The sequence below is a fragment of the Legionella sp. genome (assembly GCF_047605385.1).
Classification (GTDB): Bacteria; Pseudomonadota; Gammaproteobacteria; order Legionellales; family Legionellaceae; genus Legionella.
Genome location: NZ_JASGFU010000013.1, coordinates 1 through 55,297 on the forward strand (window position 1 = coordinate 1; position 55,297 = coordinate 55,297).

The window sequence follows — 55,297 nt, forward strand, 5'->3', positions numbered from 1 at the left end:
TCAGTGGGTGAGATGGTTCATTACATTAGGGCGCAAGTTCCGGAGCGCTAGGCCTATAAAAACCAATAAATTTTAGCGATTATTATAATAGGTAAAAATTAAGGAATTATGATGTAATTAAATGCATATAACCTAAAACCTAAAACGATATTTCATTAGAGTAATAGCTCCCTCCGTATCTACGTGCCGCGGCACGTAGGGGATGAGGGGCAGATCTTTTATTCATTAGAAATCTGTACTGAGTTGTTTTACTTTGTTCGTAATAACTCCAGTTTTTAATTTTAAAAAATTACATACTCCGTGAACAGTTATGAACTTTAATATGTCATCTTAAATTACATGTTTACTAGATATTTGGGAAGCCCCTCACGGGGCTATGCGTTTGCAGTGCATTGGCATCGTAAAAATACGATAGCCAACTAATTATTCTTCTTCTGAATCTGGATGATGGTTGTCCATAGGAACAGACTCAGCAGGTACTTCTTCAGTCTGTGGCTTATCTTTCCATTCCAACTTTACACGACCTTGTTTGTCAATGCCGGCAACAAAGACGGCTATTTCTTGGCCTTCATGGAGAACTGTTTCAACTTTCTGTGTACGATCACTGCAAATTTGTGAAATATGTAATAAACCATCTTTACCAGGTAATAAATTAATAAACGCACCAAAGTCAACGATTTTGCTTACTTTACCTTGATAAGTTTGTCCTACTTCAATTTCAGCAATTAGTGTTTTAATTTGCTTTTGTGCTTCTTCTAATGCCATCTGATCAGGAGAGAATAATTGCACTACACCAGTATCGTCGATATCAATAGAAACGCCTGTGCTTTCAATCAAGCCTTTAATCGTAGCTCCACCTTTACCAATAATAGTACGGATCTTATCTTCAGCAACCTTCATCGTTGTGATGCGTGGGGCATGCTGTGACAGTTCTTCACGATGCTCCGACAAAGCATTATTCATAACACCCAGAATATGCATACGGCCGGCTAATGCTTGCTCAAGCGCTTGCTCCATAATTTCATTAGTGATACCAGTAATTTTGATGTCCATTTGTAATGCAGTAATACCCTGTTCTGTACCAGCTACTTTAAAATCCATATCACCAAGATGATCTTCATCACCTAAGATATCAGTTAAAACGGCAAAACGATCACCTTCTTTAATCAAACCCATTGCAACACCAGCCACAGGTGCTTTTAAAGGCACACCAGCGTCCATCAACGCCAAACTTGTACCACATACGGTAGCCATAGAACTTGAACCATTAGATTCAGTAATTTCAGACACTACTCTTAATACATATGGGAATTCATTTGCATTTGGCAATACAGCAATTAACGCACGCTTAGCTAAACGGCCATGACCAATTTCACGACGTTTAGGACTTCCAACCATTCCGGTTTCTCCGACAGAATATGGAGGGAAATTATAGTGCAGCATAAAGCGATCTTTAGTTTCGCCATTAATGCCATCTAGAATTTGTGCATCACGCTCATTACCTAAAGTGGCAACAACAATAGCCTGCGTTTCACCGCGTGTAAACAAACAAGAACCATGAGTTCTTTCTAAAAATTTAGCACGAATCGAAATAGGACGAACTGTTTTTTGATCGCGACCATCAATACGTGGCTCTCCATTTAAAATGCGATTACGTACTGTTGCCCGCTCTAAATCAACAAACATAGTACCAATAGTATCTGCTCTTAACTCTTCGTTTTCAGCCACTAACGCATCAATAGTTTGCTGTTTTAACTCTCCTAAACGCTGATAACGTTCTTGCTTATCTTTAATCAAGTATGCAGCTTCAACATCAGCTTGTGCCATATTGGCAACACGAGATTGTAATTGCGTATCGATTTCAGGAGTAACCCAATTCCAACATGGCTTACCAGCTTCTTTAGCTAATTCTTCAATGGCTTTGATTACGTTTTTCATCATTTCATGACCAAACATAATCGCTCCCCGCATTACATCTTCATTTAATTCTTTAGCTTCAGATTCAACCATTAAAATAGCCTCTTTAGTTCCAGCAACAACCAAGTCTAATTGCGATTCTTCTAATGCTTTACGGCTTGGGTTAAGCAGATAAACTCCATCCTTGTAGCCAACGCGTGCGGCACCAATTGGGCCATTAAAAGGTACACCAGAAATAGCTAATGCAGCAGAAGCACCAATCATGGCAATAATATCTGATGAAACATTAGGGTTTAAAGAAAGAACCGTGGCAATAACTTGTATTTCGTTAGTAAAGGCTTCTGGAAATAGCGGACGAATAGGTCTATCAATTAAGCGTGACACTAAAGTTTCATGCTCACTTGGTCTACCTTCACGCTTGTTAAAACCACCAGGAATTTTACCTACCGCATAAAATTTTTCTTGGTAATTTACAGTTAAAGGAAAAAAATCATTTCCTTCAGCACCTTCCTTTTTGCCAACTACAGTGACTAATACTTGAGTACCATTCATACTAGCGATTACAGCACCATCGGCTTGCCGCGCGACTTCGCCTGTTTCTAAGACTAGGGTATGGTCCCCAAATGCTATTTCTTTTGTAATTTTAGCCACGAGATATTCCTCTTTTAGTAATTATAACGAAAAAAAGGCGCAAGAAAGTGCGCCTTAATTTTAAAGATTAATTTGTATTAATACACCCGCTCTAAGGTGCTTAAGCTCAACAATCAATAAGAATCTCTCAATTCTAATTTTTGAATTAAAGTTTGGTAACGTGTTTGATCATTGCTTTTCAAATATTTTAAAAGCTTACGACGCTTGTTTACTAACATTTGTAAACCACGACGAGAATGAAAATCTTTCTTGTGTTCTTTAAAGTGTTCAGTCAAGTACTTAATACGATTAGTAATTAAAGAAACTTGAACTTCTGGCGAACCAGTATCTTTATCGGCACGCTTGAATTCATTAACGATTGCTGCTTTATCTGCGCTACTTAGCGACATGCTACACTCCTGGAACTACTTAAGTATTCATTTAAAGGCGGCTATTCTACCAAGGCATACAAAATGAAACAAGTGTTGCAAATTAATTTGTGCAAAAAATTTAATTTTTATACCAAATAATAGCATAATTAATAAGCCAACAACCTTTTTGCTTTTAAAATACCTGTTGTACTAAACTCACCTAACCCAATAAATTGTGTGCTCTCATTATACAAACGGACACAATTCATACCTTCCACATCTAAATTTTTATTCACCACGCGCCCTTGCCGAATAGCCCATACCTCATCATCTGCAAGAACCATTGATGGTAAATAGTCAATGGCTTTGTCCATAGGAATAAGACACGCAATACGCTCAACCAATGACATACTTTCTAGCTCATCTAAAGTATATATTGGCAGGTGATTTAATCCCGCAGTATATACACGATGTAAACGACTCACATAGGCACCCACATTTAAGGAATCCCCAATATCTTCAACCAGATTACGAATATAAGTTCCTTTACTGCAAGTTACTGTAAGTTCAAACTGAATCCCATCAAAGGAGTTCAGGCGTAAGTCATGAATTATAATATCACGCTCTTTACGCTCTATTTCGATACCTGAACGCGCCAAACGATACAAAGGTACGCCTTTATGTTTTAATGCTGAAAACATCGATGGCGTTTGACTTAACTGTCCCGTATAATGCGTGAGTACTTCTTGCAATTGTGATTGTGACACTTGAAAACATTCACTGTAGGCAATCACCTTACCTGCTGCATCAGCAGTACTTGTCTTAATACCCAACATGCCTGTTGTTTCATAACATTTATCTGCATCCAGCAAGAATTGGCAAATCTTGGTGGCTTCCTCAAAACATATTGGCAACATTCCAGTAGCTAGTGGGTCTAGACTCCCAGTATGGCCTGCCTTTTTTGCACCCAATAACTTTTTTGCTTTTTGTAACGCTTTATTGGATGTCATCCCTAAAGATTTATTCAGTAATAAAATTCCATTATTAACTGAGGATAACTCATTTATCTTCATCTTCATCGCCAGTTGATTGATTGGCTTCATCAATCAAACGACTTAAATGTTGACCATATTCAATTGACTCATCATAAACAAAATGAAGTTGTGGAACGGTACGTAGGGTAATGCTACGAGCTAATGCACTGCGCAAGTAACTTGCTGCAGCGTTTAAAATGGAGCCTGCTAACTGCTTATCGTCATTAAGCACCGTAAAATACACTTTAGCGTGACTTAAGTCTGCAGCTACTTTAACTGCAGATATAGTCACAAAACCCTTTAAGCGTGGATCTTTAACTTCTAGAGGAATAATTTGCGCTAATTTTCGCTGAATCATTTCAGCGACTCGGTCTGTACGTTTAAAATTCTGCCCCATTTTTATAAATCACGCTTAATTTCAACAATTTCATATACTTCGATTAAATCACCGGGTTTCACATCATTATAGTTTTTCACGCCGATACCACACTCAAAGCCTTGACGAACTTCAACCACGTCATCTTTAAATCGTCGTAAAGATTCTAAAGTACCTTCATAAATAACTACGTTCGCACGCAGAACACGGATTGGGTTATTACGTTTTACTATACCTTCAACAACCATACAACCCGCAATGGCACCAATCTTCGGTGATTTAAATACATCACGAACTTCAGCAATACCCACGATTTCTTCTTTAAATTGTGGCGCCAACATACCGGTTAATGCCCCTTTGATTTGATCCACAATGTCATAAATAACACTGTAATAGTGTAAAGATACTGCCTCTTGCTCTGCTAAACGCTTAGCACTAGCATCCGCACGAACGTTAAAGCCAATTAAAATGGCATTTGATGCAATCGCCAAGTGGACATCTGACTCGGTGATACCACCAACTCCACTAGAAATAACTGCAACTTTAACTTCATCATTAGATAACTTAATCATTGCATCAGCTATTGCCTCAACAGAACCTTGCACATCTGCTTTGAGGACAATATTCAATACTTTAGACTCTGCTGCTGTCATATTTTCCATGATGCCTTCTAAAGAAGACTTTTGACGCCGAGCAAGTTTTACATCACGGAACTTTCCTTGACGAAATAGAGCTACTTCACGTGCTTTTTTCTCATCTGGCACAACAATCGCTTCATCACCTGCATGAGGGATTGCTGATAAACCCAGTACCTCTACAGGGATAGATGGTCCGGCATTTTCAACCATATCGCCATTGTCACCTACTAATGCTCGAACACGGCCATACTGGAAGCCAGCAAGAAGAATATCACCTTTATGCAAAGTTCCACTTTGAACTAATACTGTTGCAACAGGGCCGCGCCCTTTATCCAGACGTGATTCAATAACAACACCCTTAGCTGCACCATCAGTTAACGCAGTAAGTTCCAGAACTTCGGCTTGTAGTAGAATTGAATCTAAAAGTTCATCAATACCTTGACCTGATTTAGCGGAAATGCTAATAAACATTGTATCGCCACCCCAGGCCTCAGGAATTACTTCATGAACTGATAATTCGTTCATTACGCGCTCCGGATCTGCATCGGGCTTATCTACTTTGTTAATTGCCACAATAATCGGCACACGCGCTGCTTTAGCGTGTTGAATTGCTTCTATAGTTTGTGGTTTAACACCATCATCAGCTGCAACAATCAGAATAACGATATCAGTTACTTGCGCACCACGAGCACGCATTGCCGTAAATGCAGCATGCCCCGGTGTATCTAAAAATGTAATTTCTCCTTTTGGTGTGCTCACGTGGTATGCACCAATATGCTGGGTAATACCGCCAGCCTCTCCAGAAGCAACTTTTGTGCGACGAATGTAGTCAAGCAACGACGTTTTACCATGGTCAACATGACCCATAATGGTTACTACTGGCGCTCTTGATTCTCGATGACTACCTTTAGAAATAGCTTCATCCAAACCTACTTCAATTGCATCTTCTTTAATAATTCTTGCTTTATGCCCCATTTCCTCAACAACAATTACCGCTGTCTCTTGATCAATAACTTGGTTGATTGTTGCCATAGCACCAAGGGTCATCATGACTTTAATTACTTCAGCAGCCTTAACCGACATGCGCTTTGCAAGCTCTGCAACAGTAATAGTTTCCGGAATTAAAACTTCTCTTATCACTGGCGCAGTAGGTAGGGCAAAACCATGAGTTAAAGTTTCTTCTGCTTCGCGGTATTTATCTGATTTTTCATTGCCTTTACGTTTTTTGAATTTGCTTCGACCACCTCGGCGATGAGAATCTTGCTCTTCATCATCGCGCTCATAACCAGGGGAATATTTGACTTTTTTCTTTGGTTTCTTATAGTCTGAAGATTCAGAGTCAGCATTCGCTGAATCTATATGTTTCTTTTTGCTTGTCTTATCTGATTTGCTACCTTCTTTAATCGAAGTCTCTGCAATTTTTTCTAGCTCAGAAGTATTGTCCAACAGCTCATCGGCTCTCATTTCTTCAGTCACAGTGATTACTTCTTCGATTTGCTCTTCTTGTTCGACTTTTTTTGGCTGCACTTCTGGTAAGTCTGAAGATGTTTCCTCTGCCTCAACAATGGGTGTTTCAGCAATAGATTCAACAGGAAGCTGTTCTTCTGGTGCAGCTGCTTCCGCGGTTGAAACAGTAGGATCCTCTATCTCTGGGGGCTCAACTAAAGTACTGCGTTTTACAAAGACTTTCTTTTTACGCACTTCAACATTAACAGTTTTACCACTATGCGCATCATGACCGACAGTCACTTGAGATAAGCTCTTACGGCGTAAAGTGATTCGTTCTGGTGTAACATGCACATCACCACGCACAGAGTTACTCTTCAAATGATTGAGTAATATACGCTTTTGTTCTTCATTCACAGTCTGTTGATCATCAGTAAAAGATAACCCTGCTTCCTGTAACTGGTTCAATAAGCGTTCAACCGGAATACCAACGACTTGTGCTAATTGTTTAACCGTCACATCCGCCATATTTTAATCCCCTTTCAGCAGCCTACGCTCAATAAAAATGAACATAGCTGCATTCTGAAACATGTTAGTTTATTTGCTCGTGAATTACACGAAATATAGTTTCCCATGATTATAAGAACCATGGCTCTCTGGCCTTCATAATTAATACGCCAGCTTTTTCTTCAGTCATACCTTCAATATCTAATAAATCATCTACAGATTGTTCCGCCAGATCTTCCATTGAGATGATACCTTTTTCTGCTAATTTGTTAGCTAATGCCTCAGTCATCCCTTCCATTTTTAATAAAGAATCATCGGGAGCTCCCGCTAAACCTTTACCAGAAGTTAATGCCATAGTTAATAAATTATCGTTAGCTCTGTTTCTTAATTCTTCAACGATTTCCTCGTCAAATTCTTCTATAGCTAACAATTCTTCTTTAGGTACATAAGCGATTTCTTCCAATGTTGAGAAACCATGTGCTACTAGTAATGTAGCAATTTCTTCATCAATTTCCAGAGCAGAAGTAAATAACTTGATAATCTTGCTTGATTCTTCTAAGTTCTTATTTTCAAATTCATCACTGGTCATAACGTTTAACGTCCAACCTGTAAGTTGACTTGCTAAACGTACGTTTTGACCATTTCGGCCAATAGCTTGAGATAATTGTTCTTTTTCTACAGCCAAATCCATTGTATGTGTGTCTTCATCAACAACAATTGATGAAATATCTGCAGGCGCCATTGCATTAATCACCAATTGCGCTGGATTATCGTCCCAAAGAATAATATCAACACGCTCACCACCAAGCTCACTGGAAACCGCCTGAACACGCGCGCCACGCATACCCACACAAGCACCAACAGGATCAATTCGTCCATCATTAGTCTTAACAGCGATTTTCGCTCTATTTCCAGGATCACGCGCAGCCGCTTTCACCTCAATAACATTTTCACCAATTTCAGGCACTTCAATACGGAACAGCTCAATGAGCATTTCATTGCGTATACGGCTTACAAACAATTGTGGGCCTCGTGCTTGTGGTGTAATATCATATAAATAAGCACGTACACGATCGTTCGGACGGAACATTTCGTGAGGCAACATTTCACTCCTTGGTAAAAATGCTTCAGCTTTACCGCCTAAATCAATAATCACATTGTCACGAGTAACCTTTTTGACAGTACCGTAAATAAGCTGGCCAAGTTTGCTTCTGAATTGGTCAATGACCAGTTCGCGCTCTGCTTCGCGAACTTTTTGCATAATCACTTGGCGTGCAGCTTGCGCTTCAATACGACCAAATTCAATTGAGGGAATTGATTCTTCAATTCGCTCACCCACGTTAACCGATGGATTACGCTCTTGAGCTTGCATCAAAGTTAATTGTCGCTCTGGGAATTCAAGCTCATCCTCATTAACGACATCCCAATATCTAAACGTTTCATACTCACCGGTACGTGGGTCGAGTTTAATTCGTACACCAATATCTAATCCAAAGATCTTGCGAGTCGCAGACTCCAATGCAGCCTGGATGGCAAGTATGATTACTTCTTTCCTTACGCCTTTTTCATTTGCTAAAGCATCAGCAACTAATACTAATTCTTTGCTCATTGTTCGCCTCTCTATACTGTCAAATATGCTTTCACAATATTTGAAAAAAGTAGTTCATGATCTTCGCCATTTATATTCAGCACAACAGAATCTTCTAAAACAGCAACTATTGTACCTTGCAATTTGCGTTTACTACTAACTGGCTTAAACGTTTTAATCTGGACCGGCTGACCTATATACTGTTGATACTGCCAACCTTTAAACAAAGGCCTTGGGATACCAGGAGATGAAACCTCTAAACTATAGTTACCTTGGATAGGATCCTCAACATCTAATAAGGCGCTGACTTGATGACTAACATGCTCGCAGTCTTCAATACCAATACCATCTGCTTTATCTATATAAATACGCAGCAAAGAATGTTTGCCCTGGGAAAGATATTCACATCCCCAAAGTTCATATCCCATATCATTAATTGCAGGACTTAATAGTTGTTCCAGTTCATCTTGAATCATAGCATCTACAAACAAAAAAAGGGCGCATACGCCCAAGTCTGTCAACTAATAACCTGGATTCGCAAAGTACCCTAAATTAAACATACCCCTAGAAAGTAGATAATTGTTCGCTAAATTCAGTATAACACCTAACGTTAAAGCTTTTTCCAGGGTAATAAAAAACCCCATAAAGGGGCTAATAAGTGGTAGCGGGGGCAGGATTTGAACCTACGACCTTCGGGTTATGAGCCCGACGAGCTACCATGCTGCTCCACCCCGCGTCAACTGAGGCCAAGTATACTCAGACTTGGTTACTATAGCAAGCACTTTTGCTATAGTTTGCGAATTATTTAGCAAATGCGTTAATACAGCTAACAATCAGCGCACTTGGGAAAATACCTAAATAGAGTAATGAAAGACAATTTAAAGACAATACTAAGTTATCCTCTTTACCTATTACTACAGGATCAGTTTGTACTGGCTTATCAAAATACATTAGCTTAACAATACGGATATAGTAATATGCACCAATAATTGTGAAAATTAAGCCAATAACCGCAACCCAGGTCATATGGACATCAACTAATGCTTTAAGTACCAACAACTTGGTAAAGAAGCCAACGGTAGGAGGTACACCAGCCATTGAGAACATAATGATTAACATTAAAAATGCCATCCAGGGATTACGTTTATTTAATCCTTTTAAATCCTCAACATTATCAATTTCCATCCCGTGATTAGACATTAGCACAATTAAACCAAATGCCGCAGCAGTAGTTATTGAATAAACCAAAATATAATACAAAGCTGCTGAATATCCAGCGGTACTTCCCGCAAGAATACCAAATAGTGTATAGCCAATATGTGATATTGCTGAATAAGCGAGTAGCCGCTTAAAACTTGTTTGAACAACAGCAAATAAATTACCTAAGCCAGTAGATAATAAAGTAATTACTAATAAAATCTGCTGCCATTGACTACTGAGATCAACAAAACTAATTGTTAATAGTCTAAATGCCATCCCTAACGCTGCAATCTTAGGTGCAGTACTAATAAATAAAGTCACCGAAGTTGGTGCTCCTTGATAAACGTCAGGTGCCCACATGTGAAATGGTACAGCAGCTAACTTAAAGCAAATACCAGCAAGTATAAATACTAATGCAAAAGCAAATAATGCGCTTTGTTGCTGCCAATTAGTTGAAATAATACTTGACACTTCTAATAAATCCAGTTTGCCAGTAGCTCCATAGATCAAAGAGACTCCATAAAGAAGCATTGCTGATGCAACTGAGCCCATAACAAAATATTTCATCGCTGCTTCTGATGCATCACCATCTGTACGACGAATTGCAGTCATGGCATATAGAGGTAATGACATTAATTCCAGACCCAAAAAGAGAGTAATTAACGAATGGGCTGAAACAAGAATCATCATTCCTAATGTAGAAAATAGGCCAAGTACATAATAATCACCTGACGGCATTTTACGTTCATCTATATAATGACGCGAATAGATAAAACCTAATAATACAGTCAGGTAAATAGCAAATTTCATCAAATGAGCCATGTCATCGCTGATGAAGAGGCTGTTGAAGGCAACTACCTTGTACATTCCTATGTACAGATAACTAACACATGCAGCAAGTATTAATCCAATACAGGAAATAACAAAAGCTACAGATTTATAGCGATCACGTAGAAATAAATCAGCAAGCAAAGCAAGGCTCGCTGTGGCCAATATAATCATCTCTGGAATCGCTACATGGATATTTTCAAATAATGCGTTCATATTGATTAACCTTGCTTTATTACAATTTTGTTTGGCTAGCTAATGTCAGGGTATGGGTTACTGTCTGATGTATGTAGTCCAATATAACATTAGGATAAACACCCATAGCAATAACCATTAACGCGAGTAAGACATAAGCACTAAGTTCATAACCAGATAAATCTTTTAGTGCAGCAACTTTATCATTGGCTACTTTGCCGAATATAACGCGTTTGTACATCCATAGATTGTAGGCTGCCGCAGTAATAAGCGTCGTTGCGGCCCAGAAAGCAATCCAAAAACCAGCTTTCATTGAGCCTAAAATCACCATGAACTCACCTACGAATCCTGACGTACCAGGTAATCCTGCATTGGCCATACAAAACAACATGAAAAAGGATGCAAATACAGGCATGCTATTCACAACACCACCAAAATCACTAATATGACGTGTATGCATCCGATCGTAGATATAACCTACACCGGCAAACATACCACTGGAAACAAAGGCATGTGAAATCATGACCACAATCGCCCCTTCCAAAATTAAACCGGCATTGCTTAGCCCTGATTGCTTGGCAATAGCAAAGATGGCAAAACAGCCTAAGGTCACAAATCCCATATGGGATATTGAAGAATAAGCAATTAACCGCTTCATATCCTTTTGAATAATTGCTACAAAAGCAATATAAACAACGGCAATTAAAGATAAAGCAATCATAACGCCAGCATATTGATTACATGCATCAGGAACAATAGGGAGTGAAAAACGTATGAATCCATACGCACCAAGCTTTAAGAGAATAGCAGCCAAGATAATTGACCCCCCCGCTGGTGCTTCTGTATGCGCATCAGGTAACCATGTATGTACTGGAAACATAGGAATCTTAATTGCAAATCCAAGGAAGAAAGCAATAAAGATCAATGTCTGAGCAGCCATACCTAATTTAAGGCTATAAAAAGCTTCGATATTAAAGGTTCCTGCGATGTAACCCATGTATAAGAAGCTAGCAAGCATTAATACAGAACCAAGGAAAGTATATAAGAAAAATTTAATCGCTGCATAAACGCGATTATCAGATCCCCAAATACCAATAATTAAATACATGGGAATTAAGGTTGCTTCCCAGAAGATGTAAAATAAAATTGAATCTAAAGCTGAGAACACCCCAACAAGCAAGCCTTGCATTATTAAGAATGCTGCTAAATATTGTGAGACTCGTGTGGTAATGCTATCCCAGGTAGCCAAAATGACGACTAAGTTAGTAAAAATGCTTAGTACAATTAACAGTAAAGACAATCCATCAATACCAAGGCTATAACTAATACCTAAAGAAGGCATCCAAGGAAGCTCTTCCAGATATTGCATACCAAGTGCTTTAGTATCAAAACCTGTTACCAAAGGCACACAAAGCAATAAACACAATATCACGGTAAATAAAGCCAAATAACGCGAAACATTAGGACTGCGATCGTCTCCGGCAAGAAGAACAAAAACACCACCTATTATTGGCAACCAAACTAGTAAATTGAGCAAATAATGCATACCCTCACCTTATATTCAGCCTAGTATCAACCAGCACAAAAATCCCAATAATCCAAACACCATGACAGCCGCATAATGATACAGATAACCACTTTGTATGGCGCGACCTTTACTGGAAAACCATCTGACCAGTCCACTACTGCCATTAACTACTAACCCATCAATTAGTTTCTGATCACCAATATTGTAGAGAGCACTACCAATACCCTTGGCACCTTTTACAAAAAACAAGTTATTAAAGGCATCAAATCCATATTTGCTTAAAAGAATCTTATAAATAACTGACAAATGATGTGCCAAATAACGTGGAATAGAAGGAATAGCGATATAGCAAATCCAGGCGATAAGAATACCTGCTAAAGTCAACCAAAATGTAAGTGAATGCACTGAATGCATCATACTTGCAAACGGGGAAGTCACTTCATGAGCCAGTTCAGCTAAAACGTTATGTTGAGATAAAACAAACACCGATGAACCAAGTATCGTTGGATTGTTAAAGAGTATGGGCATGTAAAGAATATAGCCAATAATTACGGAAGGAATTGCTAAAAGCACTAATGGCACCCAAACAACCCATGGAGACTCATGCACATGATCGTAGGTATGTTGATCCATACGTGGTGTTCCATGGAAAGTCATGAAAAACGATCTAAAGGTATAAATCGCTGTAATCATAGCACCGATTAATACACAGTAATAAGCGTAACTACTACCTGGAATTTGTGATAACTGTGCCGCTTCAATAATCGTATCTTTTGAATAAAAGCCCGCTAATGGCGGAATAGCACATAAAGCCAAACTACCAATGATATAAGTTACATAAGTAATGGGCATTTTATTCCATAAGCCTCCCATTTTTCTCATGTCTTGCTCATGGTGCATGCCAATAATTACTGAACCTGCCCCTAAGAACAGTAAGGCTTTAAAGCATGCATGGGTAATAAGGTGGAACATGCCCGCACTATATGCAGATGTACCAATACCAACCATCATATAACCTAATTGGGATAGAGTAGAATAAGCAACTACTCGTTTAATATCATTCATTACCAGAGCGAGAATACCGGTAAACAGTGCGCCTGTTGCACCAATAACCAATACCACAGTCAACGTGGTTGTAGAGTACTCTAATAATGGAGAAATACGAGCAAGCATAAAAACACCGGCTGTAACCATGGTTGCTGCGTGAATTAATGCAGAAATAGGCGTAGGACCTTCCATTGATTCTGGTAACCATACGTGCAAAGGAACTTGTGCAGATTTACCCATAGCGCCAACATATAAAGCCAAGCAGGTGACTGTTACTAAAGACCAAGGATGGCCTTGGAATAATTCAATATTTTGACTTGCCAGGTAACTTGCGCTTTGGAATACCGTTGCATAATCAATACTACCGGTATATGCAAACACTAAAGCAATGCCAATAACAAAACCAAAGTCGCCCACACGGTTCACCAAAAATGCTTTCAAGCTGCCTTCAATAGCAGATTCTTTTTGATACCAGAAACCAATAAGTAAATAGGACACAAGCCCCACACCTTCCCAACCAAAAAATAATTGTAGAAAGTTATTCGAGGTAACCAACATCAACATCATAAACGTGAATAATGAAATATAGCTAAAGAATCGTTGGTAGCCATCATCATCAGCCATATAGCCAATACTGTAAATATGAACTAATAAGGAAACAAAATTAACAGTTAATAACATGACAACGGTTAATGGATCAATTAAAAATCCCAGGTTAAACTCATAAGGAATAAGTTGACCACCTGCAGCCCAGTGATAAAGTATATTACTCTCTGCGGGCAATACGCCAGATAAAATTTGACACGCAACATACAGCGACGCAAGAAAAGAAATACTAACACCTAAAATAGTGACCGTATGCGCTCCAACACGACCGATTTGGTTGCGAAAAAAACCTGCAATCAGTGCACCTGCAAGTGGAGTTAAAACAATTATCAGACAAAGTTGATGTATACTCACAATGTTAACCTTTTAAATGATTCATCTTATCTACGTCTATGTTGCCACGATTTCTATACAGCAACATCACTATGGCCAAACCAATCGCAGCTTCTGCAGCAGCTACTGTCAAAATAAAAAAAACAAAAACTTGACCTGCGATTTCGTTATAGTAATGCGAAAACGCTATAAAATTAGTGTTAACAGCAAGCAGCATCAATTCAATGCAGACTAAGAGTAAAATGATATTTTTGCGGTTCAACATCATGCCAATAAGACCGAAGCTGAACAAAATCGCCCCTAATATCAGGTAGTTATTAACCGGTATCATATGGTATTCCCCAATACTTATTTTTCTGCTTTCATACTAATTAATTTAACTCGCTCACTGCTGCGAGTCATAATTTGTTGCTTAATATCTTGTCGTTTAGAGTGTCTTACACCACGATGTACTAAAGTAATTGCAGAAACAATTGCCACTAATAAAAGCACTGCTGCAAGTTCAAATGCTAAGAAATAATCAGTATAAAGAACCATACCTAAAGCTTCTGTATTTGATGCATCTACAGTAAGAGATTCAATTTTAGATCCAGAATTTTGTGCTACGGACATTTCTGCATTTTGTTTCATTTCAACATTAGACTTGAAAGTACCACTTGGGATGGCAACCATTAAGAGTCCTATAAATAAAGCAACGATAATTAAACCAAAAGGTAAATAACGTCTAAAATGACTCTTTAATGATTCAACATCGATATTAAGCATCATGACAACAAATAAGAATAATGTCATTACTGCGCCTACATATACCAGCACCAGAATTAATGCTAAAAACTCAGCTTCTGCCAAAATCCACAGCACAGCACTACAGAAAAAAGTAAGTACTAAAAATAAAACACAGCGAACCGGGTTATTTTGTGTAATCACCAGAAATGCTGAACCAACTGCTAAGGCTGCAAACACATAAAAAATGATTTGAACTAATAAGTCATGCATACAATTACCCCATTATCGGTACTTTTCATCAGCAGCTCTGTCTGCTGCAAGACGTGGCTCCAGCAAATCACCAAGAGCTAATAGTTTTTCTTTAGTCATTATATTTTGACCACGCTCACTAATATGGTAATGATGTATTGGCGTCACTACGATTGAATCAACTGGGCAGGATTCTTCACACAAACCACAGTTAATGCATTTAAACATATCGATATCATAGCGGGTTGTACGTCGTGAACCGTCTTCACGTGGTTCTGATTCAATAGTAATGGCTAATGCAGGACAAACGGCCTCACATAATTTACAAGCAATACAACGCTCTTCACCATTAGGATAGCGACGCAATGCCAGTAAGCCTCTAAAACGAGGTGAAATCGGTGTATGCTCTTCAGGAAACTGTACTGTTATTTTTTTCTTAAAAAAATACTTACCCGTTAACTTTAAGCCAGTCAATAGATCCAGCAACAAGAAACTACGAATATAATACTTAATATTTTGATATACTTTTTTCATCGGCTTCTCTTTTAACCATCAAAACCAAGGTTTAACCTGAGCAACGACCATTATGGCAGTTACAATAATCCAAACAATGGTAACAGGGATGAGTACTTTCCAACCTAAACGCATCAGCTGGTCATAACGATATCGTGGAAAAGTTGCTCTTACCCACAGATACACAAACAGGAAAAAACAGATTTTCACAAGTAACCAAACAAAACCTGGCACAACAAAAAATACATCTTCCAGGACAGGAATACCTTCAAAAGGAGACATCCAACCACCCAGGAACATAATACTAAGCATTACTGAAATCAGGATCATGCTGGCATATTCTGATAAAAAGAATAGGGCAAAGCCAATTCCCGAATATTCAACATGGAATCCTGCCACAATTTCAGATTCACCTTCTGCTAAATCAAATGGTGCTCGGTTCGTTTCAGCAATTCCTGCAATCCAAAATACAAAGAATAAAGGCAATAAAGGTACAAACCACCAGTGCAGAATTCCACCTTTTTGTGAATTCACAATATCCGTAAGATTCATGCTACCTGCTGCTAATAACACGCCGACTAGTGCAAAGCCCATAGCAATTTCATAGGATACAGTTTGTGCAGTACTTCTTAACGCACCAAACATTGCGTATTTAGAATTGGATGCCCAACCGGCAATCAAAACACCATAAACACCTAAAGAACTCATTGCAAAAATATACAATATTCCGGCATTAATATTTGATAGAGCCATTCCTTCTTGAAAAGGAATAACTGCCCATCCCGCTAAGGCAGGTGTCAGCGCTAATAGTGGTGCAATCACAAAAAGGTATTTATTAGACCGTGTAGGAACAATAATTTCTTTAGTGATTAGCTTAACAAGGTCAGCAATAGGTTGTAATAACCCCTTCATACCAACTCGGTTAGGACCGATACGTACTTGAATATAACCAATAACTTTACGCTCAGCATAAATTAAATATGCCACAACGAGTAATAAAGGAACAACAATTCCCAGTATCTTAAGAACAATCCAAATTAATATGCTAATATCATGCAGCATTTTTTCTTACCTGCCTAGCGCTTAATAGTTATTGCAGCAAATGAATGACCCAAATCAACTGTCTCAGCCATCGCGTTTGCCACCCATACAACATCGGCCGCAATGCGCTCATCACGTTTAAGCGGCAATGTTATCTCAATATCACCCTGAGATACAGTAGCAATTTCGTCTAATTGCAATCTTTCTGCTGTTGCGGGATGAATACGTATACATGCCGTATCTGCTGCAGCACAAAGTTGTAAATCCTTGGCATTCCTGACAATTGCATCGATACGATACAATGGCCACTCACCAACACGCATTAAAGTTTGATTAATGACAGGTAAACATGCAGGATAATAAGGTATGTACTCTTGCTCTACAGTAATGGTAGCGATGTCTTTAATTTCGGATAAAATCTCTTCTGTCGACGTATATTCAAAATCTTTACACTGGAATAAATTACCTAATACGCGCAGCACTTTCCAGGCTGGGCGTGCTTCATCATGAGGAGGCATGGCACCTTTGACTGTTTGCCAAGTATTATCAATATTAATATAAGTTCCAGATGTTTCTGCATAAGGCGCGATTGGTAAAATTACATCAGCATAATCCTGCATTGATTCATTATGATATGCTGACAATAACACAACAAACTCGGCTGCAAGCATTGATTGCCTTGCGCCATATGGATTTGCAAAATCGAAACCAGGCTCAACAGCCATTAAGAAATACGCTTTTAATTTGGCGTTCAATGCTGCTTGTACATCTAATCCTGACTTTTGATCAACTTTACCTGCAGTAGTGCGATGCGGCACCATTCCTGCCATCCACGCACCTGCAGTATTTGCACCATGAGTTAATCTAATCGCTTTGGCACCACTTAATTTTGTAATTAAGTGAATTAGCGTGCGAATCAAAGAGGCTTCGGGATGATTTTCACAAATTGCACCAGTAATTAAACATGCTTTTTCTTCTTTGAGTGCCTTAGCAAATCCTTTTGTTACATTATCCGCATCTAAGCCAATCAATAACTTTTGTACTTCTTCAGGTAGAGATTTAGTGTTTTCAGTAAGCGCTAATGCTAATTTAGCTAATTGTATTGGTATTTCTAATGGAGAAACAATAATGCGTTCTTCCACATCAAAATGATACTCATAATCAACAGGATTTAATGCGTAAATTTTAGCGCCATTACGGAAGGCTTTACGCACACGAACGCCTGCAAGAGGTACTTCCCTATCAATATTGCAACCAACAAGTACAATCGACTGTTGATTTTCAATTTCTGCATAGACTAATGAATTTTTAGGTGTAGTAGCTTGATTATTTTGATCTTTAAAATCAGTTTGCTGTAAGCGGTGATCCAGATTATGTACCCCAATTTCTCGCATTAATTTTTGTAATAGATACATTTCTTCAATTGTTGAAGAACTGGAAGCAAATGTGGCTACTTGTTCACCACCGTGTTGCTTAATAATTCGGCTTAAACCATCTGCCGTGAACTTTAATGCAGTTTCCCAGTCAACAATTTCCCACTGGCCATTGCGTTTAATCTGTGGTTTGCTCGCGCGCGTTTCACTTTTTAGACCTAAGTAACTGAAACGATCTCTATCAGAAATCCAGGTTTCATTAATTAATTCATTTTCTTTGGGAACAACACGCATCAATTCATTTCTGCGTGTGTGCAAATAAACATTTGAACCTAAACAATCATGCGGCGCAAGACTGTCAAATTGACTCATTTCCCATGCTCTTGCGGTAAAACGATATGGCTTAGAAGTTAATGCACCTACTGGACATAAGTCGATGATATTTCCGGATATTTCTGATTTCATGCTGTGTTGTACATAAGTACCAATTTGCATATTTTCCCCACGACCTGTCGCACCCAGCTCTCGTAAGCCAGCGATTTCCTCGCCAAAACGTACACAACGAGTACAATGAATGCAGCGAGTCATCTCAGTAGAAATCAGAACACCCAGATCGTCGTCACTTACCGAGCGTTTTGTTTCTACATATTCAGATTGATCTTGGCCAAATCCCATAGAAACATCTTGTAATTCACACTCACCACCCTGGTCACATATTGGGCAATCCAAGGGATGATTAATCAGTAAAAACTCCATCACAACCTTTTGTGAATGGATTGCTTGCTCCGATTTAGTAAATACTTTCATGCCATTAGTAATTGGGGTAGCACATGCTGGGACTGGCTTTCTACCATTTTCCACTTCAACCAAACACATACGGCAGTTAGCGGCTACAGATAGTTTTTTATGATAGCAAAAACGCGGAATATGAATACCCGCTTCATCGGCAACTTCAATAATCATTTTGCCATTTTCTGCTTCAAATGTTTTACCGTCGATTTCAATAGTAGTTGTCATGGTCAAAACCTTCTCATTATGCTGCGACGATCGAGCGTTTATGCTTAACAAAGTACTCAAATTCATGATAAAACTGCTTCACGAAACTTTGCACAGGCCATGCAGCTGCTTCACCTAATGCACAAATGGTGCGCCCTTCAATGTTATCCGCAACATTGACTAATTGTTCTATATCGCTTGGTTCACCATGCCCATGAAGAATACGATGCAGTATGCGAACCAGCCAGCCAGTCCCTTCACGACACGGAGTGCACTGACCACAAGACTCATCCATATAAAATTCAGAAATGCGATATAAAGTATTAACCATACAGGTTGTTTCATCCATAATAATTACGGCACCAGATCCTAAACCTGAGCCCGCTTTTTGGATACTGTCATAATCCATATCGAGTTCCATCATGACATCACCAGGAAGAACACGCATGGATGTACCACCAGGAATAACGGCTTTAATTTTTCTGCCTTCACGAACACCGCCAGCCAATTCAAGCAAGGTTCTAAATGGTGTACCTAGCGGAATTTCAAAGTTACCTGGTTTATTAACGTGACCACTAACGCTAAAGCATTTAGTGCCACCATTATTTGGCTTGCCTAATTTCAAGAACCACTCGCCGCCTTTTTCCATAATTACAGGCACAGAAGCAAAAGTTTCTGTATTGTTAATTGTTGTTGGTTTACCATATAAACCATAATTTGCAGGGAATGGAGGCTTAAAGCGTGGCTGTCCTTTTTTACCTTCAATTGAATTGAGTAATGCCGTTTCTTCACCACAAATATAGGCGCCAGCACCCAAGTGGTTATATAAATCAAAATTAATGCCAGAATCTAAAATATTCTTACCAAGCAAGCCTGCTGCATATGCTTCTTTAAGTGCAGCTTCAGTACGCTCATAAGGTAACCAAAATTCACCACGGATGTAGTTATAGCCAACAGTAGCACCCATAACGTAGCCAGCAATAGCCATTCCTTCAATAAGTTGATGAGGATTTAGGGCTAATATTTCTCGGTCCTTACAAGTACCTGGTTCACCTTCATCTGAATTACAAACCACGTATTTCTGTACGGGAGTATTACGATTCATAAAGCTCCACTTCAAACCTGTTGGGAAACCAGCACCCCCTCGTCCCCTCAGTGCAGAAGTTTTTAGCTCATCAATGATTAATTGCGGAGAAGTTTGCTCTTTTAATATTTTTCTCCAGACACTGTATCCACCAATGCTTTCATATGCAGATAGAGTCCAAGGCTCTGGTAAATGAAATGTTCGGTAACAAACTTGATTTAATTCGACCACGGCAACCACCTCTATCTTATTTGTATTCTTCCAACACTTTATCTATAGATTCAGGAGTCAGATTTTCATGATAATCTTTATCCACTTGCATCATTGGCGCATTAACACATGCCCCTAAACATTCAACAGAACGTAGGGTAAAACGTCCATCATCTGTGGTTTCGCCTAATTTGATGCCTAATTTTTTTTCCAAATGACTTACAACACCAGCTGAGTCACGTAGCATACATGAAATATTGGTGCATACATTGATTGAATGCCTTCCCACGGGATTGCGTTCATACATTGAATAAAAACTAGCGACCTCATACACCGCAATAGGTGGACTATCAAGATACTCAGCCACTGCATCCATTAACTCTTCGGTTAAGTGGCCATGTTCTTCTTGTACAATTCTTAAAGCACTCATTACGGCTGATTGTTTCTGATCTGCAGGATATTTTGCTATCCAGTGATCGATGTCTCGTATTCTGTGCGCCGGCATCAGTTGAGGTAACATTTTTGCTGAAGTATCAGACATATTTAAACCTTTATTTCATTTGAAATTCCCTACCAATGCACTTACAGATAGAGGCCTCTTGACTGGCAAAAGGGAAAATTTCTTTGTTAAATTAACGATCTATTTCACCAAATACAATATCCTGGCTGGCTAGAATAGCCACACCGTCTGCAAGCATATGCCCGCGCGACATGTGATCAAAGCTGGATAAATGAGCAAATCCTGGAGCACGAATTTTTAATCGATAAGGCTTATTGGCACCATCAGATACCATATAAATTCCAAACTCACCTTTTGGTGCTTCAACAGCACTATAAACGTCCCCACGTGGCAAACAAAAACCTTCAGTGAATAATTTAAAATGGTGAATTAATGCTTCCATATCATGTTTCATGACCACACGACGCGGAGGCGTAATTTTATAATCATCAACACGTACCGGGCCTGGATTTTTTCTTAGCCATTCAATACATTGTCTGATAATACGATTTGATTGCCTTAATTCTTCAACTCGTACCAGATAACGATCATAGCAGTCTCCGGTTTTACCTACTGGAACATCAAAATCCACTCTATCATAGGCAGCATAACTTTGTTTTTTACGTAAATCCCAAGCAATACCAGAGCCGCGTAGCATAGGTCCAGTAAAGCCCCATTGCAAAGCTTCTTCAGGAGAGACAACACCAATATCAACAGTTCGTTGTTTCCAGATGCGGTTATCTGTTAATAAGGTTTCATACTCATCTACATGCTTTGGGAAACGCTCGGTAAATGCCCATAAGAAGTCAAGCAGACTACCACTGCGATCTTCGTTCATTTTCTCTACTTCACGATCGCTATGCCATCTGGAAGCTTTATACTTAGGCATGGTATCAGGTAAATCACGTGCTACTCCACCTGGGCGGTAGTATGTAGCATGCATACGTGCTCCTGAAACTGCTTCATAGCAATCAAATAAATCTTCACGCTCTCTGAAACAGTATAAAAACACGGTCATTGCACCAATATCAAGAGCCACCGCCCCAAGCCATAACAGGTGGTTAAGAAGACGGGTGACTTCATCAAATAGGGTACGAATGTATTTTGCTCTTAATGGAATCTCGATGCCTAGAAATTTTTCAATAGCGTTTACATAAGCATGCTCATTACACATCATGGATACATAATCTAGGCGATCCATGTATCCTATGCTTTGAATGTATGGCTTAGTTTCGGCTAATTTTTCTGTTGCTCTATGCAATAAACCAATGTGTGGATCGGCGCGAACAATGGTTTCACCTTCAAGTTCGAGTACCAAACGCAAAACCCCGTGTGCTGCGGGGTGCTGTGGGCCAAAATTTAAAGTGTAATTCTTTAATTCAATCATTATTCGCCCTTCTCATCAACCATATAACGGTTATCATTACGTATAACCTTTGGCACTAGTACTCTAGGCACTATATCAACAGGTGCGTAAATAACTTTTTGTAATTTTGCATCATAGCGCATTTCTACCTGGCCGCTGAGTGGAAAATCTTTACGGAATGGATATCCAATGAAGCCGTAGTCGGTCAATATACGTCGTAAGTCAGGATGATCTTCAAATAAAATACCATATAAATCATAGGCTTCGCGTTCAAACCAATTAGCACCCTTCCAAATATGATGTACTGATGGAACTATTGCGTGCTTTTCATCAACAAAAACTTTAGCACGAATACGCTGATTTTTTTTGGTTGAGAGTAGGTGATAAACCACTGCAAAACGTGGCTTATCCATGATGTATGCCTTAGCTTCCTGGCGCTCAACACCACGAGAAAAACCGCTTTCAGTTGCAGAATCAGTCTCCCAATCGTACTCGCCATAAAGCAGATAATCTACTGCACACAGGTCAATAAGTTGGTCAAAAGAAAATGCATCAATATCTCGCAATTCCAACATTAATGTTTCTAAATTGGCTATGCTACACTCAATTGTGATTTCATTATAAGCAACAGTAACGTTGGTTACTTTACTTGCTAATTCAGTCTTTAGTTTTTCAACTAAATTATCAATTCTTGTCATCTAATTAGCACCTTTGATGATCTTACGCTTCTAATACTTTTTTACGTCTGATTTTATTCTGTAATTGAATAATGCCATAAAGCAAAGCTTCTGCAGTCGGTGGACAACCTGGCACATAGACATCGACAGGAACAATACGGTCACAGCCACGTACTACAGAGTAGGAATAATGATAATATCCACCGCCATTTGCGCAAGACCCCATAGAAACAACCCAACGTGGTTCAGGCATTTGATCATAAACCTTGCGTAAAGCTGGAGCCATTTTATTGCATAAAGTACCCGCAACAATCATCACGTCTGATTGACGAGGACTAGGGCGAAAAATAATACCAAATCGATCCAAGTCATAACGTGCAGCCCCAACATGCATCATTTCCACTGCACAACATGCCAAACCAAAAGTCATTGGCCACATGGAGCCACTACGGGCCCATCCGACAAGTTTTTCGACTGACGTCGTTACAAAACCATTTTTTTGCAATTCAGCAACCGCCATAGCTAGCCTCTAAGCAGTTAATATTAATAAAAATACTCGCAACTCCTCAACCTTGATTTTAAACCTGTTTAAGTTTAACTACACTTCTAACAATTCTAAAATCAAAGCTAAAGAGTTGCGATTCATAAATCACGCAGCCTAGAAAATCATTCCCATTCTAATGCGCCGCGCTTCCATTCGTAAATAAATCCTACAACGAGTAAACCCAGAAATAGCATCATTCCACCAAAACCAAACCAGCCTATTTTGCGTAAAACTAGTGCCCATGGGAAAAAAAATGCTGTTTCTAAGTCAAAAATAATAAATAAGATCGCTACCAGATAGAAGCGAACATCAAATGGAAGATGTGAACTTTCAAATGCATCAAAACCACATTCATAAGGTGCATTTTTAGCAGCATCAGGGCTATGCTTAGACAGCAAGGAACCAGCGCCTAACATCACAAGCCCCAGAACTAAGCCAATAATTATAAACACAAGAATGGGTAGATATTGAGATAACATTATTTCACCTTGCACGATTAAATGGTGCCGAAGGCCGGACTCGAACCGGCACGGCTTACGCCACCGCCCCCTCAAGACGGCGTGTCTACCAATTCCACCACTTCGGCATTATTCTTATATTTATCAGTATTTACTTTAAGTTAGTCCTCAATGAGGAACTGCCTATTTTTTATCATTTGCACTCTTATTAGCTGGCACAGGAATCGTATCTACAGGAACACTAGTTTGCTGAGGTACTACTTGTTGTCCGGCCTTTTGGTATTGTACTGATACCATGTATGACAGCAAGAGGCTTGTTGCAAAAAATGTAAGCGCCAAACAGCCTGTTAGTTTAAATAAAAAGCCACCTGTACCCTGGCTACCAAATAAGGTGTTTGAAGCACCTGAACCAAAAGCTGCGCCGACATCAGCGCCTTTACCGTGTTGAATAAGCACCAAGCCAATTAAAATCACAGCAACGATTACATGAATCATTAATATCAATTGATACATTTCACTATATCCACAAATTGTTTTGCATTCAGCGACGCGCCACCAACTAAGCCACCATCAACATCTGGCATAGCAAACAGAACTTTCGCATTATTTTCGTTCACACTACCTCCATAAAGGAGTGATAAACTTTCAGCATCTCTCTGGTTAATTTCTGCAACCAGTTTTCTAATGTATTGATGCACTTCTTGTGCTTGCTCTGGCGATGCCGTTTTACCGGTGCCTATTGCCCAAACAGGTTCGTAAGCAATCACGCAATTTTTATATGCGTTTTCATCATTTCTACTTACTGCCAGTAATTGATTTGCAATTACTTCCTCTGTTTGGCCTTTTTCACGCTCTTCTAGCGTTTCACCCACGCAAAGAACAGGTATCATACCATGTTCTTTGACATGGTGGAATTTTTGTGTCACAAAATTTTCATCTTCATTGAAACCATGCCTTCGTTCCGAATGGCCAATCAAAACATGGGTACAATTAAAATCATTCAACATGGGTGCTGATATTTCTCCAGTGTATGCACCACTATCCTTGGGGTATACATTTTGAGCACCTAGTTTTATTTTACTTCCCTTGAGTAAATCATTTACTTTTGGAATATAAATTGCGGGGGGCATGACAATGACTTGAGCATCAGTAGCAAAATTAAGTAACTCATTTATCTCTTTACTTAAATGAATTACCTGCTGTAACTGACCATTCATTTTCCAGTTGCCAGCTACTATTTTACGCCTCATCTCATCCCCTTTCGCTTACAATTGCGGACTATACCCAAACTCATAGCGTATGTGTAGTATTATTCTCATTTTTTTACAAAAAACATAGGAAACATAAAGAACTTCTCTGTTTAATGATGACTATACATACAAATTTCTTTCAATTTGACTAATATCATCACAAAGCTTTTGCGCTTGTTGCATCACTAATACTTTGTCTATACCTTCAACCATCACTCTTAATAACGGTTCAGTTCCTGAAGGGCGAAGTAAAACTCGTCCTTCGCCTTGTAAGCTATTTTCCAGGTTTTTTACCACTTCAATAACCTCTGAATGTTTGGCAAGTATCGAAGCTTGAGTAGTTTTTAAATTGACTAAGCTTTGTGGTAATAAACTTATTCCTTCTGTCAATTGCGCCAGAGATTTACCTTGTTTTACCATGATGGAAAGCACCTGTAGTGCAGCAACAATACCATCTCCGGTAGTTGTTTTATCAAGGCAAACAATATGTCCTGAAGTTTCACCACCTATTTTCCAATTGTTCTCATGTAAGGCTTCCAAAACATAGCGATCACCAACATTGGTACGAATGAACGGAATTCCGAGTGCAGAAATTGCCATTTCTAGACCATAATTGCTCATCACCGTTCCCACGACCCCACCATGCAATACTCCTCGCTCATGGCGATCTTTGGCAATAATATAGAGAATTTTATCGCCGTCAACTAAATTACCCTGTGCATCAACAAGAATAACGCGATCCCCATCACCATCAAGCCCAATACCAATATCTGCACCAGTGCTTAATACTTTCTTTATCAGATGTTCAGGAGAGGTCGAGCCGCATTCTTGATTAATATTAAATCCATCAGGTTTGTTACCAATTGTAGCAACCTGTGCTCCAAGTTCAGCAAATACATTGGGAGCAATATGGTAGGTTGCACCATTCGCACAATCAACAACGATTTTTAATCCCAACAACCGGGTCAAAGAAGGGATTGTTGATTTACAAAATTCAATATATCGTCCACTGGCATCATTGATCCGAGTGGCTTTACCTAATTTCTCTGAAGGTACAGTTTGCATTTTCTTATCCAGCTCAGCTTCAATTTCTAGCTCAATACTGTCGGGAATTTTGCCACCTTCAGAGGAAAAAAATTTGATCCCATTATCTTCGAATAAATTATGTGAAGCACTGATGACTATTCCTGCATTTGCTCTAAGTGTTTGCGTCAGGTACGCAATTGCAGGTGTAGGCATCGGACCAAGCAATGCGACATCAACCCCTGCCGCTGATAACCCTGCTTCTAGTGCTGATTCAAGCATATAACCCGAAACTCGAGTATCTTTACCGATTACTACTTTCTTGCGATGACCATTACCGCCAAGTACACGGCCTACTGCCCAGCCGAGCTTTAATACAAATTCAGGATTAATATTTGATAAACCTACATGCCCGCGTATGCCATCGGTTCCAAAATACTTTCGTTGACTCATCCTTAACCACCTTTATTATTAGGCTCTTCGGCCTGACAAACCATATCAACCATTATTAACGCCTGATTTGTTTCATCAACATCATGCGTTCTTATGATCCCAACACCTTTTAATGCTGCATAAACAGCTATTGCGATACTTCCCATTAAACGTTCATTCACTGGTTTTGAAAGAACAGTTCCAATGGTGCTTTTACGCGAAACACCTAATAGAAGCGGCAATCCAAGTGTTGAAAAACTATTGAGCTTCTTTACTAAATATAAATTATTTTCCACCAGTTTTCCAAAACCAAAACCTGGATCTAAAATTAGGTGCGAACGTTCAATACCAGCATGAACACAAGCATCGATTCGCGTTTTAAAAAAATCCCTCACTGTATTCATAACTCCATTTGGATACTGAGGATTGTCTTGCATAGTTTGTGGTGCTCCTTGCATATGCATTAAGCATACTGGAACGCGTAATTGTGCGGCCATAGTTAATGCACCTTCTGTACGTAATGCATAAATATCATTAATAATATTTGCACCTGCATGGACTGCGGCCTCCATTACTTCAGGCTTATAGGTATCAATTGAAATACTAATGTCTGAATGTGCACGTATCTTTTTTATAACCGGAATGACTCGTTCCAGCTCAACTGCAACAGGCACTAATGCAGCACCAGGCTTAGTTGACTCCCCACCAATATCAATTATATCTGCCCCGTGCGCAACCATTTTCAAAGCGTATTCGCAAGCACTTTCAACAGAAAAAAAGTTACCACCATCAGAAAAAGAATCTGGCGTTACATTGAGAATTCCCATAATGAGTGTTTTTTTGGAAAGACTACCTAAGGATAGCTGGCCTTGACAAGCAAGCCAGCTTAAAAACTGCGTTGAATTCACCTACTATCTCACATACATCAATAATTTTAGTGCTCTTCAGCAGATTTTACATTTGCTTCAGGATCTGTAGATTTTGCAGGAGCCTCATTAACAACTTCAACTTTATCCAAAGGCTTTGATGAAGTTCCCCAATCCTTAGGTGGTGAAGGCTCTTTTCCAGACATTATTTCTTGTATCTGCTGGGTATCAATAGTTTCATACTTAATTAAGCTTTGAGCCATGCTATGTAATTTATCCATATTAGCCAACAGAATTTCTTTAGCACGTTGATAGTTTCTATCAATAATTGCACGCACTTCGTCATCAATTTGTTGCGCTGTGCGGTCGGACATTTCTTTGTGCTTATTCATCGAACGACCTAAAAATACTTCTTCTTCTTCTTCGCCAAAAGTTAAAGGACCAAGAGCAGATAATCCCCAAGTGGTAACCATTTTACGAGCAATTTCTGTAGAACGCATAATGTCATTTGATGCACCAGTAGTCACACTTTCAACGCCAAAAATTAATTCTTCAGCAATACGACCACCAAATAAGCTGGATAATTGGCTTTCTAAGCGACGCTTAGTATGGCTGTAACGATCTTGCTCGGGCAAGAACATAGTCACACCTAAAGCACGCCCGCGTGGGATAATTGATACTTTATAAACGGGATCATGTTCAGGCACAGACAATCCCACAATCGCATGCCCTGCTTCGTGATAGGCAGTCAATTTCTTTTCATTATCATCCATAACCATAGAGCGGCGCTCTGCACCCATCATAATTTTATCTTTTGCTTTATCCAATTCAACCATGCTGACTTTACGCTTATTAGAGCGTGCAGCAAACAAAGCGGCTTCATTAACTAAATTAGATAAGTCAGCCCCAGAAAATCCAGGGGTACCACGAGCAATATCCATTACTTGGACATTATTATCTACAGGAACTTTTTGCAGATGTACTCTTAATATTTGCTCACGACCACGGATGTCAGGCAAAGGAACAACTACTTGACGGTCAAAACGACCAGGACGCAGTAATGCGGGATCAAGAACATCAGGACGGTTCGTTGCTGCAACCACAATGACTCCTTCACTTCCTTCAAAACCATCCATCTCAACCAATAATTGGTTTAAAGTTTGTTCGCGCTCATCATGCCCACCGCCTAATCCAGCACCACGATGACGGCCCACAGCATCAATTTCATCAATAAAAATAATGCAGGGCGCATGTTTTTTCGCTTGTTCAAACATGTCACGTACGCGCGAAGCACCAACCCCAACAAACATTTCTACAAAATCAGAACCTGAAATCGTGAAAAATGGCACTTTAGCTTCGCCAGCAACAGCCCTAGCTAATAAAGTTTTACCCGTTCCAGGAGAGCCAACGAGTAACACACCGCGAGGAATACGTCCACCAAGATTTTGAAACTTGGTGGGATCACGTAAGAAATCGACTAATTCTTTTACTTCATCTTTAGCTTCATCAACACCGGCAACATCAGCGAAGGTAACTTTAACCTGATCTTCGCCTAACAATCGAGCACGTGAACGACCAAAGGACATAGCACCACGACCACCACCGCCTTGCATTTGACGCATAAAAAATACCCAAACACCAATCAGTAACAACATAGGGAACCAATTGATAAATAAGTGCAATAAGAAGCTTTCTTGTTGTTTTTCCTGACCACTTACTTCGACTTTATTTAGTAAAAGCTCACCAAGCAGAGCGTTATCTTGCATTGGCATGTAGGTGACGAAACGTTTGTTATTTTTCGTCATACCTTTGATAATCTTATCATCTTCAATGGTCACTGTATTGACAATGCCTTGTTTTACCTCACTCAAAAATTGGCTATAGGAAATTTTCTCTGCAACCGAGTTACGAGGCCCAAAGTTACTGAACACTGAAACTAGGACAATCGCAATGATCAGCCATAAAAACAAATTTTTTACCATGTCGTTCAAAGTATTAACCTCGTTAGTTACGTAAAACCCTATGATTAGGAGAACGAATTCCTTAATCTATAAAGTTACTATAAATTATATCCCTTTGCCAGCAAATAGGTTTCTTTTGAACGCGCTCGCGAAGCTAAGGGCTTACGAATTACCACCCTGTCAAAAGAGGCTTTGGCTTGTTTTACCAGATCATCAAAACCAGCTCCATGAAAGATTTTAATCAATATGGAACCACCTGGCTTTAACATTTTTTCCGCAAAATCAAAAGCGAGCTCCACTAAATACATTGCACGTGGAATATCTATTGCAGCCGTACCACTCATATTTGGGGCCATATCTGACAATAACAAGTCCACACCATGCTCTGGGATTAAATCCATCAATTGTTGTAAAACAGCATCTTCACGAAAATCTCCAAGAATGACATGAACATCAGGTAATGCATCCATAGGTAAAATATCTAAAGCAATAATGCGTCCGTGACCTTGTAAACGCTCAGACACATATTGAGTCCATCCCCCAGGAGCCGCGCCAAGATCAACCACCGTCATTCCAGGTTTCAATAATGATTCTTTTTCATCAACTTCTTTTAATTTATATACAGCGCGGCTGCGATAGCCTTCTGCCTGTGCTTTTTTTACATAAACATCATCAAAATGTTCTTGCAACCATCGTTTGCTGCTCTTGGTACGCCTCATAAGCCATCAAATAATATATCAATATTATAGCATGATACTGAATTTCACTACCTTTTCCCAGAAAAACGTGCAATAATTTACCATTTATTATTTGTTTTAAGGAATACCGTACGGTGAATACTTCGTTTAGACAATCTCTTAAAGCCCAAGCACATCATTTAAAACCAGTTGTTCTTCTCGGCGCCAAAGGGTTAACCGAGGCTGTTATTGCAGAAACTGATCTTGCTTTGCTTGCTCATGAGCTCATTAAAGTGAAAATTAATGGCGCAGAAAAAGAAGATCGTCTCATCATGGCTAATAATTTATGCCAGCAATTAAATGCTGAATTAGTACAATTAATTGGTAATACCGCAATTATTTATCGCAAAAATGAAGATAAATAACTTATGCCTCTCTCTTCGCAAAGAGGCTATTCCTATCCTACCCATGAACCAATGGATTATGAAATTGCTTTAGATACAAACGTCCAAATTGATACGATGCATAATCCGTAATATGTCCTACATCACGATAAACAGGCACTCCATTAATACCCACATTACAGCGCCCATGGACACATTGAACCTTTCTGGGATCAATAAAAATTAATTGCGAGTATTTATGCTGCATACGTTTAAATAGCGCATTAAGCCTTTTTTCCGCTGGTGATAATACTAAGTTAAATCGACACTCTTGTGGATTATAAGGCTTATGATTTTTAATATGCTTAAAAAAGCACTCGTGGAAATTAAGTGGCATTAATGCATTAGTATCGATAATCACAGGATGTGCTCCTGAGACAATAATTTGCTGAATTGCTTTTTCCAAAGCCACAGCAAAGCGTGTCTCACTTAATGTCGTTGAGCGCTCATCGCCTAATTTATTAATGATGCTTTCAGAATTGAAATAGTTACTCCAAATTTGGCCAAGAAAAACATAATCATAGTGGTTCATCTGAATCATGCGATAGTACATCTCAGTTTGCTCACGACAAGCCTGATAAATCGTATTTTTAGAGTCTGCCCAATCAAAAAGATAAATGTCAGGTAGAGTAAGACATGAAGAAACAGCCTGCGCCAAAATGGATACATTGGCATCACGACCAATAACATCCATAAGCCCCCAATAATGATTAGAAAATGAATCACCAATCAAAAATCCCGTTTTATGGTTGACTTGCCTTGAACCAATGGTACATTTAGGATCTATTGACTTTACAATGTCGCTGATGCATTGAGAGCGTTGATCACTCTCATATTCCTTCATGACTCGATATACTTCTGCATATTCCTGATCAAAACGCTGTGGGATTCCATGATTGGCCTTAATTAGATGTGATATAAGGTGAACAAAAAGCATAGGTATGATTAATAAGCTCAACACAGTATATGTAAATTTAATACGGTTTAAACGTCGAGCAGGTCTCTCCACAAAATACCAAGAGAGAAAAGCGACACCGAAAGTGCCCCCTAAGGCTAAACTGATACCTAATGGCGTTTCATGAATGTTTTCGTATCTTAAAAATGCAAATATGGGCCAATGCCATAAATATAATGAATAAGACAATAATCCTATAAAAACCAAAGGCTTAAATGAAATTATCTTGATGCAAAACAAAGATGGATAAGAGCGGCCAATCGCAAGTAATAAGCCGGTGGCGACACATACCCACAATGCATACCAATTAGGATACCCATATACAATATCGTTTAAATGAGCGCAATAAATAATAGCGACTAGAGCCATAAGCCCTAAACCGTTTACCACATAAAGAGGAAGACGCAAGTTCATTTTTGGCGTTAAGGCAAAACTAGCGCCAATTAAAAACTCAAAAATCCTACTGGAAAACCGATAATACGTTCTTGTCGGAATCGTGTTGGAATAATATAAAGACAAAATAAAAAACAAAATCATGAGTACATACACAACAATACGCAGGTGTTTTTTAAAACCTCGATACAATCCATACATGATAAAGGGAAAAAACAAGTAACATTGCCATTCTACGGAAAGCGACCAAGTATGTAGCAAGGGTATCTGCTGAGTATTAGGAGCAAAATAACCAGTCGCATTTCTATTAAAGAAAATGTTGGACATGAACAATGATGCTTTGCGTATGCTGCGACCAAAAAAGATTAAATCATCAGGTAAAAAAAATAAAATAGTGAAGACAATACTCACTATCAAACAACAAATAAACGCAGGATGTAAACGCCATAACCTGCGCTTATAAAAATCAATAAATGAAAAATTATTGTCATTAAGTGATTCATAAATAATGCTGGTAATAAGAAAACCTGAAATAACAAAAAAGACATCAACACCGACAAAACCTGATGGAAATACGGCAAAACCCGCATGATAAATAATAACAAGAATAATAGCGACTGCTCTTAATCCATCTATGTCAGAGCTATATTTCATGATGTACCAACACTTACAAAGAAAAAACTGCAGCAGATTCTAACATATATTGCTAATAAAAGAACAAGTCTATTTTACAATCACGTGACAGAGCAAAGACTATTGTATAAACTAGTCTTTAATCATCGCCAAGTTGCAGCAACTGTTTGTCAGGTGTACCATTTGGCGTAATATATATTCCCTTGATAACCAACCAAACTTTAAGGGTATTTTAAACGATCGTAACCTATGATACTAAAACACTTACCTAATACGTTAACCTTGTTTCGATTAGGACTTATCGTTCCTTTCTTGATATTTTTGTACCATCATGAGTACATATATTCATTTTATATATTTATTTTGGCTGGCCTTACAGATGGACTGGATGGGTTTTTAGCGCGCCGATTTAACTGGCAGAGCTTTTTTGGATCATTTGTGGATCCACTAGCAGACAAGTTATTAATCGCTTCGAGTTTTATTTCTTTAGCCATAATTGAAGTTTTGCCCTGGTGGCTAGTCGCTTTGGTTTTTCTGCGCGATCTTACCATTTCAATGGGAGTTCTTGCTTGGTATCATTTTATTCGTCGTAAATTAGATTTTAAACCTACGGTATTAAGCAAAATTAATACCGCTTTACAGCTAATCTTAGTAACTTTTTGCTTATTTGAATTAGCCTATTTTCAATTTCCTAATATCATAGTTAATATCTTAATCTGCTTAACCACACTGACTACAGCAGTTACTTATGTCGACTACATATTAACCTGGAGCAGAAAAGCTTGGTCTAAAAAAGAATTGTTGCAATGAATAAGCAGTTGGCATTAGCTATTAAATTGAATGATGAAGCTACTTTAGCTGATTTTCATTGGGGTAGTAACCAGTTACTACAACAACAATTACACCGTATACTTACATTTCAAGAAGATAGACTACTCTATCTTTGGGGCGCAAAAGGCTGTGGTAAATCTCATTTATTACAAGCTTCTTGCCAAGTCGTAAGTTCGACTCATTCAGCAATCTATTTACCTCTTCACCTGCTGAAAGAATGGGGTCCACAAACACTTGACGGATTAGAAGAACAATCACTGGTTTGTATTGATGACATCGATGCCATTGCAGGAGATCCCACATGGGAAGAGGCTTTATTTCATCTCTACAATAAAGTCAAAGACATGGATAAAAATATTTTAATTATCTCTGGGAATCAGTCATCGACAACCCTTCCTATAAAACTTCCAGATCTGCACTCACGTATTAGCTGGGGTTTAGTCATGCAATTAATGGAATTAACTGATGAAGAAAAAATCAGTACTTTAAAATTACATGCTTTAAAACGTGGATTCGATCTACCCACTAGTGTAGGGCAATTTCTAATAAGCCGTTGTTCACGAAATATGCATGATCTGCATCAATTGCTTAATCGCCTAGATGATGCCTCACTTGTGGCTCAACGCAAAATCACCATTCCTTTTGTCAAAGACACTTTAAATATTTAATTGACTAAGTTATCTTACTGGATATTACTTATCCAATTAACGGCGAATTTTCAAAATTTGTTCAGCATAAAGTTGCTAGATATCTACATGGCGATATTCACAAAACACAAAAACAACTAGGCAATTCCGGCTTAACATTGACATCTTCTCCTGGAGTTTTGTATTTTGGTCTTTCTTGGGCTACAAACGAATAAATATTGTCACTTATTTTTATGGTTACTGGAACAGATAGAGTTTTCTTATCCAAGTTGTAATGCTCTATCTCTTCCCTCTTTGTAGCACTGATGATTTTATTATTTAAAGCAGTTAGTTTCTCACCCACCCTATTTAATAAGGTGCGATCACAAATAGTATTAATTTTTTTCTCACTAAGTCCAAACCAATTCCCCATAAATTCACTAATACTAGGGATATCAGTACACCAGTAAAGACTAAATGCAGCAAATCCTACCAACATACTAAAAAGTAGAACCGGGGCAGATGCTGGCGTGATTGTAGTCATAAATAATCCGCAAACATAAAGTGCCATCGTTTGTCCTGCACAAAACCCCCCCCCATAGAAAATCGATGAGGCAATCGCAGAAACCACTAATTTAGTCAGGTATAAACGATCATTTTCAAGTACTTCTTGAAATTGTTCACTTGCACCAACTAACTTATGATAACAGTTTTGCAACATGGCCATAATTGCTTGTAACGTATTTAGTTCCTCAAGTGATAATTTTGATAAATCATAATTATCTATTATTCTTCTTAGCTGCTTAACTTCTTCTAATTGCTGTATATACACATCTAATACTTGATGTGCATTACCCAAACGAACACCAAGTGCATTAGATATCTGCATTAAATCCAAACCACAATAGGCAAGAACTGAAAGTAAAGCAAAAAGAACGCCCAGAGTAAAAAGTATAGCGGCGGGCAATGAAAATACACTCAGCATGGTAACAATACTATCAAAGCCTTCACAAGCAGCAACAAGAGCACCTGCAGCAATAAGTAATACCAACTTTAATTTAGTATCTAATGAACTGTTCTCTTCTTTGATTGCGACAGTATTATCTCCAAGCAAAGATAAATGGAGATCATGTAAAAGTTCAGTGCATAAACAAGTTTTAATAAACTCAATTTTTTTCAGTTCTTTTTTAGATTTAATTGACAGCAAAATGGATTTATTATTATCCAGCCAATAGAAAAACCGCTCGATATCCTGTGGTGAGCTTATAAGCAGAACTTCGCTTTCAATCGGATCGCAAGCAGCTCTAAATTGACTTATTAATTTTTGTGAACGCAAACTAGTCGCAAAACCCACGCTTATTCCTCATTAGACTTAACTCAATTTGATTTACCGTACCCATCATACAACAAAAATTAATGAAATGCGCATAGTTTACCCAATTTACATTAGAAAAGCATTATTTGACAACCATTAACACCATTTAGCCTCTGCACAAAGCATTTATCGATGCACCAACCAAAAGGCATTGATATTGCTACATTTTATTTTTTTGATTAAAATTGATTCATATCGTATAATTAAGATGCTTAAACTACGTAAGGAAACGAACATGAAAAAAATGGCTATCGCAACATTAGTATTTGTACCCACACTTTTTCTCAGTGGCTGTTACGTCACGAGTTATCCAGGTAGTTATTACTATTCAAGTTATTATCCAGGCTATACCAATTATTATGTGGGTTCTTATAGCGGCTGGGGCGGTGGTTGGTATGGAAATCGTGGTTGGTATGGAAATCGTGGCTGGTATGGAAATCGTGGTTGGCACGGAAATCGTGGTTGGGCATATGCCAACTGGCGACGTGGTGGTTGGGGACACGGAGGCTGGGGTCATGGTGGTTGGGGCCGTGGTGGCTTCCATGGGAGGCATCGATAAGATAAAGCCTGTCTCATAAAATACATGGGTTATAGCATGCCTATAACCCAACTTGTTGTCCTAACCCATTAAGAAATAGAATAATTAGAAAACGTAGTATTTTCATCTTTATTGTCAGGGGTATGAATATTTTTTTGTATAATATAGCGGCTTAAACAAGGCGCAAACAACCACATAATCAATGCTATACTTAAAGTAATTAAACCAATATAAGCAAACACCTTAGTATAAATCATCAATGATTCAATTCCAGGTTTGATATTTTCAGGAAGTGCCGTAAATGAAGCGACCATAGCTCCAACAAACCCAGCAACTGCTGAGGTTAAAAACCACATTCCCATAACGAATCCAGCGATTTGCGCAGGCACCAATTCAGCAACCATGGCCACACCCAAAGCTGAAACCATTAATTCACCTAAACTTTGGAATAAATAACTGGCAATTAGCCACCAAGAAGAAACCATGCCATTACCAATATAAAAAAAGCGTGCAAAATAAAGTATTAAAAAACTCAAGGCACACATAGTCATTCCTAATGCGAATTTATAGGGAATGGCAAAAGAAACTCCTTTTCTATTCAAATGAGCATAAATATAAGCTAAAACAGGGCTCATTAACACAATCCAGATGGGATTTAACGCTTGAAAACTTTGAGCATCAATGGGAATTCCCAATAACACGGGAATGACATTATTTACTGCAAACAAATTTAATGAAGTAGGCATTTGTTGGTATAAAGTAAAAAAGCTAACTCCTTCGATCATAAGTACAATGGCAACCAACATACGTAGTATCACGAGTTTACTTTCTTTTTGTGCCAAATATGCGTAATAAATAAGAACAACTCCAACAATAACCCACAGTAAGTTTTTCGCAAGCATCACATTCTGTAATAAATAAGCAGCACCTACAGTGCACAAATAAATGCCAATAACCACCACAATCCAGTGGATTACCGAAAGTTTATTTTGATCTGCACGAGTATCCACATGCGCTACATATCGACGCTGTAACCAATAATTCACTAAACCAATCAATAAACCTATGGAGCTCATCAGATAGGCATATGAATAACCATAACGAGTAGCAATTGCCGGGCCTGCAAACAAAGCAATCATACTACCTAGATTAATAGCCATATAATACAGCGTAAATCCTTCATGCAAACGCTGATCATTGGGCGCATAGCATTTGGCTAATAAATTAGAAGGATTTGCCTTAAATAAACCATTGCCCACACAAATTAAAGCCAATGCTAAAAATACATGCCCTTTATCTGTCATGGCTAATGAGAAATAACCCAAGGCCAGGACAATTAGGCCAAGAACTATGGTTCTTTTCGTACCAAGTACCTTATCACCCAGGTAACCGCCGATAACCACCATACCATACACTAAGGCGGAGAAAGCACCAAAAGTATAATAAGACTCGGTATCGTTATATCCTAAATAACGAATGAAAAAGAGTGCTAAAATCCCTTGAACGGTATAAAAACCAAATCGCTCCCAAAGTTCTAATAAAAAGATCATATGGAATGCGCGTGGCTGTTGACGAAAGAGATTACGCATCCATTTCTATCCATTTAGAGGAAAACTTTTACGTTAAATCAATTCCTTATATTTTGCAATGAGGCCATCATAAAAATGATCGATAGTTCATGTGATAATAAGCACTATGAAAAAATTAGTCTCCGCAATTTCCTCACTTATTGAGCAATTGCATATTTTTCAGATAATATATTGTTTTTTTGGAACATTTTACAAGGACTAATATAAATATGGATGTTAAACTGAGTAAGTTCATTGTCTTTTCATGTATTTTTTTAATGTTCCCCTGCTCTGGAAGCACCAATCAAGTCAGTTTTTTTGTGTCCGGAGGTCCTAATTTTTCGACCCTTAAAAATAAACGGTTGGTGGAAATTAACGAGTTCCTAACCAACGCTTATCAAACCAATACCCAAACAAACTGGCAAGGTTTCTGGGCCATAGGTGCAAATCATACTTTTGAAAACCCTTGGTTTTCATTTTATCAATTATCTCTGGGAGTATCGGGATATTTTTTTCAGTTAGGCCAAGTAAAAGGAACCGAATTCCCGTTTATCAACGAAGGGCTTTTTGATACTTTGAATTATAATTTCCATGCAAAAAGCTCATCGCTGATGGTTGAAGCAAAAGCAATTTACTCACAATATACTTTGAAACCTTATGCTTTGGTCGGCATTGGCCCAAGCTGGAATCGTTTTTATGCGTATGATGAAACTCCGACAGATCTTTCTTTAAGTGCCGCCCCAGCAGCTCGTTTTAACAATCATACACAACAGACTTTTTCCTATGAATTAGGTATAGGTTTTCAATACCTGTTATGGGATGATAAACAGCGCCATGTTCAATATCATGCATCTGCAGGTTATCAATATTTTAATTTGGACAAAGGTGCGTTAAGCCGTTCCTTAGCACAAACGTCTCAGGATCACTTGAAGATTAAAGACCTTTATACACAAGGAATCATATTTACCCTGGCAGTTTCTTTGGGTTAACAAGGATGAAAGCAAATGAGAAAATATACTATGATAAAGATATCCTGTTTATGGAGCCTGTTGTCTCTGAACGCAGCGCAAGCGGCTTCTATAATCGAAATTACGCCAAGCAGCTCAAACCCAATTGTTATTTCTCCAACCGGCACTACTTATGTTACTTATACCGCTAAAAATAGTACATCAAAAAACCTGAGTGGCCTTACAATTGATCCTAATTATGGAGCAACAAAAAAAACTCTGAAAATCACTTTAAACAACAATACCTGTACTGCTTTAGCTGCACGAGCTACTTGTTCTTTTATAGTTTCTTTACAAGGAGTAAGCCAAAGCACTGAATTCACCTTAATGCCGCGTATTTGCGCCTATAACGGCGCGGCATGCTCTGTGCCCATATTAAGTAATCGTATTAAAGTAACAGCAACAAAAACGCTTCCAAGTAGCCAATTCCCTCTTCCTTATGCCGGAACCTATTACCCAATTTATAATTCTGGTGCCGGTCAATGGTTACCACCAAATCAAGCTCCTATTCCTCCTTTTAACCGGGTTAGTGCTCTTTTTATAGCTTTTGCTCATACTTATGCGCAGCAAAATGGTGCAATTTTTACCTACGAGCAAGGCCAACCCGATGAACCTGGGCGTTTAGCTTTATTAGTGCAATCAGCACGTAATGGGAATCCGCATATAAAAATTTTAATTTCACTGGGATGGGGAAAAAATGATTGGACCTATATTAATAATGATTATGTGAATCATGCCAATATCTTTATACCCAGCGTAATTCAATTTATTCGCAATAATCACCTGGATGGTATTGATATTGATGATGAAAGCATTGGTGATTCCAGCGGTTCCATTTCGCAAGCCAATTTCGATGGTGTGATTGCCAACTTAAGAAATGCATTAAATTATGCATCACTGCAAGATGGCAAACCTTATTATCTGACCATTACTCCTGCTGGAAATAATGATGAACCAGGTGGAATCGAAGCAACTCAAGTGGATGTATTAAATGCCAAGAGCTTTGATTTAATTAACATTCAAAGTTATTTTGGTAACGGCGAATGGGGCGATGATTTCTTTGATGCACTTGTTGCTATTAGCTATCCTAAAAAGCAAATTGCCAATGGAATTGATACTCAAGAAACAAACTGTGCTCCTGATTACCCTCCATACATTGGTTTGGCAGGAATATTTAACTGGAATATGACTAAGGACAGCACATGCAGCAATTATGCCAATACCATTACCATCGCAAATATGGTGGGATATTATGGAACGTTTCATTTATGACGTAGCAAGAAAGCATTAAGAAAATGTGATGTTTGTTGCTTGCTAATTAGATGAAAATTCAACTATAGTTCTCTATATAGCGAGTGAATAACATAAAAAAATACATATGACGGCTAAAAAAGCCCTTTATCTAGCAGGTGGCGGAGCACGTGGCGCATATCAAGCAGGCGTCTTAAAAGCGATTGGCCACATTTTACAAGTAAAAACACTTCCCTTTGACGTTGTCAGTGGTGTGAGCGTTGGCAGTATTAATGCAGCAATAATCGCTGAAAACGCAGATGATTTTCCCTCAGCACTTGATAAATTGGAGATGATGTGGAGTGAAATTCATTGCCAACAGATTTATAAAGCCAGTAATTATGAACTCAGTAAATCAGTGATGCGTAATGTAAGTACGCTGGTTATCAAGCAACGCCAAGCAGGTCATTTACTGGATACAACACCATTAAAAGAATTAATCTCTGATACAATTGATTTCAATAAAATTAGCACAAACATCAGTGAAGAACATCTCGAAGCCATAGAAATTATTACTAATTGTTATGAAACTCATCAAACAATTTCCTTTTATGAGCATAAAAATCCTGACTTTGTTGATTGGAATTACCCTCGTCACTGCAGTCAAAAAGCCCAAATAGACGCAGGACATGTTTTAGCGTCCAGTGCCTTACCCTTATTCTTTCCAACTGTTCCTTTTGATGGTTTTCACTATGGTGATGGCAGTATTGGTCTAGTTGCTCCGCTACGCGGAGCAATACGTTTTGAAGTCGATAAGATTATGATTTTAGGTACGCGTGCAATCCCCACCTTTGTTGACCATGAAGAATTACGAAATGATGGGGAAATTCCTTTTGCCCATATCTTAGGTAGCATGCTTAATGGCCTCTTTTTAGACAATCTTGATCGTGATATTGAAATGGTAAATCGCATGAATGAAATTGCGATGTTACTTTCTATGTGGAAAAAACGCCATTCTCCCTGGAGACCGATCCACACTTTGCATTTACGTCCCAGTCAAGATCTCTCTTCAGTCGCGCAACAACATTTTAAAACCTTACCGATTTTGCTTCGTTATTTGCTGAATATTTTAGGTGCTAAAAACCAGTCTGGTGATCTCTTAAGCTTTTTGTTATTTGAGCGTGAATTCACGCGCGAACTACTTGAGTTAGGCTTTCAAGACACGATTAATAATGCAAAAACTGTAAGCGATTTTTTTGATTAGCCTACATTTCGTAAATACTTGAGCACTTCTTGCGTTTGTGGCATCACTTCATGCCAAATAAAAAATGCTTCTGCCGCCTGCTCCACCAACATTCCCAAACCATCAATCGCGTCACATCGCTGTTCTTTAGCGTAGTGAACAAACGCGGTATCAACATGTTGTTTGTAGGACAAATCATAGCAAAAAGGTTTTTGTGACAAACAGACCTGCGGTAAAGTAATGAAATCACCTACTAAACTTGCTGAAGTAGCATTAATCACCAAATCAAAGGGTTCATTTAATTCATCAATCCCGATACATTGCACTTGTGGAAAGATCTGACGAAACTCGTCTGCTTTTGCAGCGGTACGGTTAACAACGACCAATTTTGATAGTCCATTCTCCAATAAAGGATGAATAATACCACGCGCTGCACCTCCGGTCCCAATAATTAAAACCCGTTTTCCTGGCAAAAAAATATAGTGTTCCAAATCGCGAATTAAGCCTATACCATCTGTATTATCCGCATGTATTTGTTGATCTTGTATCCATAAAGTATTGGTTGCACCTGCCAAATTACAGCGTTGAGTTCTTTGTTTTGCTAGAGCAAAAGCGCGTTGCTTAAAAGGCAAAGTGATATTTAATCCCTTACCACCTTGAGCAAAAAAATCAACAACGATCTGTTCAAATTTAATATTATCTGCTTTAATTTTGTTATAACCAAGAGAAATATTGGTTTGTTTGCCAAAGCATTGATGAATTACAGGAGATAAACTATGCTCTATGGGATTACCAACCACTCCAAAACGCTGAAGCATTACCTTCTCCTCCTAATTTGTTCTCTTATCGCCAGTACTGCAATTGCTGCTAATAACCAAGCGATTAATGTGTATCTTAAATTAAAACCTAATAATGAAGTCAACGAGCTTATCAAAGAATTTAACCAGTTTTTAGAGAAAGAAAAAATTTTTATGACTTATCAAATTACACCCTATATCGATAATCATCCGTTGCATGTGACTTTGTTCATGGCTCATTATTCGCAAGCTCAGATTCCGAAAATCATCAGGGAAATAGCTGTTCTCGCCAAACAACAAAAACCAGTTTCTTTATTAACTTCACGGTTTGTGCCCAAAGGTGGTTATGTGAAGTTATCAGTGACTAATGATTCACAAATTCAAGGTTTAAGTAATAAAACTTTAATGACATTAGCGCCACTGCGCGATAAAAAAGCATTGGTTCCCGCTTGGGCTGCACGTAATATTGAACGTAGAATCATTTTTAATCAATATGGTAGCCCTGCAGTATTAAATTATTTTAATCCTCATTTTTCAATGTTTTCAATAAGTCATTTACAAAAAGATGACATTGCACGTTTGCATCAAGAGTTACAGCAACTTATTGCAAAATTTGCGAAAAACCATCAGACACAAATTAGAGTTAGCGCTGTAGAAATTGGTATAGGAATTGTCAATCAACAAGGACAAATTGTTAAAGAGTTAAAATCATTTACTCTTGAATAGCTTAACTCGCTCTAAGGCTCCAAGCCAATCCTTATAAAACAAATGTAAGAGCTCATATTCTATAACCGTTTTTTATCTTATTTAACAATTTAACCTGCTCTGGCTCAATAAGCAATTCCTATTTTCTTAATGTTCCTTTATGATTCATTAGAGCTCTTATTGTAGTTTTCTGAAGGCACAGCAATATCTTTTAATGCCATAAACTCTACAATCCCAGTTTTATTTATCTTTCACTACCAAACTTTTGGAAATAACTTCTACCAAATCACGAGATAATTTTTGTTGTGACAGGGTTTCTAATTGCTGGCGCATAAGTACCTGTCGTGGCTTATCATAACGTTGCCAACGCGTAAATGGACTTGCCATACGTGCTGCAATTTGTGGGTTAATTTGATCTACAATCATTAACATTTCAGCCAAAAATACATAGCCACTACCATCTTTTGCATGAAAATTACGTGGATTTGCCATACAAAAAGCACCAATCAGAGAACGAGCCTTATTGGGGTTTTTAATACTGAAATCAGGATGCTTAAGTAATTTTTTTACATTTGCTAAAGCATCTGGCAATTCGCTAGATGCTTGTAGCGCAAACCATTTATCAACGACTAACTCATTTTTAGACCATTGGCGGTAAAAATCAGCAATTGCCTGCTCGCGAAGCTTTTGATCTTCACAATTTATCAGTAACGCAAAACTGGCAATTTGGTCTGTCATGGTTTTTGCTTCAGCAAATTGATGTTGGCACAAACCTATGGCTTCGGTTTCTTTAGCTTTCATCATGAGCCATAAGCAGACATTACGTAATTTTCTACGGCCATACGCAGGGCCATTCATTTGATGATCTTCAACACGCCAAAGTTGTTGATACAAAGAAGAGGCTTGCTTATATAAATTCAAGCCTAATTGGCTACGAAAATAATCACGTACGGCTTCAACAGCACTTACATCCACAAAATCCAAAATTGCTGCAACTTCTTCAAAGCAAGGAGGAGTCAATAATTCAGCGCGTAAATTAGCATCTAAAGACTCTTCAATGAGCACATGTTTAAAAGCAGCAATTAAGCCTTCTGGAATCTGCCATTGCGCTTTGGGCTTACTTAATAAATCTTTAAAACAATTAAGCACTAGACGTTGCCCGGCATCCCATTTTGCATAGCCATCAATCTCATGACGTAATAAGAAAATTAACTCGTCTTCTATAAGTGCTTGTTTTAATTTAATTGGTGCAGAAAATTCCCGTAACAGGGAAATAACAGGCCTCTCACTTAAATCACTAAAATTAAAACATTGCTCACGTTCTTTAAGCTGTAAGATATCATCAGCGATTGGCATCATTTGCCCGTTGGCATCAAATAATGCGATGCGAATAGGAATATGGAAGGGCTTTTTATCCTTGCATTCGGGTGTTGATGGACAACTTTGTTTCATCGTAAGCGTTAAATTCCCCTCATTATAGCTACTGGATACTTCAACTTCTGGTGTACCTGCCTGGCTATACCAACGTTTAAATTGAGTAAGATCCATCCCATTAGCATCTTCCATAGCCGCAACGAAATCATCGATAGTTACTGCTTGCCCATCATGACGTTGAAAATATAAATCCATCCCTTTGCGATAACGTTCTTTACCTAATAAGGTATGTTGCATACGAATTACTTCAGCACCTTTATTGTATACGGTTGCCGTATAAAAATTGTTGATTTCTTGATAAGAGTCTGGACGTACAGGATGAGCCATAGCGCCAGCATCCTCAGGGAATTGGCTACTGCGTAACATCTTCACATCCATAATGCGATTCACATCGCGTGAATTCATATCCCGTGAAAACTCTTGATCACGAAATACGGTTAAACCTTCTTTTAAGCTTAACTGGAACCAATCACGGCAGGTCACACGATTTCCAGTCCAATTATGGAAGTACTCATGGGCAACAACACTTTCAACATCAGCAAAATCCTGATCGGTGGCGGTGTCTGGTCGTGCGAGAATGTACTTGGAGTTAAAAATATTTAACCCTTTATTTTCCATAGCTCCCATATTAAAATCACTAACAGCAACAATCATAAAGGTATCTAAGTCGTATTCACGCCCATAAACTTCTTCATCCCACTGCATGGATTTTTTCAACGATTGCATGGCATGGGCGCATTGATCTTCGTTTCCAGGCTCAACATAAATGCGTAAATCGACCTTTCTATCAGTGTAGGTAACAAATTGATCTTTAACACACGCTAAGTTACCAGCAACCAATGCAAATAGATAAGAAGGTTTTTTAAACGGATCTTGCCACACCACCCAATGGCGGCCTTCAGCATTCTCACCAGAATCAATTAAATTCCCGTTGGATAATAAAATAGGATAATCCTTTTTATCAGCACTAATACGTGTAGTATAGGCCGTCAATACATCAGGCCTATCCAGGAAATAAGTAATACGGCGAAACCCTTGCGCCTCACATTGGGTACAAAATAAATGATTGGAACGATAAAGACCCGATAATTGAGTATTTTTTTGTGGGTAAATACGCGTGATAATATTTAAAGTCGCCTGATCAGGAAAATGCTCAATGATTAATGCCTCAGGCGATACTTGATATTCAGAAGCATTTAATTCTTTACCATTGAGTTGTACACTGACTAGTTCCAATTCCTCCCCATGTAATTGCAAAAGTCCTTCATGTTGACGTGTCAGCTTAAGCTCACTACGAACTAAAGCATAATCATCATGCAAGTCAAAATCTAAATAAATGCTGTCAATAGTAAATAATGGGGCTTGGTAGTCTTTTAAATAAATAGTCGTTTCTGAAGTTGTCATCTTTTTTCCTTCACACCTGGATGGAATTTATTGTCATTTTTATTGTATGATAAATCAATAATCACGCTCTAAAAAAGCAGAGAATTTATGCAACTTTGCTGTAAATTCATAGCCATATCCAAAATAATTTTCAAATAAATTATTAGCGTCTGTTGACATTTCGTTTTCGTTCGAAAAATGTTCAAAAATGTCAGATTTTTGTGGCCCGGAATGAAAAAACCAGCGGCGTGACTTCCGCAGGCTTAGGATTTTTGAATGAGAAAGCGCAAGAATATGACATTTTTGAACATTTTTCGAACGAAAACGAAATGTCAACAGACCTTAGAAACTGAAATATTACTCTTTAATATGAAATCTGCTCTATGCTCTCCATAGACTCCATGCTCATATCTCAATTAAAAAAACATTTAAGTTTATTGAGTTAACTACGAATTTTATGCCTATACTGATTATAAAGAGAGTATCTCAGCATACTAAGATACGAATTTAATAAATCTAATGTAAAAATGTTCCAATAAAGGGATACGTAAAAGGGGATGGCTCATGAACACTCAAGACTTTTTAGCCGGCTATACCAAACGCTTTGTTGATAATAAAGAAGAGGAAATGGGCTTGGATGAGTACCTGGAGTTGTGTAAAAACGATCCTTCAGTGTATGCCAACCCTGCTGAGCGTTTATTGATGGCGATTGGTGAGCCAGAAATGGTGGATACACGTCATGATCCCATCTTATCACGTATTTTTTCTAATAAAATCATCCCACGTTACACTGTATTTAAAGACTTCTACGGTATGGAAGAGCCTATTGAACAAATTGTCGGCTTTTTAAAACATGCCGCTCAAGGTTTGGAAGAAACCAAACAAGTTCTCTATCTTTTAGGGCCAGTGGGAGGCGGTAAATCCTCTATTGCTGAAAAATTAAAAGATTTAATGGAAGAAATGCCCTTTTATGCCATTAAAGGCTCTCCAGTATTTGAATCTCCCTTGTCTTTATTTAACCCCATTGAAGATGCTGAATTACTTAAAGAACGTTTTGGTATCCCTTCACGGTACCTACGCTATTTGATGTCTCCCTGGGCAGTAAAAAGATTACACGAGTTTAACGGTGATATTAGTCAATTTCGCGTTATTAAAGTAAGACCTTCGCGTTTGAAACAAATTGCCGTTGCAAAAACGGAACCGGGTGATGAAAACAACCAGGATATTTCTTCATTAGTAGGAAAAGTCGACATTCGTAAACTTGAAGAATTTTCTCAAGACGATCCCGATGCTTACAGTTTCTCTGGTGGCCTATGCCGTGCCAACCGCGGTTTACTGGAATTTGTTGAAATGTTTAAAGCACCGATTAAGGTCCTACACCCATTACTCACTGCAACTCAAGAAGGAAACTATAATGCCACTGAAGGCCTGTCTTCCATTCCTTTTGAGGGAATTATCTTGGCACATTCTAATGAATCTGAGTGGCAAAGTTTCCGCAACAATAAAAACAATGAGGCGTTTATTGACCGCATTAATATTGTGAAAGTTCCTTATTGCTTACGTGTTTCTGAAGAACTCAAAATTTATCAAAAACTTATTGATAATAGCTCATTAACCAACGCACCTTGCTCCCCTGGAACCTTAGACATGTTGGCACAATTTTCGGTGCTGACTCGCTTGAAAGAACCACAAAATTCCAGCATTTATTCAAAAATGCGTGTCTATAATGGCGAAAGTCTAAAAGACACCGATCCTAAAGCCAAATCTTATCAAGAGTATCGCGATTTTGCTGGTGTTGATGAGGGCATGAGCGGAGTATCCACACGTTTTGCATTTAAGATCCTGTCTAAAGTATTTAACTTTGATCACACTGAAGTGGCGGCAAACCCAGTGCATTTAATGTATGTTTTGGAACGTCAAATTGAACAAGAACAATTTCCACAAGAGATGCAAGAAACTTATCTTGGCTTTATAAAAGAATATCTGGCAATGAAGTATGTGGAATTTATTGGTAAAGAAATTCAAACCGCATACCTTGAATCTTATTCTGAATATGGACAAAACATCTTTGATCGCTACATTACTTATGCTGATTTTTGGATTCAAGACCAAGATTATCGCGACCCAGATACTGGAGAAATTTTTGACCGTGGCTTACTCAATCTTGAATTGGAAAAAATTGAAAAACCAGCGGGTATTTCTAATCCTAAAGACTTTCGTAATGAAGTAGTGAACTTCGTATTACGCGCCCGTGCAAATAATCGTGGGAAAAACCCTGTATGGAATAGCTATGAAAAATTAAGATCAGTAATTGAAAAGAAAATGTTCACCAATACGGAGGATTTGCTTCCTGTAATTTCTTTCAATGCGAAAGCATCTGAAGATGATAAGAAAAAACATGAAGAATTTATTTCTCGCATGATAGATAAGGGTTATACACGTAAACAAGTTCGTCTGCTTTGTGAATGGTATTTACGAGTACGTAAATCACAATAAGAATAGAAAAAAAACTACTCAATGATTCTTCCACGGTCATTAAGTTAAGAGCTTTATTGCTGCTCTCACGAAGATGGGCCCATTTATAGGTACAACACCAAAAATGGTTTACCGCCTTCACAGGAAAGACAAATTCTTAACTTAATGGCAGTAAGAAGCGGCTCACAATTCTCTGCCGCTAAGAATCAACATTGCGGAGCTAAAATCATGTCGCAACTGATTGATAGACGACAAAACGCGGGGAAGAAAAGTACAGTAAATCGCCAACGTTTTCTTCGTCGTTATAAAAATCAAATTAAACGAGCCGTCTCCGATGCCGTAGGCAAGCGCAGCATTACCGAAATTGATCAAGGCGAACAAGTCACTATTCCTGCAAAAGACATTTCTGAGCCTACTTTTCATCATGGCGGAGGTGGCCATGTAGAACGAGTGTTACCTGGTAATGATAATTTCATCGCGGGTGATCGCATCAAACGCCCCAGTGATAGTTCAGGGAATGGTAGTGGTGATGGGGAAGCCAGTAATAGTGGTGAAGGTGAAGATGATTTCGTCTTTGAATTATCACGAGATGAATTTTTAGATTTATATTTTGAAGATCTGGAATTACCCGATTTAATCAAAAAAGAATTAGCACGTATCAGTACATTTAAAACGATACGAGCAGGCGTAACTACCAGTGGCATTCCAAATAACATTAATGTATTACGCTCAATGAAACAAGCTACAGGCCGCCGAGTTGCTCTCACCTCTCCTTATAAACGCCAATTAAAAATAGCGGAAGCAGAATTAGAACGCTTACTGGAAGAGCCCATTCCCGATACAGATGCCATTAAAGAATTGAAAAAAACAATTGAACACTTGAAAAGAAAAATAGACATAGTCCCCTTTGTTGACACTATTGATCTACGGTACAACTATCGAATTCGCGTGCCCTCACCATCAACACAAGCGGTAATGCTCTGCGTTATGGACGTGTCTGGCTCAATGGATGAATCAAAAAAAGACATCGCCAAGCGCTTTTTTATATTACTTTATATGTTTCTAACCAAAAATTACGAAAAAATTGAATTAGTCTTTATTCGCCATCATACTTCAGCGAAAGAGGTAAGCGAAGAAGAATTTTTTTACTCCCGCGAAACAGGAGGTACGGTAGTATCAAGCGCTCTAGAATTGCTCTATACCATTATTGAAGCACGTTACCCTCCTGAGGCTTGGAATATTTACGTAGCCCAAGCTTCAGATGGTGATAATTGGAACGCAGATTCACCTTATTGCCAAGAATTACTGCAAGATAAAATCATGCCTTTGCTGCAATATTTTGCCTACATCGAAATCATGCCGCGCCATCATCAAAGTTTATGGGAAGTGTATCAACTTGTCAAAGAGCAATATCCTAACTTTGCGATGGAAAATATTGACACAGTTGCTGATATTTATCCTGTGTTTCACGAATTATTCAAAAGGAAAACGGCATGAAAAAGAAAAAGCCCATATCTGTTGGCGCTGAATGGACCTTTAAGTTAATCCAAGAATATGATCGGGAAATTGCACGTATTGCAAAAGATTTTAAACTGGATACTTATCCAAACCAAATTGAAATTATTTCTGCTGAACAAATGATGGATGCCTATGCCTCTGTAGGTATGCCAATAGGCTATAATCATTGGTCTTTTGGAAAACATTTTGTCAGCGTTGAGAAAAGCTACAAACGCGGGCAAATGGGTTTAGCTTACGAATTAGTAATTAATTCAAATCCTTGTATCTCTTATTTGATGGAAGAAAATACCATCGCGATGCAAGCTCTGGTGATTGCTCATGCATGCTACGGGCATAATTCCTTTTTCAAAAATAATTACCTATTTAAAATGTGGACCTCAGCTGATGCCATCATTGATTACCTCGTCTTTGCGAAGAAATACATTAGTGATTGTGAACTGCATTACGGTATTGATGAAGTAGAATCTATTCTTGATGCCTGTCATGCCCTGATGAATTATGGCGTTGATCGCTACAAGCATCCTGCTCCTTTATCCATCCAGGAAGAGAAAATTCGCCAACAAAATCGTGAAATCTATATGCAATCGCAGGTTAATGAGCTATGGCGTACGATTCCCCACCATAAACAAGCCACTGAAAAAGGGAAGAAAAAGCGTTTTCCTGAAGATCCACAAGAAAACATTTTATATTTTCTTGAGAAAAATGCACCTTTATTAGAACCTTGGCAAAGAGAGATAATACGTATAGTAAGAAAGATGGCACAATATTTCTACCCTCAGAGCCAAACCAAAGTAATGAATGAAGGCTGGGCATGCTTTTGGCATTATACCATTCTTCATGCGCTTTATGATGAAGGCTTAGTCACTGATGAGTTCATGCTGGAAATCCTGCAAAATCATACGAATGTCATTATGCAACCGTCTTACAATAGCCCTTATTTCAATGGCATTAACCCATACACATTGGGCTATCATATGATGCAAGACATTAAGCGTATTTGTGAAACCCCCACTGAAGAAGATAAATTCTGGTTCCCTTATCTGGCCAATACTGATTGGCTAACCAGCTTAGACACAGCCATGCGTAATTATAAAGACGAAAGCTTTATTGCTCAATATTTATCACCTAAATTGATTCGTGATTTAAAATTATTCCATGTTATCGATGATGATCGCAGTCCTGAACTGTATGTTAATGCTATTCATAATGAATCTGGATACCGAAAAATCAGGGAAGCCTTGTCTCGCCAAAATAATCTGGGCTACTTTGAGCCTGACATCCAAGTGTATTGTGTTGATTTACAAGGTGATCGCACCATGACTTTAAGACATACCCAGCAAAATCGCGCCCCATTAGGTGAAACAACACCTGCAACATTAAAACATCTTTATTCTCTATGGCAATTTCCGGTGATCTTACAATCCGTGGATAGTGATAATAAAATAACTGCACAATATCATTGTCCTCCCCTGGAACAGACTAAGAAAGAGGAGCATTATGAAGATTAGTATCTTATAACAAACCGCTTAACAAACCGCTGTTCGTAAGATGCCTGATTTATCGATTAACTCTTACCTATTCAGCTACCTATTACTCCGGCACGTGCCTATTAGTTAAATTTAATGAAAACACAATTATCAAGTTGTAGCTCTTATTAAGCTTTAACTGCTAATATACTACTCTCTAAATAAAGGTCGATTTAAATACTTAAAATTTAATTATTGAACGAATGTACTCGTGGAGCAATGCATGCAAAGTAAGTTAGAAAACGATTGGGATGCGATAAATGACGTATTAACTCCTCTTATTAACCAACGTGAATATTATAAACAAGCCATCACTCAAATCAGAGATTTATTATTTAACTATTTTTTGAACCCAACATTGATCAATACCCTACATGAGCCTATACAATCAGATGAACCTGCTTTTTATTTCGAAAACGTACGGCCTGCAATAGAAAGATGCTTGAACCTTGACGAGATCCACAAAAAAGAGCAGAAAATACACGCAAAGTCTAATCACCCCTACTACGCTCAAGCGTTAGATCACATTGTTTCAGAGTGCGATTTGCCTTTTAGATCACAAGACGATCGTTATAATTTTACTTCAAAAAAAATTATACACCTAATGCTCAAAAATACATGCGTCAATTTGCTTATGCTTTGACAATATATCGAGTATGTTTAAGTATTTATTCCCTTTATGCTGGAACACTTGATAATAAATATTTGCAAACTGCAGAAGAAAAACTATTGCTCAGTAATCAAAAAGATGTCATATCCACTTTGACAAAAGCAAAGGAAATAGAACAAAAAATTGATAAATTACTTGAATCAGTAGGCTCTAATTTTCATTCATTCAAAGAAGAAATAAGTGAACAAAAAAAATCCCTAATTAAATTATTCGAATTTAGCGCAACTCATCTACAAGAATGTGCTCAACAATTTCCTGATAATAGAAAGGTATTTCGCTTTTTCATGAGTACAAATTGGTATAATTTATTAACAAAAATTTTTCGTCATCTGTATCCGGATCAATATCCTATAAATAATTTCAACATCAACCCCGAATTGATATCCAGACTTAAGAAAGAAATGGATCAATGCCTAAAAATAGCATCACTTAAAATTAAGTTTTTAGAAAACGCTTATAAAATAACTCATGAGATAATTGTTAAAATAAAAATAGATATCGCACAGCAAAAAATAAATGCAACCTCGTCTTTAAGTCTAGCGCTCTTATCTTCCAAAATTCCTCCATCTTATAATGCACTGGCTATAGTAAATCAGACTTCTGGAATCAAATTAAAACCTAATAAGAGCTCACCTTTTCCCCCTTTCTCAGCACTTATCACTGATTATTATGTAGATAAATTTTTTCAACACCATACTCAACTTCGCCAAAGGGGTACAGAGCCTGCTGCCATAAATATTGGTCTTAGAAAAGGCTAGGTTAGATTTTACATTCGGCGCATAGCTTTGAAGCGCCGATTGGGTCTTCCTGCATTGCAATCAAAAACTCATTCAGATGCAAGCTCTATGGCAAAAGCAACTGCTAATTTAGAAAAATTGGTCATATGTTCCAAACTCAGTAAAGACATAGTATCTGCAGGACTATGAATATATGGGTTATGATCTTCAAAATTTGACTCACATGGAAACGCAGCTGGAACTCCTACATTATGCCAGGAAGCATGATCGCTACAGCCATAACCACAACGTGAATAACCCACAGGAACCTTCACATAAGTATCAATTAACTTCGCCACATAATTACTTAAGCGTCGATCCACATAATCAGTGAATACCCACATGGTTGAGTCGTTAGGATCGATGCGATAACCAGTCATATCAAACTGAATCGCTGCCTTAACAGGAATAAAATGTTTTTGGAAATAATCAACTACATATTGTGAACCAACTAAACCACGTTCTTCAGCGGCGTACCAAATAACATAAATGGGACGCTTAAATTGTATATTAGAGGATAATAAAACACGTGCCATTTCCATAACTGTTGCCGAACCACTGCCATCATCACCAGCACCAGGCATATGGCCATCTAAGGTATCCATATGTGCTCCAATGACAATGCCTGGAGCATTAATATTTTTGCCGATTACAGTAACCAATGAAGGCTGCTTGTAATGACCGGTTGCCACAAAATAGGTAGCTGTATCGGTACGTCCATATTCAGTTGCCAGAGCTTCGAAACTGGTTTTTAACCAATTTGCAGCCTCCACACCCGTATTTTTAGTTGCAGAGCGATTCTCATATGCGGTTAAGTGCGATAAGGCTTGCCAAATATTATCAGCAACAATATTTTTTAATGCCGCATTAACCTCATTTTGGTGTTTAATTTCGTATGTTACATTATCACTAACTACAACACTTAATGGCTTTATTTGCATTTGCAAAATATTTTGTGCGAAATGTCGTTTTTCAGTGATCAAAGACCCTGTAATATGATGACTAACATTCACATAACGTCCACACTGAATTTTGTCTGCCAAGTGACTTAACGAGTCAACATCCGCACTGGAAATATCAATAATTTTAAATTGGTTATTTTCGGCAAGAACTTCATGCGCCATAGTTATTTTTTGAGCAAGACATTGTGGCACTTGAAATTGCTCACGTATAGGGGTTACAGCATAAATTGAGGTACTCACTAATATTGAACTTGCTGCGATACAGGCCTTCCATTGATTTAAACGCATATAGACTCCTAGTTGATATAGAGGTGATGCCATTTCACTTTACCTAAATTCAACTGTTTAATCTATATCGTTACGAATAAAAAAATCAACACATGGATTGTTTTTATACTTTTCGCTATTGATAATCATTTTCATTTACGATAAAGTGCTACCACCGTTGTTTCGATGAGCACGTATAATACAATGAATACAAAAAAAACTGCCTTCAAACCAAAAAAAATCCCTTATTACGCTTCTTTAGCATTCCTCACCATCGGAGCCAGCTTGATTCTTGGCTTTTTAAGTTTTGGCGGAATGTATGCTATAGCGCCATTATGGCCGTTAGCAATTGCTGTATTTGTATTATCTGTAGCCTATGAAGGTGAAATTTATTTACAAAATATTAAAGGTTCTTTAGATAAGAATTTGAAATTTAATTACTTGAAAAATCTTTTAGCCCGGGATTTTTTATTAAAACACTTTCCAAGAAACACTAATGACCAAGAACGTCACCAATTTTTCGAAGATTATGAAAGACAATTAAAACTACTTGCAAAATTCGGACATCGCAAGCTAGATGACGCCAGTGAAGAACGTAGAAAACAAGCAGAAACAAAACTCAAAGATATGGAAAAGTGGTTTGCACGGCAATTACTTGAAGATCACAATGATGAAGAATCTACGAAATATGCCAAGAAACTGCGAAAATGGCTAGCCCAAGAAGAATTTGCCCAAGATAAATGGAGAGCAACACTAACAAGACGCCGTCGTGTTTTTTATTTAGCCTCCGCATTTAGTAGTTTATCTGCGCTGTTTATGGGACTTGGCACAACTTATCTCATTATGGAAGCATTTAGTGTACTGCCTTTCATGGCAGCAATTCCGTTTACCTTCTGGCCATTGATAATTACTCCCATGGCAGTCATTGCTGGCGCTGCTTACGGACTCTTGATTTACAATACTCTCACTGATATGGTTAACCACGATACTCTTAAAAAGTGGTATCGCTCATTTACTCAAGAGTTGTCTTTGCGCAATTTATTGCTTGGTACCATGTCGTTAGCACTTGTTACACTGGCACTAGGACTTACTATTTGTACCGCAGGAACCTGGTGGACTATTACTAAAAATACACGCCCTTTATTTTATTGGATGGCCAAAATGCCAAACTATGTGATGGGCGTGATTAACCCCATTGTGACTGGGTTTGCGACCTTCTTTTTCACCATACAAAATACCGCGAACACCATAGATTTACTTGCCAAAGTACTAACCAAAGTAATTACATCGCTGAAAAAGGGCTGGAACTATCTGCGTACACATGGCATCACTCAATCAGTTAAAGAGGGTTGGCATCATTTTGGAGAACATGGTTTTATAAAATCCCTTACCAATGGTTGGGCTCACCTTCGTGCCACAGAAAATTGGGGACAAATATTAAATCCCGTTCGAATCGTTATCAAACTGACGATTACTCCACTACGTGTTCTGTTATTCCTGGGCCATCTGGTCAGCATCGCATTTACCGCTGATCGGATGCCTGGATTGTCACAAATTACCGCTGCACTCATTGCCTTGATTAGCGAAGGGTTTGAAGATGCCCATTATTTTATGGGTCACTCTCATCATCACGATGATCATGCTGAAAAACATCACCATCATCACGATGATCATGCTAAAGAACATCACCATCATCATGATGATCATGCTAAAGAACATCACCATCATCATGATGATCATGCTAAAGAACATC

The 55,297-nt window shown here is 38.3% G+C and carries 47 protein-coding genes and 2 tRNA genes; 14 read left to right on the top strand and 35 right to left on the bottom strand.

All coding sequences use genetic code 11. The annotated features are described in order from the left end of the window. Nucleotides 1-423: 423 nt before the first annotated feature. From pnp to rlmE, 29 genes are all read right to left on the bottom strand, one after another. Nucleotides 424-2,568 carry a polyribonucleotide nucleotidyltransferase gene (gene pnp / locus QM652_RS04585; RefSeq protein ID WP_415073317.1) on the bottom strand — a complete coding sequence of 715 codons (2,145 nt, stop codon included), beginning with the start codon at nt 2,566-2,568 and terminating at the stop codon, nt 424-426. 113 nt (nt 2,569-2,681) lie between these two features. After that, complete coding sequence (gene rpsO, locus QM652_RS04590; protein ID WP_415073319.1) at nt 2,682-2,957, bottom strand: 30S ribosomal protein S15; 276 nt, start codon at nt 2,955-2,957, stop codon at nt 2,682-2,684. Nucleotides 2,958-3,085: 128 nt separating this feature from the next. Then, the gene (gene truB, locus QM652_RS04595; RefSeq protein ID WP_415073321.1) at nt 3,086-3,991 is read right to left on the bottom strand and encodes a tRNA pseudouridine(55) synthase TruB; all 906 of its coding nucleotides are present in this window, start codon (nt 3,989-3,991) and stop codon (nt 3,086-3,088) included. Next, entirely contained in the window at nt 3,978-4,349 is a 372-nt protein-coding gene (gene rbfA, locus QM652_RS04600; RefSeq protein ID WP_415073323.1) for a 30S ribosome-binding factor RbfA, read from the bottom strand. Before rbfA ends, truB begins: the two co-directional genes overlap by 14 nt. Nucleotides 4,350-4,351: 2 nt before the next feature. After that, complete coding sequence (gene infB, locus QM652_RS04605) at nt 4,352-6,940, bottom strand: translation initiation factor IF-2 (protein WP_415073328.1); 2,589 nt, start codon at nt 6,938-6,940, stop codon at nt 4,352-4,354. A 109-nt stretch (nt 6,941-7,049) separates the two neighbouring features. After that, a complete protein-coding gene (nusA, locus tag QM652_RS04610) occupies nt 7,050-8,528 on the bottom strand; it encodes a transcription termination factor NusA (RefSeq protein ID WP_415073331.1) in 1,479 nt (492 codons plus the stop codon). 11 nt (nt 8,529-8,539) lie between these two features. Next, a complete protein-coding gene (rimP, locus tag QM652_RS04615; protein WP_415073333.1) occupies nt 8,540-8,983 on the bottom strand; it encodes a ribosome maturation factor RimP in 444 nt (147 codons plus the stop codon). A 183-nt stretch (nt 8,984-9,166) separates the two neighbouring features. Next, nucleotides 9,167-9,243: transfer RNA gene (locus tag QM652_RS04620), tRNA-Met, on the bottom strand. Between the two features lie 65 nt (nt 9,244-9,308). After that, a complete protein-coding gene (gene nuoN, locus QM652_RS04625) occupies nt 9,309-10,751 on the bottom strand; it encodes an NADH-quinone oxidoreductase subunit NuoN (RefSeq protein WP_415073335.1) in 1,443 nt (480 codons plus the stop codon). A gap of 19 nt (nt 10,752-10,770) precedes the next feature. Then, nucleotides 10,771-12,276: a complex I subunit 4 family protein gene (locus QM652_RS04630; RefSeq protein ID WP_415073337.1), complete on the bottom strand. Its 1,506-nt coding sequence runs from the start codon at nt 12,274-12,276 to the stop codon at nt 10,771-10,773. A 15-nt stretch (nt 12,277-12,291) separates the two neighbouring features. Further along, nucleotides 12,292-14,265: an NADH-quinone oxidoreductase subunit L gene (nuoL, locus tag QM652_RS04635; RefSeq protein WP_415073339.1), complete on the bottom strand. Its 1,974-nt coding sequence runs from the start codon at nt 14,263-14,265 to the stop codon at nt 12,292-12,294. A 4-nt stretch (nt 14,266-14,269) separates the two neighbouring features. Then, nucleotides 14,270-14,575, bottom strand: coding sequence for an NADH-quinone oxidoreductase subunit NuoK (gene nuoK, locus QM652_RS04640; RefSeq protein ID WP_415073341.1), 306 nt, complete (start codon nt 14,573-14,575; stop codon nt 14,270-14,272). Between the two features lie 17 nt (nt 14,576-14,592). Next, nucleotides 14,593-15,240 (bottom strand): NADH-quinone oxidoreductase subunit J, encoded by a 648-nt coding sequence (locus QM652_RS04645; RefSeq protein ID WP_415073343.1) that lies wholly within the window; start codon nt 15,238-15,240, stop codon nt 14,593-14,595. Nucleotides 15,241-15,252: 12 nt separating this feature from the next. Then, nucleotides 15,253-15,753, bottom strand: coding sequence for an NADH-quinone oxidoreductase subunit NuoI (gene nuoI / locus QM652_RS04650; protein ID WP_415073345.1), 501 nt, complete (start codon nt 15,751-15,753; stop codon nt 15,253-15,255). Nucleotides 15,754-15,771: 18 nt separating this feature from the next. Next, nucleotides 15,772-16,794 (bottom strand): NADH-quinone oxidoreductase subunit NuoH, encoded by a 1,023-nt coding sequence (gene nuoH, locus QM652_RS04655; RefSeq protein WP_415073347.1) that lies wholly within the window; start codon nt 16,792-16,794, stop codon nt 15,772-15,774. 14 nt (nt 16,795-16,808) lie between these two features. Beyond that, nucleotides 16,809-19,163 carry an NADH-quinone oxidoreductase subunit NuoG gene (nuoG, locus tag QM652_RS04660; RefSeq protein WP_415073349.1) on the bottom strand — a complete coding sequence of 785 codons (2,355 nt, stop codon included), beginning with the start codon at nt 19,161-19,163 and terminating at the stop codon, nt 16,809-16,811. 16 nt (nt 19,164-19,179) lie between these two features. Beyond that, a complete protein-coding gene (gene nuoF, locus QM652_RS04665; RefSeq protein WP_415073351.1) occupies nt 19,180-20,457 on the bottom strand; it encodes an NADH-quinone oxidoreductase subunit NuoF in 1,278 nt (425 codons plus the stop codon). Between the two features lie 16 nt (nt 20,458-20,473). Further along, entirely contained in the window at nt 20,474-20,977 is a 504-nt protein-coding gene (gene nuoE, locus QM652_RS04670; protein WP_415073353.1) for an NADH-quinone oxidoreductase subunit NuoE, read from the bottom strand. A 91-nt stretch (nt 20,978-21,068) separates the two neighbouring features. Next, nucleotides 21,069-22,322 (bottom strand): NADH-quinone oxidoreductase subunit D, encoded by a 1,254-nt coding sequence (locus QM652_RS04675; RefSeq protein WP_415073355.1) that lies wholly within the window; start codon nt 22,320-22,322, stop codon nt 21,069-21,071. Then, a complete protein-coding gene (locus QM652_RS04680) occupies nt 22,322-22,999 on the bottom strand; it encodes an NADH-quinone oxidoreductase subunit C (RefSeq protein ID WP_415073357.1) in 678 nt (225 codons plus the stop codon). Before QM652_RS04680 ends, QM652_RS04675 begins: the two co-directional genes overlap by 1 nt. 22 nt (nt 23,000-23,021) lie before the next feature. Next, nucleotides 23,022-23,498: a NuoB/complex I 20 kDa subunit family protein gene (locus QM652_RS04685; protein ID WP_415073359.1), complete on the bottom strand. Its 477-nt coding sequence runs from the start codon at nt 23,496-23,498 to the stop codon at nt 23,022-23,024. Between the two features lie 146 nt (nt 23,499-23,644). Then, complete coding sequence (locus tag QM652_RS04690) at nt 23,645-24,001, bottom strand: NADH-quinone oxidoreductase subunit A (RefSeq protein ID WP_415073360.1); 357 nt, start codon at nt 23,999-24,001, stop codon at nt 23,645-23,647. A 22-nt stretch (nt 24,002-24,023) separates the two neighbouring features. Continuing rightward, a tRNA-Leu gene (locus tag QM652_RS04695) sits at nt 24,024-24,108 on the bottom strand. Nucleotides 24,109-24,163: 55 nt separating this feature from the next. Next, the gene (gene secG, locus QM652_RS04700) at nt 24,164-24,493 is read right to left on the bottom strand and encodes a preprotein translocase subunit SecG (RefSeq protein WP_415073361.1); all 330 of its coding nucleotides are present in this window, start codon (nt 24,491-24,493) and stop codon (nt 24,164-24,166) included. Next, entirely contained in the window at nt 24,481-25,230 is a 750-nt protein-coding gene (gene tpiA / locus QM652_RS04705; RefSeq protein WP_415073362.1) for a triose-phosphate isomerase, read from the bottom strand. The genes secG and tpiA overlap by 13 nt, the downstream gene beginning before the upstream one ends. Nucleotides 25,231-25,350: 120 nt before the next feature. Beyond that, nucleotides 25,351-26,706 (bottom strand): phosphoglucosamine mutase, encoded by a 1,356-nt coding sequence (gene glmM, locus QM652_RS04710; protein WP_415073363.1) that lies wholly within the window; start codon nt 26,704-26,706, stop codon nt 25,351-25,353. Between the two features lie 2 nt (nt 26,707-26,708). Further along, nucleotides 26,709-27,593 carry a dihydropteroate synthase gene (gene folP / locus QM652_RS04715; RefSeq protein WP_415073364.1) on the bottom strand — a complete coding sequence of 295 codons (885 nt, stop codon included), beginning with the start codon at nt 27,591-27,593 and terminating at the stop codon, nt 26,709-26,711. Nucleotides 27,594-27,619: 26 nt separating this feature from the next. Next, nucleotides 27,620-29,533, bottom strand: a complete 1,914-nt coding sequence (gene ftsH, locus QM652_RS04720; protein WP_415073400.1) for an ATP-dependent zinc metalloprotease FtsH — start codon at nt 29,531-29,533, stop codon at nt 27,620-27,622. A 77-nt stretch (nt 29,534-29,610) separates the two neighbouring features. Further along, nucleotides 29,611-30,231: a 23S rRNA (uridine(2552)-2'-O)-methyltransferase RlmE gene (rlmE, locus tag QM652_RS04725; RefSeq protein ID WP_415073365.1), complete on the bottom strand. Its 621-nt coding sequence runs from the start codon at nt 30,229-30,231 to the stop codon at nt 29,611-29,613. A gap of 113 nt (nt 30,232-30,344) precedes the next feature. On the opposite strand from rlmE, the gene yhbY reads away from it, so the two are divergent. Beyond that, complete coding sequence (gene yhbY / locus QM652_RS04730; protein WP_415073366.1) at nt 30,345-30,614, top strand: ribosome assembly RNA-binding protein YhbY; 270 nt, start codon at nt 30,345-30,347, stop codon at nt 30,612-30,614. A gap of 37 nt (nt 30,615-30,651) precedes the next feature. Here yhbY and QM652_RS04735 read toward each other — a convergent pair whose 3' ends face one another. Next, nucleotides 30,652-32,634: an acyltransferase family protein gene (locus tag QM652_RS04735; RefSeq protein ID WP_415073367.1), complete on the bottom strand. Its 1,983-nt coding sequence runs from the start codon at nt 32,632-32,634 to the stop codon at nt 30,652-30,654. Between the two features lie 228 nt (nt 32,635-32,862). On the opposite strand from QM652_RS04735, the gene QM652_RS04740 reads away from it, so the two are divergent. Beyond that, entirely contained in the window at nt 32,863-33,423 is a 561-nt protein-coding gene (locus QM652_RS04740; RefSeq protein ID WP_415073368.1) for a CDP-alcohol phosphatidyltransferase family protein, read from the top strand. Then, nucleotides 33,420-34,112 (top strand): DnaA regulatory inactivator Hda, encoded by a 693-nt coding sequence (hda, locus tag QM652_RS04745; RefSeq protein ID WP_415073369.1) that lies wholly within the window; start codon nt 33,420-33,422, stop codon nt 34,110-34,112. Before QM652_RS04740 ends, hda begins: the two co-directional genes overlap by 4 nt. Before the next feature lie 97 nt (nt 34,113-34,209). Here hda and QM652_RS04750 read toward each other — a convergent pair whose 3' ends face one another. After that, entirely contained in the window at nt 34,210-35,424 is a 1,215-nt protein-coding gene (locus QM652_RS04750) for a hypothetical protein (protein WP_415073370.1), read from the bottom strand. 256 nt (nt 35,425-35,680) lie between these two features. On the opposite strand from QM652_RS04750, the gene QM652_RS04755 reads away from it, so the two are divergent. Beyond that, nucleotides 35,681-36,004 carry a hypothetical protein gene (locus QM652_RS04755; protein ID WP_415073371.1) on the top strand — a complete coding sequence of 108 codons (324 nt, stop codon included), beginning with the start codon at nt 35,681-35,683 and terminating at the stop codon, nt 36,002-36,004. 68 nt (nt 36,005-36,072) lie between these two features. On the opposite strand, the gene QM652_RS04760 is transcribed toward QM652_RS04755, so the two are convergent. Then, nucleotides 36,073-37,572, bottom strand: a complete 1,500-nt coding sequence (locus tag QM652_RS04760) for an oligopeptide:H+ symporter (RefSeq protein WP_415073372.1) — start codon at nt 37,570-37,572, stop codon at nt 36,073-36,075. A 209-nt stretch (nt 37,573-37,781) separates the two neighbouring features. Here QM652_RS04760 and QM652_RS04765 point away from each other — a divergent pair, with 209 nt between their 5' ends. The 3 genes from QM652_RS04765 to QM652_RS04775 all read left to right on the top strand — a co-directional run bounded on the left by QM652_RS04765 (nt 37,782) and on the right by QM652_RS04775 (nt 41,052). Further along, nucleotides 37,782-38,540 (top strand): hypothetical protein, encoded by a 759-nt coding sequence (locus QM652_RS04765; protein WP_415073374.1) that lies wholly within the window; start codon nt 37,782-37,784, stop codon nt 38,538-38,540. A gap of 60 nt (nt 38,541-38,600) precedes the next feature. Continuing rightward, entirely contained in the window at nt 38,601-39,830 is a 1,230-nt protein-coding gene (locus QM652_RS04770; protein ID WP_415073376.1) for a glycoside hydrolase family 18 protein, read from the top strand. A gap of 106 nt (nt 39,831-39,936) precedes the next feature. Next, nucleotides 39,937-41,052: a patatin-like phospholipase family protein gene (locus QM652_RS04775; protein WP_415073378.1), complete on the top strand. Its 1,116-nt coding sequence runs from the start codon at nt 39,937-39,939 to the stop codon at nt 41,050-41,052. Here QM652_RS04775 and aroE read toward each other — a convergent pair. Further along, entirely contained in the window at nt 41,049-41,849 is an 801-nt protein-coding gene (gene aroE / locus QM652_RS04780; protein ID WP_415073380.1) for a shikimate dehydrogenase, read from the bottom strand. The genes QM652_RS04775 and aroE overlap by 4 nt on opposite strands. On the opposite strand from aroE, the gene QM652_RS04785 reads away from it, so the two are divergent. Then, nucleotides 41,808-42,554, top strand: coding sequence for a hypothetical protein (locus QM652_RS04785; RefSeq protein WP_415073382.1), 747 nt, complete (start codon nt 41,808-41,810; stop codon nt 42,552-42,554). The two genes, aroE and QM652_RS04785, sit on opposite strands and share 42 nt — an antisense overlap. Before the next feature lie 219 nt (nt 42,555-42,773). Here QM652_RS04785 and pepN read toward each other — a convergent pair whose 3' ends face one another. Beyond that, on the bottom strand, nt 42,774-45,371 hold the full coding sequence (pepN, locus tag QM652_RS04790) for an aminopeptidase N (protein WP_415073384.1): 2,598 nt from the start codon (nt 45,369-45,371) through the stop codon (nt 42,774-42,776). A 543-nt stretch (nt 45,372-45,914) separates the two neighbouring features. Here pepN and QM652_RS04795 point away from each other — a divergent pair. The 5 genes from QM652_RS04795 (at nt 45,915) to QM652_RS04815 (ending at nt 52,297) form a co-directional block, all read left to right on the top strand. Then, nucleotides 45,915-47,846 (top strand): PrkA family serine protein kinase, encoded by a 1,932-nt coding sequence (locus QM652_RS04795; protein ID WP_415073386.1) that lies wholly within the window; start codon nt 45,915-45,917, stop codon nt 47,844-47,846. Nucleotides 47,847-48,053: 207 nt separating this feature from the next. Further along, the gene (locus QM652_RS04800) at nt 48,054-49,322 is read left to right on the top strand and encodes a YeaH/YhbH family protein (protein WP_415073388.1); all 1,269 of its coding nucleotides are present in this window, start codon (nt 48,054-48,056) and stop codon (nt 49,320-49,322) included. Further along, nucleotides 49,319-50,851, top strand: coding sequence for a SpoVR family protein (locus QM652_RS04805; protein ID WP_415073390.1), 1,533 nt, complete (start codon nt 49,319-49,321; stop codon nt 50,849-50,851). The genes QM652_RS04800 and QM652_RS04805 overlap by 4 nt, the downstream gene beginning before the upstream one ends. A 241-nt stretch (nt 50,852-51,092) precedes the next feature. Further along, nucleotides 51,093-51,512, top strand: a complete 420-nt coding sequence (locus QM652_RS04810; RefSeq protein ID WP_415073392.1) for a hypothetical protein — start codon at nt 51,093-51,095, stop codon at nt 51,510-51,512. Next, the gene (locus QM652_RS04815) at nt 51,488-52,297 is read left to right on the top strand and encodes a hypothetical protein (protein WP_415073394.1); all 810 of its coding nucleotides are present in this window, start codon (nt 51,488-51,490) and stop codon (nt 52,295-52,297) included. Before QM652_RS04810 ends, QM652_RS04815 begins: the two co-directional genes overlap by 25 nt. 68 nt (nt 52,298-52,365) lie before the next feature. On the opposite strand, the gene lapA is transcribed toward QM652_RS04815, so the two are convergent. Beyond that, the gene (gene lapA, locus QM652_RS04820) at nt 52,366-53,565 is read right to left on the bottom strand and encodes an aminopeptidase LapA (RefSeq protein ID WP_415073396.1); all 1,200 of its coding nucleotides are present in this window, start codon (nt 53,563-53,565) and stop codon (nt 52,366-52,368) included. A 183-nt stretch (nt 53,566-53,748) separates the two neighbouring features. On the opposite strand from lapA, the gene QM652_RS04825 reads away from it, so the two are divergent. Then, nucleotides 53,749-55,297, top strand: a 1,549-nt coding sequence (locus QM652_RS04825; protein WP_415073398.1) for a hypothetical protein, incomplete at its 3' end; no start/stop codon positions are given.

What these genes read in the sequence shown, in the direction of transcription:
- QM652_RS04795 (WP_415073386.1), top strand. Translation starts at nt 45,915, where the DNA reads ATGAACACTCAAGACTTTTTAGCCGGCTATACCAAACGCTTTGTTGAT.
- QM652_RS04785 (WP_415073382.1), top strand. Translation starts at nt 41,808, where the DNA reads ATGCTCTATGGGATTACCAACCACTCCAAAACGCTGAAGCATTACCTT.
- QM652_RS04735 (WP_415073367.1), bottom strand. Translation starts at nt 32,634, where the DNA reads ATGAAATATAGCTCTGACATAGATGGATTAAGAGCAGTCGCTATTATT.
- rlmE (WP_415073365.1), bottom strand. Translation starts at nt 30,231, where the DNA reads ATGAGGCGTACCAAGAGCAGCAAACGATGGTTGCAAGAACATTTTGAT.
- nuoH (WP_415073347.1), bottom strand. Translation starts at nt 16,794, where the DNA reads ATGCTGCATGATATTAGCATATTAATTTGGATTGTTCTTAAGATACTG.
- QM652_RS04740 (WP_415073368.1), top strand. Translation starts at nt 32,863, where the DNA reads ATGATACTAAAACACTTACCTAATACGTTAACCTTGTTTCGATTAGGA.
- nuoG (WP_415073349.1), bottom strand. Translation starts at nt 19,163, where the DNA reads ATGACAACTACTATTGAAATCGACGGTAAAACATTTGAAGCAGAAAAT.
- nuoN (WP_415073335.1), bottom strand. Translation starts at nt 10,751, where the DNA reads ATGAACGCATTATTTGAAAATATCCATGTAGCGATTCCAGAGATGATT.
- QM652_RS04760 (WP_415073372.1), bottom strand. Translation starts at nt 37,572, where the DNA reads ATGCGTAATCTCTTTCGTCAACAGCCACGCGCATTCCATATGATCTTT.
- tpiA (WP_415073362.1), bottom strand. Translation starts at nt 25,230, where the DNA reads ATGAGGCGTAAAATAGTAGCTGGCAACTGGAAAATGAATGGTCAGTTA.
- QM652_RS04815 (WP_415073394.1), top strand. Translation starts at nt 51,488, where the DNA reads ATGCGTCAATTTGCTTATGCTTTGACAATATATCGAGTATGTTTAAGT.
- pepN (WP_415073384.1), bottom strand. Translation starts at nt 45,371, where the DNA reads ATGACAACTTCAGAAACGACTATTTATTTAAAAGACTACCAAGCCCCA.
- ftsH (WP_415073400.1), bottom strand. Translation starts at nt 29,533, where the DNA reads ATGGTAAAAAATTTGTTTTTATGGCTGATCATTGCGATTGTCCTAGTT.
- nuoE (WP_415073353.1), bottom strand. Translation starts at nt 20,977, where the DNA reads ATGTCTGATACTTCAGCAAAAATGTTACCTCAACTGATGCCGGCGCAC.
- secG (WP_415073361.1), bottom strand. Translation starts at nt 24,493, where the DNA reads ATGTATCAATTGATATTAATGATTCATGTAATCGTTGCTGTGATTTTA.
- QM652_RS04685 (WP_415073359.1), bottom strand. Translation starts at nt 23,498, where the DNA reads ATGGCGGTTGCTGAATTGCAAAAAAATGGTTTTGTAACGACGTCAGTC.
- nuoI (WP_415073345.1), bottom strand. Translation starts at nt 15,753, where the DNA reads ATGAAAAAAGTATATCAAAATATTAAGTATTATATTCGTAGTTTCTTG.
- QM652_RS04755 (WP_415073371.1), top strand. Translation starts at nt 35,681, where the DNA reads ATGAAAAAAATGGCTATCGCAACATTAGTATTTGTACCCACACTTTTT.
- aroE (WP_415073380.1), bottom strand. Translation starts at nt 41,849, where the DNA reads ATGCTTCAGCGTTTTGGAGTGGTTGGTAATCCCATAGAGCATAGTTTA.
- glmM (WP_415073363.1), bottom strand. Translation starts at nt 26,706, where the DNA reads ATGAGTCAACGAAAGTATTTTGGAACCGATGGCATACGCGGGCATGTA.
- QM652_RS04800 (WP_415073388.1), top strand. Translation starts at nt 48,054, where the DNA reads ATGTCGCAACTGATTGATAGACGACAAAACGCGGGGAAGAAAAGTACA.
- rimP (WP_415073333.1), bottom strand. Translation starts at nt 8,983, where the DNA reads ATGATTCAAGATGAACTGGAACAACTATTAAGTCCTGCAATTAATGAT.
- hda (WP_415073369.1), top strand. Translation starts at nt 33,420, where the DNA reads ATGAATAAGCAGTTGGCATTAGCTATTAAATTGAATGATGAAGCTACT.
- nuoK (WP_415073341.1), bottom strand. Translation starts at nt 14,575, where the DNA reads ATGATACCGGTTAATAACTACCTGATATTAGGGGCGATTTTGTTCAGC.
- rbfA (WP_415073323.1), bottom strand. Translation starts at nt 4,349, where the DNA reads ATGGGGCAGAATTTTAAACGTACAGACCGAGTCGCTGAAATGATTCAG.
- QM652_RS04810 (WP_415073392.1), top strand. Translation starts at nt 51,093, where the DNA reads ATGCAAAGTAAGTTAGAAAACGATTGGGATGCGATAAATGACGTATTA.
- nusA (WP_415073331.1), bottom strand. Translation starts at nt 8,528, where the DNA reads ATGAGCAAAGAATTAGTATTAGTTGCTGATGCTTTAGCAAATGAAAAA.
- lapA (WP_415073396.1), bottom strand. Translation starts at nt 53,565, where the DNA reads ATGCGTTTAAATCAATGGAAGGCCTGTATCGCAGCAAGTTCAATATTA.
- infB (WP_415073328.1), bottom strand. Translation starts at nt 6,940, where the DNA reads ATGGCGGATGTGACGGTTAAACAATTAGCACAAGTCGTTGGTATTCCG.
- QM652_RS04690 (WP_415073360.1), bottom strand. Translation starts at nt 24,001, where the DNA reads ATGTTATCTCAATATCTACCCATTCTTGTGTTTATAATTATTGGCTTA.
- QM652_RS04680 (WP_415073357.1), bottom strand. Translation starts at nt 22,999, where the DNA reads ATGACAAGAATTGATAATTTAGTTGAAAAACTAAAGACTGAATTAGCA.
- QM652_RS04675 (WP_415073355.1), bottom strand. Translation starts at nt 22,322, where the DNA reads ATGATTGAATTAAAGAATTACACTTTAAATTTTGGCCCACAGCACCCC.
- truB (WP_415073321.1), bottom strand. Translation starts at nt 3,991, where the DNA reads ATGAAGATAAATGAGTTATCCTCAGTTAATAATGGAATTTTATTACTG.
- QM652_RS04765 (WP_415073374.1), top strand. Translation starts at nt 37,782, where the DNA reads ATGGATGTTAAACTGAGTAAGTTCATTGTCTTTTCATGTATTTTTTTA.
- QM652_RS04805 (WP_415073390.1), top strand. Translation starts at nt 49,319, where the DNA reads ATGAAAAAGAAAAAGCCCATATCTGTTGGCGCTGAATGGACCTTTAAG.
- QM652_RS04630 (WP_415073337.1), bottom strand. Translation starts at nt 12,276, where the DNA reads ATGCATTATTTGCTCAATTTACTAGTTTGGTTGCCAATAATAGGTGGT.
- QM652_RS04645 (WP_415073343.1), bottom strand. Translation starts at nt 15,240, where the DNA reads ATGCATGACTTATTAGTTCAAATCATTTTTTATGTGTTTGCAGCCTTA.
- rpsO (WP_415073319.1), bottom strand. Translation starts at nt 2,957, where the DNA reads ATGTCGCTAAGTAGCGCAGATAAAGCAGCAATCGTTAATGAATTCAAG.
- QM652_RS04775 (WP_415073378.1), top strand. Translation starts at nt 39,937, where the DNA reads ATGACGGCTAAAAAAGCCCTTTATCTAGCAGGTGGCGGAGCACGTGGC.